Source organism: Methylosinus sp. Ce-a6 (genome assembly GCF_009811655.1).
Classification (GTDB): Bacteria; Pseudomonadota; Alphaproteobacteria; order Rhizobiales; family Beijerinckiaceae; genus Methylosinus.
Map to the genome: position 1 here is coordinate 1 of NZ_BGJX01000030.1, position 40,744 is coordinate 40,744.

The following is a 40,744-nucleotide window of genomic DNA, read 5'->3' on the forward strand; positions in this document are numbered from 1 at the left end:
AAACCTTCGTCGTTCTGGCGTCGATCCAGATCGCAATCAGGCGGCTCGCGCGATAGTTGTCTTTTGAGTCAGGTTCTCAGCCACAAAGGCTACGATACTCTGTTCGTGCTCGTCGGCGGATTGGCGGTCATCGGCCTGTTCGACGTCGTCCTGCAATATCTACGCAGCTATGCGCTGTCGCACACGACCAACAGGATCGATGTGGAGCTCGGGCGTCGGCTATTCTTCCATTTGTTCCGCCTGCCGATGAGCTATTTCGAGATTAGGCCCGCCGGCCAAACCGTAGCCCGCGTGCGCGAGCTAGAGACGATTCGTTCCTTTCTGACCGGCCAGGGGCTGTTTTCCGCACTCGATATTCTCTTTACCGTCGTCTTCCTCGTCGTGCTCCTCGCTTATTCCTGGAAGCTCACTCTAATCGTCGTCGGGTCGATCCCGCTATATGTTCTCATCGCCGCACTGGTGCGGCCCGTCCTGCGTGAGACGATCAAGGAGAAATTCAATCGCGGAGCCGAAAGCCAGCAAATGCTGGTCGAGGCGATCGTCGGCGTGCAGACCATCAAGGCTTCGGCCGTGGAGCCGTCCATGCAAGCGCAGTGGGAGGAAAAGCTCGCGGCCTATGTCTCATCCTCCTTCGATGCGGGCCTCATCGGCGCAGGCGGCCAGAACGCGATCCAATACGTGAGCAAGCTCACGAGCGCGGCGCTCCTGCTATTCGGCGCGAAGGCGGTCATCGACGGAGAGCTGTCCGTCGGAGAGCTCGTCGCCTTCAACATGATCGCCGGACAAGTGGCGCAGCCGATCTTGCGGCTCTCGCAAATCTGGCAGGACTTCCAGCAGGTGCAGATATCCATCGACCGGCTCGGCGACATTCTGAATATGCCGACCGAGCCTTTGAATGTCGCACATGGTCATTTGCCGCCGGCCAAGGGCGCGATTCAATTGCGCAATGTCACCTTCCGCTACAGACCCGGCGCGCCCGAAGCGCTGAAGAACGTATCTCTATCGATCCGGCCGGGCGAGGTCGTCGGCGTCGTCGGTCGGTCGGGGTCGGGAAAAACGACGCTCACCAAGCTGGTGCAACGCTTCTATTTGGCCGAGGAAGGGCAAATTCTCGTCGACGGCGTCGACGTCTCGCAGGTCAGTCCCGCTTGGTTGCGCACGCAGATCGGCGTCGTGCTGCAGGAAAATCTTCTGTTCAACCGCTCCATCCACGAAAACATCGCGCTCGCCGACGTGACCATGACGCGCGCCCAGGTGATGGCGGTCGCCAGACTCGCCGGGGCCGACGAGTTCGTGAGCAAGCTGCCGCGCGGCTATGATACCGTGATCGAAGAACGCGGAGCAAATCTCTCGGGAGGCCAACGCCAGCGCATTGCGATCGCGCGGGCGCTCGCCATGAACCCTCCGATCCTCATTTTCGACGAGGCGACCAGCGCTCTCGACTATGAGAGCGAGCGGGTGATCCAGAAAAATATGTTCGAGATCGTCAGAGGCCGCACCGTGATAATCATCGCGCATCGTCTCCAGGCCGTGCGACCGTGCGACAAGATCATCGGAATGCATGAAGGGCGCATCGTCGAAGTCGGAACGCACGACGAGCTGCTGATGAAGAAAGGTCTCTACGCTCATCTCTGGGCGCTGCAGAACGATTTGGCGAGGACGTGATGGCGTCGTGGAAATTCGGCTGGCCGGACATGAGCATCGCCAAATCTCGGCGCGTTCGCTCCGATCTGGAATTCCTGCCGGCCGCGCTCGCCATATTGGAGACGCCGCCGTCGCCGATTCAAATCGGCCTGCTGTGGACGATTTGCCTTTTAGCGACCCTCGCTTTGACCTGGAGCTATTTCGGCCAGATCGACATATTGGCGACGGCGCAGGGCAAAATCCAACCATCCGGCCGGGTCAAGACGATGCAGCCTCTGGAGATCGGCAAGGTCGTCGCGGTTCACGTAGAGAACGGCCGGCGCGTCGCGGCGGGCGACGTTTTGGTCGAGCTCGATCAGACGGAAGCCTTTGCCGACGAGACGTCGTCGCGCGCCGCCCATGCGGCGTCCCGGGCGGAATGGCGGCGTCGGACCGCCGCGATCGCCGCAGCCGAAAGGCGCGATATCACGAGCGCGCCGCAACTCGACTGGCCGGACGACATTCCGGAGAACATAAAGGCGCGAGAGCAGCGCGTTCTCGAGAGCGATCTCTCGCAGCTGAAGGCGGCCGTGCTGAGCTTCGACGCGCAGATCATCGAGAAGCGCGCCGAAGAACAGCGACTCTCGGATACGATTGCCGCGCAGGAGACATTGGTCGAGACCTTGAAGAAGCGGGTCGACATGCGAACCGCGCTGGTTGCGCGTAAGGCGATCGCGCCAGCGAGCCTGCTCGATGCGCAAGAGACGCTGCAGAGCCAACAGACTGCGTTGGCGACGCAGAAAGGCCAGCTGCTCGAGGCGCGCGCAAATATGGACGTGCTGGCGAAGGAGCGCGAGAAGGCTTTCAAGAATTTTATCGCCGACAATGCGCAGAAATTCGCGGAGGCCGGCCGTCAGATCGACGATCTCGAACAGAAGGCGTCCAAGGCCCATGCGAGGACCGGCCATATGACGCTCGTCAGCCCGATCGCCGGCACGGTTCTCGGACTTTCGATCACATCGAAGCATCAGGTCGTCTCGCCGGGCGAGGAGCTCATGCGCATCGTCCCGGACGACGCCGGCCTTGAGATCGAATGCTATGCGGAGAATAAGGACGTCGGCTTCATCGAGGCGGGTCAAAAATCGGTGATCAAGATCGAGTCCTTTCCTTTCACTCGCTACGGATCTCTGGACGGCGTCGTCACGCGCGTAGCGCGTGACGCGATTCCGGAGCCGGACGCGCAGGCGGCCGAAGCCAATCCGGCCAAGTCGCCGAAGGCGAGCTATTTCGGCGGCGCGCAGCGCGTGCAGAATCTGGTATTCCCGGTGAACGTGGCGCCCGAGAGGCAGTTCATGAGCGTGGACGGCATAGATGTTCCCCTCTCGCCGGGAATGTCCGTGTCGGTCGAGATCAGGACCGGCAAGCGGCGCATTCTCGAATATTTGTTCTCGCCGCTGGTCGAGACCGCGTCGCGGGCGTTGCGTGAGAGATGAGAAGGCGGCGTGGCCCGAGGGGTCCTCGTCGAGAGCGGCTAGAGTCGAGAGCGTTGCGTGATGGCGTTTCGAAAATCGATCCGATGTGCGGCGTCGGCCGTCTGTGCTCGTCGAGTTGCATCTGGGCGAGCCCTCTTGCTCGGCGCGGCCCTGGTTGCCTCGCCCGCCGGACACGAGGCGCTGGCGGAAACAATGGAGTCGGCGCTGGCCAAGGCCTATGTCGGCAATCCCGATCTCAACCAGCAGCGCGCCAATGTATGGGCGCGCGACGAGGATGTCGCCAAAGCGGCGGGAGGGATGCGGCCGAAGCTCAACGCCTCCGTCAACGGCGGGCCGCAATTCAATCGGCTGCGGCAGCCGGCCGGCCGCAACAGCTCCAACGAGCGGCTCTACAGCATAGAACAGACGATAGGCGAGCCGCGCGCCGCCGCCTTCGCGCTGTCGCAGCCGCTGTTCGATGGATGGCGCACGGATAATTCCGTCCGTCAGGCCGAGTCGGGCGTCTTCGCCGCGCGGGCGACGATGCGCGTCGCAGAACAGACGACGCTTCAGAACGCCGCGACCGCCTATATGAATGTGTTGCGCGACACGGCGGTTCTCGGCCTGCGCAAGAACAATATCGCGGTCCTGAAAGAGCAATTGCGGGTGACGCGGAATCGGCAGGAACTCGGCGAGCTGAGCCTCACCGACGTGGCGCAGGCGCAGGCTGCGCTTGCCCATGCGGAGATGGAGTTGAGTGCCGCCCAGGGGGCGCTCGAGGCGAGCGCCGCCAATTTCCGTCATGTGATCGGCGTCGAGCCGCATCATTTGGAGCCGGCGGCGACAATCGAGCAGCTGCTGCCGAAATCCTCGAGCGAGGCGATCGGCATCGCACTCGCCGAGCATCCGAGCGTTGTCGCGGCGCAGCATCAGGTCGACGCCGCCGAGTCGGCGGTGAAAGTCGGCGAAGGCGCGCTCCTCCCGACCGTCTCGGCGAACCTGCAGGTCAATCAGCAATATGAATCCTTCTTCAGCATTCCGGGCACGCGGCAGTTCACGGCGCAGGTGAGCGGCGCGCTGAACGTGCCTATTTATCAAGGCGGGGTCGAATATGCGTCGATCCGCCAGGCGAAGGCGCAATTGCGTCAGGCGCGCTTCAACGTCGACCTGCAGCGCGATGCGGCGCGCGCCGCCGTCGTATCGAGCATCAGCCAGTTGAAGACGGCGATCGGCTCGATCGCCGCGGGGCGGGTCGCGGCGAAGGCGGCGGAGGTGGCGCTGAAGGGCGTGCGCGACGAGGCGCAATTGGGCCGGCGCACGACGCTCGACGTGCTCAACGCCCAGCAAGCGCTGCTCAATGCGCGCGTCGATCTGGTGACGGCGCAACGCGACCGCATCGTCGCCGCCTACGCCGCCCTGGCCGCGCTCGGCCGCCTTTCGGCCGAGCGGCTGCGGCTGGAGACGACGATCTATGACCCGGCCCCGCATCTCGAAGAGAGCCGCGGCAAATGGTTCGGGCTGGACGGTCCGGGAGAAAAATAGCGCAGAGCGTTTTCGCAGCTTTCGTGTAGAAAGTCCCGATTACCTCGAAATTCGATGTCGACGGCATTTCTCGTGGGCGTGTCGCCGACACGCCCACGAGGTCGAGAACCATCAGGCAAATTGGAATTGGCTCTGATTGAGGCTCGAAACCGCAACGTTTTTCAACGTGATCGCATCCGCCGCGCTCGCCGTGATCACCGTATCCGCTCCGACCTGCTGCGCCGCACCGATGAGATGCGCCCAGTCGGCGAAGATCGAGCTGTCGATCTGCATCCGATCGCTGCCGTCGAAACCGGAAATCTGATCCTGGCCGAAATTCGCTTCGAAAACGAATATTTCCGAAGAGCCCGTATCGTCGACGGAGTCGTTGCCGGCTCCGAACACGACTTTGTTATTGCTTCCGGAGAGCGTGAGAGCGTCGCCAAATTCGAAAGCGACCGAGTTGCCCGAGCCGTTGAGCGCAGCCTTCGCGCCGCCGCTCATGACGAGCGAGCCGTTGGACATGTTCACGACGTCGCCGGAACCGTTCTGCCCATTCGTTGAGAGCGTGATTTTCGCTCCCGTCTCGCCATAGACCGTATTGGCGTCGCCGACAATGTTCGCATCCACTCCAGCAAAGACAGTGACGGTATTGTTCGAGCCGTTGACGATCGTTCCAGACCCTCCCACCCAGACTCCATCGGAGCTCGCGGAGACTACGTTGTCGTCGCCATATATTCCGAAATTGCTGCCGACGTCTGCGGTAACGACATTGCGCGAACCCATTACCTCCATGCGGGAGTTCGCGAGAAGGTTCACTGACCCGCTCGAAAGATTGACGACATTGCTGGCGCCCCATGCGCCATTGCCGCCGATCGTCAGGACATCGCCGCTCCCGGCGTTGATCGCGTTTCCGCCTCCCGTAACACGAACGATCGCATTCTCCGCGAAATTCAGGGTCTGATAGGACGCAGCGATCGCTTGGCCTGCCTGGGATCCTATATAGGCCAGATGCTCGGCGCTTTCGGCGAGCGCGTAGATCATGTCGCCGCGGCTCACGCTATTATTGTCGAGCATCGACACCCAATCGGAGCTTTCCGTCGCGGTCGGGTTTCGTCCCAAGGAATTCAGATAGATGCGGGCAACGAAATCGGCGTTCGACAAGGCCCCATAGGTCTGGTCGAAAATGCTCGGATTCGAGGTGTAAGGCCATTGAACCGAGACGATATTGTTCGCCAGTCCCGCCTCATTGGCGCCACCGCCGACGATCGCCTGATAGCCGTCCGAAAGCTCGGTGGCGGACGGGTCGCGTCCGAGAGCGGTCTCATACACACGCGTGACCATGTCCTTGGCGAGCTGCTGATCGACGGTATGGTCCGACGCCAAGGACGCCATCGACTGAACGGAATTGTTCGTCGTCGCATGGACGTTTCCGACAAGCACGTGCTCCGCGCTCTCGGAAATCTGAGCCATCACGTCGGCGCGGCTGAGCGCTCCGGCGTTCAATTGACCGAGATAGCCGGTGAGCTCGGCGATAGAAGGAGCGCGGCCGAGCGCATTTTCGAACACGCGTTCGACGAACTGCAGATTCGACAGCCCGCCATAGCGCGTGGAAAACTCGGTCGCGTTCATGAGATCATTCGACAGCTGCGTCGAATTCAACGCATTCGTCGACGAATTGATATATTTGCCGATCAACTCTTTTTCGTCGATCAGCATGTCGCGATCGAAGGCCGAGTCGTACAAGCGCTCCGCCAAATCGAGATACTGTCCCAAAGCGTCGGACTCGATGCGGATCGTTCCAGAAGCGTTCGAGCTTGAGTAGACATATGTGTCGATCTTGTTCTCATCGATCGTGTGCGACGAGGAGCCGATGGTGTTGCCATAGGAGTCTTTCGAGTTCCAATTGTAGCTCCCGGTTCCGTCGCCCAGTTCCGACCTGGTCTGAGTAATTCCGGCCGACGTGTTCATCGTCGTGCTCAGGCCGTCGAAGCTCGTCGTGGTCGTCGCCGTCGACCCGTCCTTGAACGTGATCGTCGAGACCTTGACGCCATCGGCGCCCTCTGTCACCGAGACGGTCTCGACTGTGACATTGTCTCCATCGATATCGATCGTCGTGGTCGCGGACTTGCCGTTGGCGCTCGTGGTGAGGATTGATTTTCCTTTCAGGGCTCCGCCTGCGTAGAAATCGGCGACCTCGCGTGTCACGCTGCCGTCCGCATTCAGCGTCGTCAGGTCGGTCTCTGTCTCGATAGCGGAGCCGAGACCATTCAAGTCGATCTGCGATGTCTCCGACAAGCCATTCGCGCTGATCGTCGTGATGATGCGAGCTCGTAGTGTCCCATTCGAATTGAAATCCGAAGTTGTGACAGTATTACTCCCGTCCGCATTGAGACGCTCCATGCTCGATCGGGACCAATCGACGGTACGATCGCCGTTCGTGTCGATCGCCTCCAGCGCCGTCAGGCCGTTAGCGCTCTCGAGCTTGACGCTTCTGCCCTTCAGGGCGCCGTTGGAATTGGTTTCCCACACGACGCGCCCCGATGCGCCGCTCGCCTCCTGGCGACTATTCTCGAAATGTTCATAAGCGCCGTCGCCATTGGCGTCGCGCGCGAGATTTTGTCTCAGCCCGTCCCAGCTGATGGTCGTCGCCTCCTTTCGACGCAGCGAGCCGTCGAGATTCTTGGCCGTCCGCGTGTCCGCGGTGGCGCCGTCTACCGTGACTGTCGAAACGTCAATCGTATCATAGGTTCCGTCACCATTGACGTCGAACTGATAGCTCGTCGCTAATTTCGATGCATTGATGGTAGTTACGGCCTTGTCGATCAAGATCGGCCCGCTCGACCCGTATAGAAGCATCATCCCAGGATCGGCCGATTGATCAATCACGACCCGCGTTGTCGAACCATCCGAATTATATGTCGTGACGTCGCTCGACGCCAGATTGATGCTTGCGCCGCCGTTGGAGCCCATCCATTGTTTGGAGATGGAGAGGCCATTGGCGCTGACGGTTGTGACGATCTGCTCGCGGATACGTCCAGACGTCGATCCATTATACTGTGTATAGGTTCCGACCCTGCTCCCGTCGCCGTTCAGGACTGTGCCATCGGTCACGGCCTTCACGACGTCGAGCGATTGATAGGGGATCGGAATCCAATATCCTGCCCAAATCCAATTGTAGTGAGTCACCAATTCGCTGAAGGCGGTTTCCCTGGAGAGGCCGTCTGCGCTCTCCGTGGTCGTTCGCTGATTCTTGACGCCGCCGTCGGAGTTGAAATTCGAGATCGTGTCGATCATGGCGCCGTTCGGCTGAATCTGAATGGTCTTGGTCTGATCGTTTGCGCCATTGCCGTCGATATCGTGGTTGATCGTCGTGCTGCGTCGATCCGCGCTCACCGAAGTAATCGTCTGGTCGCGCAAGGAACCATTGCCGTTGTTTCGGCTGACGGTCTCGACATGGCTATTGTCGGCCGCGACGCTGCGTGCATCCGTCGTCGTCAGATCATAGGCGCCGTTTCCATCGAGATCTGCTTGCGTCGTGATCGTCAGTCCGTCGGCGCTACTTCGGCGCTTCTGGGGAAATTAAAAGCGGCATTTACAGCAGCACCGGATCGGCGAGACCGATCATGGCGAGCGGCGGCGGCGCGTCCCAGTTCAGCCGCTGGGCGAGGACGACGGCGGCCGCCCAGAGCGCGAGGGATGTCGCGACGCGCGGGCGACGCTTTCGCGAGAATTTCCTCGGTCTGCGCCGCCGCGGCGAGCGGAGGCCCGAGGCCGACGGGAAGCGTCGCGGCGACGGCGGCCTAATCGCGGGCAGTCAGTTCCAGCCAAGCCGGCGGCGGCGGTCGCTTCGCCGTCGAGCACGGGATGCAGGGCGCGGTCGCGCCAGAGGGCGACGAGACGACCGCCCGGCGTCACCGCACCGGCCAAGGGAGCGGCATGGCAGACGGCATCGCGCAGCGCCGCCTCTCCTCGCGCAAGCGCACCGCCGACGCGGACGGCCGCCGCGCGCAGCGCCAGCCGCTGGCGCAATGCGCCGGTGAAGAGCGGCTCGGCGCGCGCGTGCCGTCACACGACGGTCTTTTCTCAAGGCTCGGCGCCATCAACGCGTGAAGGCACTGGTTGCAAACTCGCGTGCGCGAGCCAGTTTAAAATCACTTCGCTTTTTCCTTCCGCGGTTTCGGCTGATGAAGCCGGCGTTTTACGCCGGGCCGCAGTGCGTTCCGCATGTTCTTATCAACGACCGCGAGATCGAACCACTCCGGGTCGAAATGCCCGCCACACCAAGTCAGCACCTCGCGATATTCCGGGTGCTTCGGGTCAGAAACTATTCCGAGGAAATTCTCATAGCCATATTTTCCGCCGACGTCCTCCGGTGGACGGGCCGGAGCGCCAGCGACGCATGTCGCGTGCTTCGCAGAGACCGGTAGCGTGAGCTTGTTCTCGATCTCGACGGTGTGATCCCAACAGTCTCCAAGTCGTAGCGGTAGCCGAAGGCAAGTCCGTCTTTGCCGGAAAAGTCCGCCAGCCGCACTTCGCGCTCGTCGAACAATCGGGGATCCAAATCCGACCAGCCGTCGTCTTCGACTTCCAAGTCGCCGTAGCGCAGTCCGCCGATCCGAAATTCATGGAGATGGTAGTTCCACCAATTGAAGGCAGCCTGAATCGCGAGATGCAATTGGGGAAGGTTCCAGGAAACGGGAACAATGGGGCGTCGCCAAATCGGCGGCGCGACGCCGGCGATTTCGATTCGAAGCTGAGCCGCGTTCAATTCTTCGAAGGGCTTGACAGACCCGATCTCGCTGTCGATCGACTCTTACATCGCTCGATGCGTGCGCTCCAATGTTCTGCTTCGATATCGCCTTTTGGTCGCGCGGCCAACCGGTCGAGAGGCGCTCAGGCCGTGTTGGACCAGGATGAACTCTTCTTGCCGTGTTTGCCGCGCATCCGCCGTCTCGTGCTTTCCGAAGTCGTCGATATTTGCCGCCAACCCGACGCATTCCAGCAAATGGCGCGCCGGGTGCTTATAGCGGCTGGTTCGACTCTGATCGAGCGCGAATTCGATCATGGCGCGCAACGCCAGCGTCGCCTCCAATGGATGTTTTCCGGCCAAGGAAACTGCGCGTTTCGTTCCCGCGGCATCAACCGATGCGTTGACGGCCGTAAATAGTCGAACAAAGCGCCGCTAATTCAGTTGGGTATGCAGGCCGTCGAAGTTCTTGCGAGCATGGCACGAAAGCCCGAGCGCTTGGAGGTGCATTAGGATTCTGTTAACCCTATTGTTCTTGCCAGCCCAAGAGAATCGCACATAATGGCGCTAAATTCGCGGGAAGGACCTTCCTGGCGCTATTTGACGACACTGGGCAAGAACGCATGCTTCCGACATTCGAGTTCGACGATAAGATACTCGCGCAGGGCGCCGAGATATCGCGGAAGCTCAACCAGCTCCGGCTGGAGAAGTTTCCTCCCAACGCGAAGAAGACCCTTCGTCAATTCTCGATGGCCGAGGTGGCGCACTACCTGGGGGTAAGTCCAAACAATCTGAAGCGGCTTCACCTCGAGAAAAAGGGGCCGGAGCCTACGATCGCTGCCGGGGGCCGTAGGTTCTATCTTGCGGAGCAAATGATCGAGCTGAGGCAATATTTGGACAAGAATGGTCGCTCGGACGCCAAGAAATACGTGCCGCACCGAAAGGTCGGTGAGAAGCTCCAGGTTATCGCGGTGGTGAATTTCAAAGGTGGATCCGGCAAGACAACGACGGCCGCCCATCTCGGGCAACATCTCGCTTTGACCGGGCATCGGACGCTGGTCATCGACTTGGATCCACAGGCGTCTCTTTCCGCACTGCATGGATTCCAGCCAGAAATCGACCGCAACCCATCGCTCTACGACGCCATTCGTTACGACGGGGACAAGAGGCCTATCCATGATGTGATTCTGGCGACGAACTTTCCCTCTCTAGACATCATTCCTGCCAACCTGGAACTGCAGGAATATGAATATACTACGCCGCTCGCAATGCAGGGCTCGAAGGAAGGCAAGCGGTTTTTCGCCCGGCTCGGGAACGCTCTAGAGGAGGTGGACGACCGGTATGACGCGGTCATTATCGACTGCCCTCCCCAGCTCGGATATCTGACCCTGACCGCGCTCGCCGCCGCAACATCCGTGCTGATTACCGTACATCCGCAAATGCTGGACCTGATGTCGATGAGTCAGTTCCTGCTCATGCTCGGCAATATCACCAAGACCATCAAGCAGGTCGGGGCTCGCGTGCAGATGGACTGGTTGCGATACCTCATCACCCGTTACGAACCGACGGATGTTCCTCAAGCTCAAATGCTCGGGTTCATGCAATCCATGTTGGCCGAGGAAATTCTCAAGAGCCCGATGCTCAAGTCGACAGCAATCTCCGACGCTGGGCTTACGAAGCAGACGTTGTATGAAGTCGACAGAGCGAATTTCAATCGCGACACCTACGATCGAGCGATTGAATGCATGGATGCCGTCAATTTTGAAATCCAAGGCCTCATTCACCAGGCGTGGGGGAGGTTCTGATGTTGACGGCCGTAAAATCAGCGCAAACTCGATTTGCTTTCAATCAACTAGATCAGTGAGGAGGATGAATCGTGGCTCGAAAAAACCCATTCGCCAACCTCATGGATCAGGGTGGCATGGAAGAAAAGGCCCCTGCCCTCGACTATGCGTTGAAAGGCGCATCTCGTTCGATTTTGAGCTCTATCGACGAGTTGGCTGCCCGAGCGGACAAGCTCATGGAAGGCGAGACGGTGGTCGAGCTCGATCCCGACGTCGTCGACGTTTCGTTTGTGCGTGATCGGCTCGATGTGGATGATCGAGAGTTCGATGAGCTTCTGGCCGCTATTCGTGAGCGCGGGCAGGATTCTCCGATCCTAGTTCGACCAAATCCTTCTAAGCCTGGTCGCTATATGATCGTATTCGGCCATAGGCGCGCGCGGGTAGCAAAGATACTCGAGCGAAAAGTTCGCGCCGTAATCAAGGACCTTGGGGATCGGGAACACGTCGTCGCTCAAGGGCAGGAAAACTCAGCCAGAGCAAACCTGTCTTTCATCGAGAAAGCGCTCTTCGCCGCAAAGCTCTCGCAGCTGCGTTATGACGACGACAACTCGACGATCCTCACCGCTCTTGCAATCGACCGAAGCACGCTTTCCAAAATGCTCTCGGTTGCGAGCTTGCCCCAGAGAGTCCTAGAAGCGATTGGGCCGGCAAAGGGAATTGGACGGGATCGTTGGTATGAACTTAAGGCGCTTCTCGAAAGGCCCGGTTCGATCGATGGCGCGCTAGCGGCCATCGAGGACACTAGCTTTTCTGGCCTTCCCAGCGACAAGAGATTCAACGTTATTGTGGCTCGGCTCAAATCAAAAAAGTCGATGAACCGCGTAAGAAACGGACACCAGCTGCAGTGGGCTTCCGAAGATGGATTGTTGGCCGCTGAAATGAAGGCCGAGGGTAAGCGGTATACGGTATCGCTAAAAGCGAAAGGCCCTGACGCAAAAGCGTTCGGAGAATATCTGTCAGAACGACTGGCCGAAATGTATCAGGCGTTTAGGCAGGAAAAGACAATCGTCAATAACGGAGATTGACCCGCAAAAGAAAAAGGCCCCCGAAACGTAACGTCCCGGAAGCACTTCTCAAAGTTCGCACCTAAGAGAATCACACTTCCGCGAATCGCTGTCAAGAGTCGGCGCCGTTTCGGTGAGCAGATTTTTTTTGCCTGAACGAGGCAAAGGATCATGCAGACACATCCAACGACGCCCTTCGGGCGGCGGCCGCTGTCGCTCGCCATGGTGGCGAGCCAGACCGCGACCGAGAATTTTGCGGCAAAGCCGGACTCTTTCGAGACTATCGTCCACAAATGGCGGCTGTTTCGGGCGCTTACCGAGGCCAAAGAGCTGCTCGGCGTCACCGAGCGCGCGCTGTCCGTGTTGCACGCGCTGCTGAGCTTCCACCAGGAGACCGCTCTAAGTCTGCCGGTGAGCGATTCGAAGCCGGCCGAAGCGGGCTCCGCCAGCGCCGGCATCGTCGTGTTTCCGTCGAATAAAGAACTGTCGATCCGTGCCCATGGCATGGCGCCGGCGACGCTGCGGAGGCATCTCGCCTGCCTCGTCAACGCCGGACTGATCATTCGCCGCGATTCCCCGAACGGCAAACGTTTCGCCCGAAAAGGGCAGGGGGGAGCCATTGAGAACGCTTTCGGCTTCGACCTCGCGCCGCTCGTCGCGCGTTCGAGCGAAATCGAAAACCTTGCCGAAGAGGTGCGGGCCGAGAATCGCGCGATCGCGCTGCTGCGGGAAAAGATCACGCTCACCCGACGCGACATCGTCAAAATGATCGAGACTGGATTGGGGGAGGGCGTTTCGGGCGACTGGGAGGGCGCGCACCAGCGCTATGCCGCGCTCTCGGGGCGTTATGTGCGGGGGCTTTCCCGCGCCGACTTGGAGGCTCTTGCGGGCGAACTGACCGTGTTGGCGGCTGAAATCCACAAGCTGCTGGAAACGCACATAAAAGCTCAGAATTTGAGCGGCAATGAGTCTCAAACTGAGCGCCACATACAGAATCAAACCACAAACTCATCTGATCTTGAACCTAGCCTTCAAGAAGGCAGGGTCGATCCGCCCGAGCCAAATCTCGAAGAGGGTAGGGAGCCGATCGAGCGAGTCCCTGGAATATCTTCGGATCGTTCTCGGACTGTTGATCCGAGGCCACAGCTTCGAACCTATCCTCTCGGTATGGTGCTGGACGCCTGTCCAGACATCGTCGATTACGGCAAGGGCGGCGAGATTTCCTCGTGGCGTGATCTGGCGACGGCCGCTGAGACGGTGCGGTCGGCGCTCGGCGTTTCGCCAGACGCTTGGGCGCAGGCCTTGGAGGTCTTGGGCGAGCATGACGCCTCGATCATCATCGCCGCGATCCTGCAACGCGGCGATGAGATCAAGAGCGCCGGCGGTTATCTCCGCGTCCTGACCGAAAAGGCGAGGGCAGGGGAGTTCTCGCTCGGGCCCGTGCTGATGGCGCTGTTGCGCGGCAAGGCCGCAAAGGCGGCGCGAGAGCGTAGGAAAATGGGTTGACGTGGGGATGGATCTTTCGGACGAGCCTCGGCAGTCCGCTCGATCACGCCGTTTCGGCGTCGAGCAATCGGAGCTTTTCCGCGCGGTCGAGCAGGCTTTTGACGGAGGAGGGGGACCAGCGCGTTCCGCCGCGCGGCGTGCGCTCATACATGGCTTCGAGCTGCGCGCCGATTTGCGCGAGCGTCAGATCGGAATTGGCGCGTTTGATTCCGGCGACCAGTGTCACCAGTCGTTCGCTGCTGACTTTTCGGCTGGCGGCTTGATGAAGGAGGCTGGGCTCGATCAAGCCCTCGGCGACAAAGCACTTGACCGCGCGCTTCAGGCGCTCGACGGTCCATTGGGGCAGGGGAGTGCCGCTGGCGCTATCGCGCTTGGCGTTGAGCACGCGCACGACATCCTGCCAGCGGTGATCCGGGCGCATTTGCCGGACGACTGGCAGCCAATGTTCGGCTGTTCGATTGACGCGCTCGAAATAGCGAGCCGCCTTGGCGTCGACGATGTGCTGGATGGCGTCGCGGTCGCCGGCGCGAAGCTTGGGATTACCGCCGATGCGGCCTCGCTTCCTGGCGGCGCGCAAGCCGTCTTTGGTGCGCTCCTGGATCAGGGCGCGCTCCAATTCCGCCACGGCGCCGAGGACCTGCAGGGCGAAACGGCCCTGCGGCGTCGTGGTGTCGATCGGATCGGCGAGCGATTTGAAATGCGCGCCCTTGGCGTCGAGCTCGGCGATCACGGTCAGGAGATGCGACAGTGACCGGGCCAAACGGTCGAGCCGTGCGACGACCAACACGTCGCCGCGGCGCACCCGCGCCAGCGCCTTGGCCAGTTCCGGCCGCGAGGCTTTCGCCCCCGACATATGCTCGCGAAAAATCTCGACGCAGCCGGCCGCCTTCAGCACATCGGTCTGGGCATCCGTGACCTGGTCCTCGGTCGAGACGCGGGCGTAGCCGATCAGCCGTCCCTTAACGTTCGAATCCGTCATCGGGAGAGGACTTCCGATCCACCGCGGTCGGAGAGAAGCGTCAGCAGGGCAGGGTTCGTGTAAACTTTCTCCCTGCCAGCTTCAATTTCCCGGAGAATCCCGAGAGCCACGAGCGCTTTCAGATAAACGGAGGCGGATTGGCGCTTGGCGACGCCAGCGGCGACCAGATCAGCGATTCGGCAATAGGGATTGACGAATATGATCTCCGCCAATTCGCGAGAATAGATCTTCGGCAAGTCGCGCCGAACACGTTCGGCAGTCCCGTCGAGCAGGCTACGGATCGCCCAGATTTTGGCTGTCGACCATGTCGCGGTTTCGCGTATGGCGGCGAGCATGAACAAAATCCACGGCTCCCACGCGTCATTCGTCGTGACGGCGAGCAGGCCATCGTAGTAGGAGTTCTTATTATCAATGATGTAGCGGCTCAAATACAGGACTGGGATGTCGAGCAGTTCCTGTTCGACGAGGAAAAGCAGATTGAGAACTCGGCCAGTGCGACCGTTGCCGTCGGTGAACGGATGGATCGCTTCGAACTGGTAATGCACGATGGCGAGCCGGATCAGCGGATCGACGCCGTCATCCGCGTGGATGTAGCGCTCCCAATTGGCGAGTTTGTCGCGCAGAAGTTCGGCTCCTTCGGGGGGAGTGTAGACCACTCGGCCGGTCGCCTCATTCAGCAGCGCCGTGCCCGGGGTGGCGCGGATATCGAGGTCCACTCCTTTGATGGTTCGACATATCTCGATGGCGCTCCGCGTCGAAAGCGGGCGATCCTTCAGACTCTCGAAGCCCTGATAAAGCGCCGTGCGATAGCGGAGCGCCTCCTTGGTCGCGGCGTCGACGCCGGTTTCCGGCCGGTTGGCGAAACGGAAGAGCCGGTCCGCGGTCGTGACGATGTTTTCGATCTCGGAGCTTGCTTGCGCTTCGAGGAGCGGAATCGAATTTATCAGAACCGACGGGTTGGGGATTAGCCGCCCAGAGATCTTGAGCTCCGCCAGCGCCGCCCGGGCCCCGACGCAGGCCTTGAGAACGGCCTTGGTCTCGACGTCCTGGCGCGGCGGCAGAGCCGGAAGGTCATTGTAAGGGCGCGCAGGGTCGAACATGTCGATGAAGCCTCGGTCGATCGACAGATTGTCCCCGACATGTCGATGAGATCGACAAATGCCGAAAACGTGTCGATGATTCTGAATTCTATCGACATATAAGCTCCGGCGCAACACATCTATACACAGTCATAAGCTACTAAAAATCGGTCGTTTTAAAGCGCCTCCGAAGGCCGAAGTTCACCGCGGCCTCATAGGAGCGAGTAGGAGAAAGGCCCGAAAAGCAGCGCTTTTCGTCGATTTGCGGGCCGAAAGCTCGCCTCCAAATCCGTTCCGAGGCTTGCTTTTGGCGGCCGCGGCCAGGCATTTCCATCCGGTCGGCGAAAGAGAAAAAAGCATCTCCTATCGCTCAAGCTAATTCCGAGATAGCTTGATAATTGTGTTGAGTCGCGCGGAATTAAAATGGGTTTAGGTCTTCCCTCCTCTGTTTCATTCGAGCGCCTGCAAGCGCCCTTCGAGAGCGCGTCGGACGCCCTCGCGCGTTTCGACGAGCGGCTTCGCTCCAGTCCCCTCGCCGAAGCGTTCGTTCTTCGCGCGCACTTCCACGATGCCTGCGCCGCCTTGTGGCGCGCGGGCGAATTCGTGCAGCTCGAAGACCTCGTGCTTCATGACGCTGGAACGGACGTGCGCACGCCGACGCACGAACTCGTGCGAGCCCATGCCATTCTGCTGACGCGCCGTCGCATAGCCGATTGCGAACCGGCGTGGGCGTTGACGACCGATGGCCTCGCCAGTCTACGTGGCGCTTGGAGACCACAAAGCGTGGCGTGCAAGCCGACCAATGCTTCGTGCGCCATGGACGAAGCGGCGGACGGGGAGCTGGATGATGAGGACGGCGAGACGATCAGTACAGGAGAATTCGCTGAAATCGATGAATTGCTGGCGCGAACGTCACGTGTGATAGAGCGATCCCAGCCGGCTCCGCTGAAGCGGGACGACTCTGGTTTGGTCTACGACGAAGATTGGGACGAGGAGGCCCGCCTCGCGGAGTGGCGCGAGCGTCTGGGCCGCACCCAGAACCTTCCGCCTTTGATGGCGGCGAGCGTCGCGCTCGATGCTTGGGAGGAGATCGAGCCGTTACAACGCAGCGCTTGGCTCGGCCCCTTGCTCGCCGCGGCCTTGCTACGCGCCCGCGGAAAGACGCGGCACTGTCTCACAGCGCTGCATTCGGGATTTCGACAGGCCAAATATCGCCGAGTTGGACGAGATGATTTTGAGTCTCGATTGGTCACGTTCGCCTGTGCGATCGAAACCATGGCGAAGGCGGATTCGAAGGAACTCGACAGATTAACGCTCGCGCGCGAGCTCCTGCTGCGAAAATGCAAAGGCCGAAGAGCGAATTCGAGAATGACGCAGCTCGTCGATTTGTGTCTTGCTTCGCCGGTCGTCACCGTCCCTTTTGCCGCCAAGGAACTTCGGGTCTCTCAACAAGCCGCCACCACGATGATCGGCGAACTCTCGTCGAACCTTCGCGAGTTGACCGGGCGTGGGCGATACAGGGCTTGGGCTGTTGTCTGAGGGAAGGGAACGCAATAGTCGCGCGCGTCGCCGGCGAGATCATGCTGGCCGACGCCGATTGGAGTAGACGGTGCGTTCCGCTCAGGCGTCCCTACGACATCGTCTGAATGGCGGTAGAAGACGAGGGGGTGCTGCTGCGCCCGAGTGTCATTCGGCGCGCCACGTTGACCCCCAATCGGCGTGGAGGCCACAAGAATATACAGGAGCAATCAACGGCTTAGTTTTGTGCCCCCTTGCCGATTAGGGGTCAAGGGGTCGAGCCGATTCACACCCGTTCGCACGATCCATAAGACGCCTTCGACGAACATACGATTGTCGCGGCCCGTCGAACCCCGTTGATCCGGCCTGCCGATAATTAAGCCCGATATCCGCTCCCATTGCTGATCGTTCAGCACCAGCCGATCCATGACTCCCAAGGCTCTCCTCCCAAAGAAAGCCTTGAATCAAATTTTCGCAAAAAAGGGAATCCCAAGAGTCCACAGCTCCTAGGACTTGTGGATCGTCGTCGCATAGGCCGGAATCAGGGCGTCGAGCTCGCCGAACGGATATTCCACCTCTAGACCATCGAAGTTCGCGACGAGCGCGCCCTCGACCTCGTCGATGCGCGTAACTGTGGGCGACGCCGCGCCCAGGACCAAGCCCGCGCCCGAAATCGGCGCGGAAACAGCGTCGAACGGCGACGACGCGCCGGCGAGTTCGAGCATTCCCGGCGCTATGCTAAGTCTGGCTTCGACGCAGATGCGGAGCGCGCGAGGGAGCCGGGCATGGCCGACGTCAATTCGATTCGACCGGACGCCGTCGTCGAGGCGGCGCCTGAGCCGGACGAGACAATTGCGCCCGCGCCCGCGCCCGCGACGGAAGAGCAGCAGAATCCGCCGCGCCGCGCGCTCGCGCGCATCCGTGCGCTGATCGCCACGCCGCCGACAATCGACATAAGCCGCGTCGCCGCCATCGTCGTCGTTCCAGTGTTCTGCTGGGTGTTCTTCACCACATCGAGCGGCATGATCGACATCATGCGCCGCGAGTCGAGCGACCTCGTCGGCGTCGTCGGCGCGATCATCGGCACATCGGCCATACTCGTCATGCTGGCCGCGACGAGCTGGTCGCTCGGCGCCGATCTCGGCGCGCTGATCGCGCGGCGGCAGATCTTCGGCGAGCGCATGCTCGTCAAGACGAGCGTCACGGCGAGCGTCTATCTCTTCGTCTTCTCCATCTCGGCCTTCTTCTCCTTCACCTACTACTACACGAACATATTCCGGCTCTCGTCGAAGAAGATGGTGGCCGAGCTGCAGCCCATGGAGCTCGCCGCCGACGTGCTGCTGCCGGCCGCCACGGCGGCGGCGGCCGATTACGACGCCGAGACGGCGCGCCTCAATGCGACGGCGGGCATGCGCGCCTATCAGGCTTCGCTCGAGGCCGTGCTGCAGGCGGCCAATGGCGCCACGGCGAGCCTGCGCGACGGGCTGGAGAAAAGTCGCGAGGAGCGCCGGCGCGCGGCCTCCGAGGTCGCCCGCAAGCGCGCCTCCGAGATCGAGGAGGCGCAGGCGGCGGCGCGGCAATTGGCGGAGACGCGCGCCAGGCTCGCCACGCTCGAGCATGCCGCCGCCGATCTCGAGCCGATCATCCGCGCCAAGCAGGACGAGATCGTCGCGCTCACCTCGACGGCGCGCCAGGAGGACCAGCTCGCCGTCGACGCGTCGAAGGGCCTCGACGGGCTCGGCGCCGCCTGCGGCGCTAATTGCGAGTCGCATCGCGGCAAGGCCAATGCGGCGCGCAAGCGCATTCAGACGATACAGGACACGCTCGCGGCGCCGACCGGTCGCCGCGACGAGGCGATCCGGCAGCGCGATATGCTCGCGGCGCAGATCGTCACGCTGCGGCAGAAGGCGGAGAGCGCGCCCTCCGCGCACGCCGCCGCCGCTGTCGCGGAGGAAGAGCCCGCCGATATCGCGAGCGCCGCGCGCCGCCTCGCCCTCGCGCGCGATCTCATTCGCGCCGATCCGAGCTGGGCGAGGATTCGCGAGGCCAAGCCCGTCTGCGAGGCGATCGTCGCGGCCATGCGGGCCGCGGGCGTCACGCATGGCGGCGTCGCCGCCGAATTCGACTGCGAGCCCGCGGGCGCCGAGACGCGCGACCGGCTCACGACGCGCGACGAGACGATCGCCGGCCGCGCCGCCTTCGAGCGCAAATGCTCGCTCGACGGCGAGATTCGCGGCGAGATGAGCGCCATCGCCGCGCGCATCCGCAACGCGGCCGACGCCGACAAGGCCGCCGCCGCCGGCGGCTTCGAGGACGCCAAGAAGATCGTCGATGATTGCATCGTGATGGCCAAGGCGGCCGGCCTGACGGAAGCGGAGGTGCGGAGCCATCTCGAGCGCAGCGACATCTTCCTGCGCACGCACAGCATGGAGCGCAATCGCTTCGAGCTGGCGCGCGAGGCCTTCGTCGGCCTGACGCCGGACGCAACCATGGCGATCGGCGTGGCCGTGGCGCAGGACGCCTTCATGTTCGTAATGAAGCTGCTGTCGGAAATCTTCAAGGCGCGCGAATCGCAGTCGCGCGCGCCGCCGCCGGCTCTGCCCGCGCTCGATGTCGCGGACAGCGACGGTGAGGCCGCGGATCTGCGCCTGATGAAGGCGCTGCTGCGGCTCTCGCGGCCGCGCCCGGGCGGCCGCAGCGCCTTCGACGCGGCCGAGATCGCCGATCTGCCGATCGATGTGCGCAGCAATATCATCGGCTTGCTGAACCGGCTGGTGCGGGAGGGAATAGCGAGCCTCGACCGCAAGGGCGTCTACCTGCTCGATAATCGCACGCTGGTCGAGGTGGAGGCGAAGCTCTCGCACGCGCTGAAGCGCGCGTCGCGCGGCTCCGTCGCGGCGGAGGTCGCCGCGCTCACCGCCGAGCTCGGCGCCAGGGACGGATCGGCGCGCGGCTTTTGGCGCCGCCGGCGCAGCGCGCTCGACCGCTATCTGACGCCGCGCGCCGCCCCGCCCGTCGAGGCCGAAAGCGAGGAAGCGGCCGCCAAATAAACGCTTCAGCCCCAAGCGAGACTCTCGCCGCACGTCCTTCTCTTGCTTGCGGGAGAAAGAGCACGCCCTTGTGTCGAGGCTTCTCTGATTCCCTTATTTCGCAGCCACGCCGAAGCCCCTGTCTCGAAGAGTCGCCCTTTAGAACGTCCTTCGAGGCTTTTTGCATTCCGCAAAAAGCGCCTCAGGACGAGGGGTTGAATTTCGCATCGAAGGCGATCATCCGGCGAGCGTCGATGCGTCGATCTGCGCGAAGGAGAACATGAAGGCGTTCTCGAGATCGAAGGCGGCGTAGAGAAACGGATCGGCGGTCAGAAAGGGCCGCCAGAATTCGTTGAAGCCGCGTCTTCCGTCCACGCCGGCGCGGCGGAAGCGCTTGTCGCCGCGAATGTGCGGATCGATGTTCGGGTTCTGAAAGCCCTTCACGAATCCATGGGCCGAGAACACGGTGAAGCGCACCGCCGCGCGCCCGGAGGTCTCCAGCGCGCGCAGGCCGTCGCTCCATGACGAGGCGCGCAGTGCGCCGCGCAGCACATGGAGCGCCACGGCGGGATCGCAGGCGTAGGTGAAGGCGCTGGGGCCGAGCCGGACGAACAGCCGCTCATAGTGCGAGAAGGCGACGACGACGCGCTTGGCGCGGCAATCGGCGGCGAAGGCCAGCCGCTCGACGAGGCGGGCGAGATTGCCGATCCAGCCGCTGTCCTCGAAGCGCGTCATCGGCAGCACGAGGAGGATGGCGTCCGCCTCCGCGAGCTTCTTGACGAAATCGTCGCGCAGCTCGCGCGAGGCCTCTTGCGACGCCGACTCGTCGGCGATAGAGGCGGCGCCCGCCGCGTCGATGATCCTGGCCAGGGCCGGCCTTCGCTCGGCGAGCGGCGGCGACGCCTCGCCGTTCAGCGTCATGCGGAAGAAATATTCGTGCAGGCGCGTCGCCTCGGTCGGCGCGCCGCCTTCGGCGAAATCGCGACGCAGCCGCTGATACTCGTCGGCGCCGGTGTCGAGAATATCGAGCCGCGACGCTTCGGAATCGAGCCCGTGGAAAGCGGCGCGCGTGATGGACTGCGCCGCCGGCCGCAGCTCGGCCGGATAGCCATGGGCGTTCTGCACGATGCAGTCGGTGAAGGTCGCGAGCGCGGCGGATTTGCCGCCGCCGCGCGGTCCGACCAAGCATAATGTGAGCTTCTGCGTCATAGGGTCGCTTCTGACTGTTTCAGCCTCCCGGCCCCCTGGCGCCGCCGAAGCGCAGGAAATTGCGCATTGTGGCGAGGATGCCGTCGGATTTCGGCGCCGCCGCGACGGTGCGCGGCTCCGTCTCGATCGGAGCCGCGCGCTCCATGTGGAGCCGGCGCCAATAGGCGTTGGCCTCGTCGACGACCACCGCGAGGCGTTGCGCCTCGGCCAATGGCGTCCATTCGCCGGCGCGGCGGCGAATGATATAGTCGCGCAGCCGGCGCGCCTCCTCGTCGAGCTGCAGATCGTCGCAATAGATCGCCGCCCGCTCCACCATCGCCTCGTCGTGCAGCAGAAAGGCGATCCCGTCGAGGCGCTCCGGATCGCGCGCATCGTCGAGCTCCATGCGCGTCTCCATGGCGTGAGAGGCGATCGCGGGATGCGCGAGCAGCAGCTCGAGAAGGCGGCTCTGCGCCGCCGCGCCGGCCGTCGCCGCCATCAGGCCGCTCGCGCGGCACAAAGCGAGGAAACGGCGCGGCAACGCCTGCGCGCCGCCGCAATAGGCGCGGAACTGGGCTTCGTCGGCCGCGCGCGCGAGCCGCGGAGCGCGCACGCAGGCCTCCATCAGCGGCGGATCGGCCCGATAGGCGTCATAGCCGCCGAGGCGCAAGACGGTCGCCCGCCCCTCCGCGCCCGCCTCGGCGCAGAGACGGGCGAAGGCCGCCATCGAAATCGGCTCGAGCATGTCCCACTGCCGCGCGGCATGGAGCCGGCCCGGATAGGCGGCCGCGGCGAGCGCGGCGTTCATGCCGGAGACGAAGCCCTCGCGACGACCCTGGGCGCTGGTCCCCCGCTCGGCCGGCGCGCGGGCGAGGCCGGCGTCTCGCTCTTGATCCGCGGCGAGGCGTAGGATCTCGTCCAGGAGGCGGTCCTCCTCCGCCACCCGTCGCGGCCGCGGCCCGTCGCTCTCGACGCGGAACAGGCGCGCGAAGGCGGCCCCGCCGGGATCGTCCGGAACGACGCCGAGATCGCAGGCGTCGGCGGCGGCGCCGACGACTCCGATGTCGTCGCCGAGCGAGGCGCCGAAGAAATGCAGATCGAGCACGAGGCCCCTTTCGCCCTCCTCCGGCCATCGCGTCGCCGACACGCCGTCGAAGGCGGCGCCGTCGCCGGCGGCGAGAATGCTCGCAAGATTGTGGACGACGATGCTCTGGTCGGATTCCACCGCCTCTGGACGCTCGTCCGCGGCGCCCACCGCGCGGCGAATGTCGGCGAAGTCGAGCGGCTCTATTATGGGCTCGCCCGCGGCGCGCTGCTCGCGCGCCCATTCCCGCAAACGTCGGCGCTGATGCATCGCCAGCACGACGCTGGTGCGCGCGAGCAGCGAGACGTCGCGGTCGAAGGCGTCCGGACAGCGCAGGCGCAAGGCGGGACAGGGCGCGCCATTCTCGCGCAGCCAATTCTCCATTATGGCGAAAGGCGCCTTCAGCGCCGACGGGCCGCGGACGGTCTGCTGCTCCAGCGCCTCGAGCGCGATGCGGCTCTGCTGCGCCGGAAAGACGCGCTGCGCGGCCCAGAGCTGCAGCAGAGCGGCGACGCCGTCGCGCCGCTCGACGTGACGGCGCTCGCGGAGCGCCCAGACGAGCCTCGCGCCGGAGCGGGCGATCGGCTCGCGCGTCGCGCGCTCGACGTCGCCACGCGCCGGAGCTGAGACGGCTCGGAAGGGCGCCGGCTCGCCGCCCGCCGTCTCCGGCGCGTCGACGAGCAGCAGACGCATCTCGCCGCCGGCGGAGGGGGCGTCGGCGCCCAGCAGCGCGACGCGCAGCTCCGCACCGTCCGGCGCGTGCAGGCTGACATGCGAATGACCGGGCGGCAGCTCGAGCACGCTATGACCGCCGCGAAGCCGCCGCGCGTCGAGCCGGTCGAGCAGCGTCGCGCCGGCGAATTCGGGATCGGGCGCCGAGAGAACAATTATGTCCGGCCGCAGGGGCGGCGCGCCATTCTCCTCGTCGTCGCAAAAGAGAATGGCGAAGCCGCGTCGTCCGTCCCAGAATGCGTCAAGTCGATCTCGCCACATACGACCGCGCCCGTTTCTCGTGAGACGTGAGACCGGCCGCAAGATAGCGTCTAAAGCGCGAGGCGCAAATCACCGGTCAGCCTGCCGCGGTGACGGCGCCGAGAGCCTTCAGCGCCCGGGTGAGCGAGGATGTCTGCTCCTGTTCGTAGAGCGCTAATTCATCGGCGACTTTCGCGCCCAGCGCGGCCTCGCGGCGCGGTCGGCTCCGGCCGCGAGCTCCCGCCGGCCGCCGGGTGTCACGTTGCACTTAAATGCAAGAATGCGCTGGTTCGCGCACGTTGCTGCAGCTTATCGGGTTCTTCCTCACTTTCTGTTGTAGCGGGAGCCGCTTTTTTCCCATAACACGCTGGAAACACACTTTGATTTTGCACAAGGCTTCATAAAAAATGCGATCGCACCGGCATGGCGCGCCCGTGGGCCGACGCCAGCTTCGAGTGCTTCTGCGTCGACCTCCAGCATCCCGAGGGCGAACACGCGCGCGACCGCATGACGTGGATCGGCGCCGATCTTCGGCACTGGCTGCCGCCGCTGCGCCGATATGCGATCGTGTTCGCCGCGCCGCCCTGCACCAACATCTCGCCGTTTCCGGCGCCAGATGGTTCAAGAAAAAGGGCATGGGCGGCCTCACCGAAGCGATCGAGATCGTGGAGGCCTGCCGGCGCATCTGCGAGTGGAGCGTCGCGCCCTGCGCCGGCGTCTCGGGCGCCCCTTCGCCATCGTGCTCCCGCGCATGGCTGTCGCCGCGCCGCTCGTCCCGGGCCGCGCTCTCGCGCCGCCGCCGCGCGATCGCCGGCGCCCTACCCAATCGCCGCGAGAATGGCGGACCATCCCATAATCACAACCGATTCATCCGACAACGACGTCGTTCATCGACACCGCGGGCTCTCGCGCCGAGCAGCGAACGCAAAAATCACCATGGTCGCTCATACTCGGCCTCGACCGAGAAAGCGCGCCGTTTCATCCTGTACGAGCGGAGACGGATCGAACCGAACATGTTCCGGCTCCAGCCTGGGGAGTTGCTCTTCCGGGGGTTCTGTCGGCGCCGGGCGTGACATTCCGCCAGGGACAAATCCCCAGAGGCTCTGCCTCCATTCCGCCAATCGAAGAGTGGCCCGGTCCAGATAGAGATAAATTATCGGCGTCGTATAGAGCGTCAGGAACTGCGACACGAGGAGACCGCCGATGATGGCGATCCCCAGAGGACGACGCAACTCGGAGCCCGCGCCGTAACCAATGGCGAGCGGCAGCCCGCCGAAAATCGCCGCCATGGTCGTCATCATGATCGGCCGAAAGCGAAGCAGACAAGCCTGATGGATCGCCTCGAGAGGCGTCTTTCCGTGATGGCGCTCTGCTTCGAGCGCGAAATCGATCATCATGATCGCGTTCTTCTTCACGATGCCGATCAAGAGTATGATGCCGATGAGCGCGATGATGCTGAGATCGTAATGGAAAAGCATCAGCATGATCAGCGCTCCGACGCCGGCTGATGGAAGCGCCGACAGAATCGTGATCGGATGAATGTAGCTTTCATAGAGCATGCCGAGGACGATATACACGACGAGAACTGCAGCGAGGACTAGACGCGGAGTCGAGGCGAGAGACGCCTGGAATGCTCCCGCCGTCCCCTGGAACGAGCCCTCGATCGTCGGAGGCCAGCGAAGGCGCTCCTGCATCTCCCGAATCTTCTCCACGGCAGTGCCGAGCGCCGCGCCGGGACGGAGGTTGAAGGAAATGGTGACCGCGGGGAACTGCCCTTGATGATTGACCGTGAGCGGCTCGACTTTGCTCACGTAGCGGGCGACCGCGCTGAGCGGGACCTGCGCGCCGTTCGTTCCGGAAATATAGATGTGCTGGAGCGCAGTCGCGTCCTCGCGGAACTGAGACTGCACCTCGAGAATAAGGCGGTACTGATTGGTCGAACTGTAGATCGTCGCGATCTGGCGCTGTCCGAAGGCGTCGTAGAGGGTCTGGTCGACGAGCCCGAGCGAGACTCCGAGCCTCGAAGCTGCATCGCGGTCGACCTCGATCGCGACCTGAGCGCCGGCGATCTGTTGATCAGACGTGACGCCTTGCAACTCGGGAAGCTTCTGCATCTCGGCGAGAATCTGCGGCGCCCAGGCGTTGAGCTCCCCCGCATCTGTGCCGGTCAGCGTGTACTGGTAGAGCGTCTTGCTGAGTCGGCCGCCGATGGTGATGTCCTGAGCCGCCTGCATATAGAAAATCGCCCCGAGGATCCGGGCGACCTTGGGTCGAAGGCGCTGGACGACCTCCTGCGCCGAAACGTCCCGCACACCGAATGGCTCGAGCTGGAAAACGAGACGGGCGGTATTTTGACTCGCGTTGTTGGCTGTGGCCCCCACGAAGCCCGCGACGCCCGAAACCGCGGGGTCGGCGAGAATGATCTTCGCCACCTCCTGCTCGAGTTCCGCCATCGCCGTGAAAGAGATGTCCTGCCGCGCCTCGAGCTGGCCGAAGACGAATCCGGTGTCCTGCTCGGGGAAGAGGCCCTTCGGGATCGTCATGTAGAGGTAGCCGGTGACGGCGATCAGCGCGATCGTCGAGAGCAGCATCGACAGCTGATGGCGAAAGGCCCATTGAAGGCCGCGTTCGTAGCCTCGCAACATCCAGTCGAAGAATGCCTCCATCACCCCGTAAGCCGCGCCGCGCTGGTGGGCGCGCTCCTTCTCGAGGAAGAGTGAGCACATCACCGGCGTCAAGGTGAGGGAGATGAAAGCGGAGACGAGCACGGCGACGGTCACGGTGACGGCGAACTCGCGAAAGAGCCGGCCGACGACGCCGCCCATGAACAGCAGCGGAATGAAGACAGCGATCAGCGAAACGGTAATCGAGACGATCGTAAAGCCGATCTGGCCCGAGCCCTCGAGCGCGGCCTCGATGGGGCTCTTACCCGCCTCGATGTGGCGCACGACGTTCTCGATCATGACGATGGCGTCGTCGACCACGAAGCCGACCGCGATGGTGAGCGCCATGAGCGACAGATTGTCCAGGCTGTAGCCGAGGACATACATGACGCCGAATGTCCCGAAGAGCGAGAGCGGCGCCACGACGCTCGGGATGACTGTCGCCCGGGCGTTGCGCAGAAAGGCGAAAATCACCAGCACCACGAGGACGATGGTAAGCGCGAGAGTCAGCTGGATGTCGTCCACCGAGGCGCGGATCGTCTCGGACCGGTCGGTGAGCAGATCTATCTCGACGGTGGGCGGAAGCGATGCGCGCAGCTTCGGCATCATCGCCTTGATCGTATCGACAATCTCGATCGCGTTGGATCCGGGCTGGCGCTGAACGAGCAACACCTCGGCGCGCTTGTCGTTGAACCAGGCGCCGATTCTTTCCGTTTCGGTCGAATCGACTGCGTCGCCGATGTCTTTGAGCATCACCGGCGCGCCGTTTCGATAGGCGACGATCACGTCGCGGAACCCTGCGGCGCTGAAGAGCTGGTCGTTCGTGTCGAGCGTCGCCGAAAGCCGCGGCCCTTCGAGCGCGCCCTTCGCTTGATTGAGCGTCGCGGCGGCCAGTGCGCCGCGCACCTCCTCGAGGCCGACGCCGCGCGAGGCAAGGGCGAGCGGATTCACCTGAGCGCGCACGGCGAATTTCTGTTGTCCGGCGATCGTGACCTGCGAGACGCCGGGCACGGTCGAGATTTTCTGAGCGACGAGCAGATTGGCGTAGTCGTCGACGCGATGAATGGGCATGGCGTCGGAATGGACGGCGTACACGAGGACCGGACGATCGGTGGGATTGGTCTTCTTGTAGGTCGGCGGATTGGGCAGGTCCTTCGGCAGAAGCCCGCTCGCCGCATTGATCGCCGTCTGCACGTCGCTTGCCGCGGCGTCGATGCTCCGATCGAGATCGAATTGCAACGTGATGGTCGAAATTCCCAGTCCGCTCGTCGAGGTCATTTGCGAGAGGCCGGGAATCGAGGCGAACTGCTGCTCGAGCGGCGCCGCCACGGACGAGGCCATGGTGTCGGGACTGGCGCCGGGAAGCTGCGCCGCGACGGTGATCGTCGGGATGTCGATGTTGGGCAGCGCCGCCACGGGAAGCAGGCGGTAGCTCGCGGCGCCGAAGATGAGCATGCCGAGCATCAGGAGGGACGTGGCGATCGGCCGACGGATGAAAATTTCCGAGATGTTCACGACGGCGTTTCCCTTCGTCTGCCGCAGCAGCCCTCAGCCGAGCGGAGCCCGAGACGATTCGACCCTGATCCTCGAGCCGTTCGTGAGGCGGTACTGCCCCTGCGTCACGACCTGCTGGCCCGCCGAAAGACCCTTCTCGATGAGAGCGATCCCTTCCTGTGTTTCCGTCAATTGCACCGGCCGCCGCTCTACCGTCCCATCGGGCTGGATAACGTAGACATAGGGTCCGTTCGGCCCCTGCATGACGGCCTCGGCCGGGACGGTGACAATGTTCTTCCGCGTCTCGAGAACGACCCGGACGCTGACGAACTCGCCCGGCCACAGCCGCTCGTCGGCGTTCTCGAAAACCGCCTTGAGATGGACGGTTCCCGACGCCGTGTCGATCCGATTGTCGATGAGGCTGAGCTTTCCTTCGGACAGGAATTGCCGGTTGTCGCTCGTATAAGTGAGAACGGCGAGCGGCGACGCCTCCTGATTGCGCCGCAGTGCGCCGAGCCAGTCCTGTGGCGCGGTAAAGCTGACATAAATCGGCTTGACCTGGGTTATCGTGACGAGCGGCGTTCCCTGGCTCGCCTGCACGAGATTGCCCCGGTCCATGAGCCTTGCGCCGGCGCGGCCGGCGATCGGCGAGCAGATGTCGGCATAGATGAGATTGAGCGTCGCCTGCTCGATCTGCGCTTCGTCGGACCTGATCGCGCTTTCGAGCTGCTCGACCGTCGCCTTCTGGTTGTCGTAGCTCTGGCGACTCTGGAACGCCTTGTCGACCAGCTTGGCGTAGCGCTCGAGATCGCGTCGCGCCGCGCGCAAGAGGATGAAATCCCTCTGTTTCGCCGCCTCGAGTTGAGCGAGAGCGGCGTGAGAGGGGCGCGGATCGATTTCAAAGAGCAGTTGGCCGGCTTCGACCTCTTGGCCTTCTTCGAACGAGACCCGAGTGATATGGCCGTCGACCCGGCTTTTCACGACCACCGTGTTGTAAGCCTGGACCGTGCCGATCCCACGCACATAGGCCGGGACCTCGCGGACGGCGGCGATCCCCGCCATCACCGGAATGGCCGGCGTGGGCGCGGCGCCGGCGCGCGCCGCCCCGTTTTCCTTCGTTGCGAGCCAACCGGCGGCGGCCAGGGCGGCGACGCCCGCCGTCACGCCGAGATACGCCTTCCTTCTCATTCGCGAAATCTCCTGATATACGGCGCCCGCCGCGGCCCGAGAGATCATCGGGAGATCGTCGCAGCGGCCGCGCCATCGCCAGAAAGGCGGGCGCCGCGTTCGAGAATGGCGATGTCGCCCGCGAGCTTCTTCTTATCGACCTTGCCGGCCGGGCTGAGCGGCAACTGCCGGTAGAAGCGGACGTAATCCGGCAGTTTATTGGCTTCGAGGCCTCGAATGCGCAGATAGTCGGCGAGTTCGGCGAGCGAGAGCTTTTCGGCCGCTTCGGCCATTGTCAGGCAAAGGCACACCGACTGGCCCAAATCGGGGTCCGGGACCGCGACGCAGGCGGCGCTGACCACGTCGGGGTGGGAGCTGGCGATGCTTTCGATCTGGACCGGACTGATGTTCACTCCACCGCGAATGATGATCTCTTTCTTGCGCCCCGACAGCACCAAATAGCCGTCCGCGTCGATGAAGCCGAGGTCTCCGGTGTGGACCCATCCGGCGCAGTCGCGGTACTTGGCGTCGAGCTCCGGGGCGTTGACATATTGCATCGGGCTCATCGGCCCTCTCGCGATAATTTCGCCGGCGAGGCCACGAGGCAGTTCCTCGCCGAGTTCGTCGGTGATCTTGAGGGCGCAGACGCTTGGATTCGGTCTGCCGACGCAGCGGAACACGGCGTCCGGATCGTCGGCGAGCGCGCTATGACAGTTCACGCCGTCAGCTGAGCCGTAGAGATTGATGAATTTGCAGCCGAATGCGTCGATGCAGCGGCGGATCGTCGCTTCGTCGATAACGGAACCTCCGCACACGATGCCCATCAGGCTCGATTTGTCGATCCGCTTCAGCAGCGGATCGGCGGCCATGCGCTGGAGCATGGTCGGCACGCCGAAGATGAAGGTCGGCTTGAGCGTCTCGATGGCTTCGATCGCCGCCGCCGTCTCGAACTTCGGCAGGACGACGACTGTTCCGCCGATCCAGGACAAGACTCCGAACGTCGCGGTCGAGCCGAAGGCCGATCCGAGCGGCACGAGGTAGAGGCCGCTGAACGCGGCCGCATCGGGGTGCAACTCTTGAAGGAAGCGGCCGCGCCCGCCGACGAGCGCGTTGTGAGAATAGGCGATCAGCTTGGGTTCGGATTCGGTGCCCGATGACACGAGCAGGCGAACCGGATCGTCGGGATTGGGCGCCGGGAGTTCGTCGAGCGGAATCGGATCGGACTGCATCATCCCGTCGAAATCGATCCAGCCCGGCTTTCCTGGCCCGTCCACGATCAGAAGGCGCAGCGAGAGCGCCGTGGGCCGCAACGACTCGATCATCTCGCAGATGTCGATCCCGGCGAACTCGCGGGTCACGACGACGGCGCGGGCGTCGCATCGCTTCAGCAGAGATTCCATATCGAGGCGGCCGCGGCCAGGCGGGAAAGGCGCCACAATGGCGCCGAGTGCCGCGGCGGCGAGGTCGATCGTGCAACAGCGCCAGCTGTTCGGGATCTGGTAGGCGACGACGTCTCCCGCGACGATGCCGCGCGCGCGCAAACCCGCCGCGAGGCGCAGGGCGCGATCGAGCAGAGCGCCATAGGACGTCGATTCGCCAGGAGAGGAGACAGCGACTTTCTCTGGGTTTTGCCGGGCGTGCTTGCAAAAGAGTTCAAAAACCGACTGGTTGGGATAGAGCCCGGCTTCTTTCCATTCCCGGCGAACGGCCGCGGGGACGAGATCGACGATGCCAGAAGCATTCATTGAAACCTCCACGGAGAATTGACTTGGGTATAGGAGCGGCGGCCGAGACAGCGGCTGAAGCGCTCGTCCTCGTGCAGCGCGCAGAGATCTTCGACCACGACGGCCGCTGGCGCGCCGTGTTTCGTGAGAAACCTCATCCAGTCGTCGGCGCTTTTCGATGACAGCGCGGCTGGCAAACAGTCTTCGACTTCGGATGCATCTGCTGCGGCGTCGAGCCCGAGCGCCTCGGCGAGCCGCGCGACCTTTTCGGCGCCGACGCAGTCGATGGCGATCCGGCCCTCGCGCGTGGCATAGACGCCGCTGATCGCGGCGTCCGCGCCCTGCGACAAAAGTTGCTCGGCGTCGCCTCGGCGCAGCGCCGAGCCGAGATCGTCTGCGCACAGAAGCGTCGCCGCGCCGAGCAGCGAAGTATCCACTCGCACGCCGCCGCCTCGCAGACGGCGCGCGAGGAGCGCAGCAGTGATCCCTTGGGCCGTCACGGCGCCCCCGAGGACGTCGAGGGCTGTGAAGAGCGAGCCTCCGTAAACGCCCGACGATTTGGCGATCCTGTCCGCGACGCCCGAATAGGCCTGAACCATGAAATCGGTGCCGGGCGCGTCGATCTGAGCCGAAGGCCCCCAGCCGCCCGCATAGGCGTAAATCAGCGACCGATTGGCGCGCGCGAGATCGATGTCGTCGAGATCGAGCTCCGCCGCTTTGCCGGGCGCCCAATTATGCAGAAAGACGTCCGCGTGGCGAACGAGTTCCTTGATCTCCGCTTGCCCTTGCGCGGATTTGATATCGATCTCCCGAACGGCCTTGAGTCGATTGAGCGCGTCATAACGAGCCGAGACCCCGTCGACGATCGGCGGCATGCCCCGCAGAGGGTCGCCGCCCGGCGGCTCGATGCGCAGGACATTCGCGCCGAGCAGTGCAAGAAGATGCCCTGCGAGAGGCCCTTGAATGCGTCGGCAGGACTCGATGACATTGACGCCGCTGAGCGGCAGATCCCCGTTGCCGGTTAGGGGCGGGGCGCCGGAGCGATCGAGACCGGAACGAAAGGTCCATGGGCCTTCCCGCCACATCGGCTCGGCGTCTTCGTCGAGCGAACGTTCGTCGAGCGAACGAACCGGGCAAATGGATATGCCGGCGCGGGCGCAGCGAACGACGATTTCCGTGTAAGGCATGGCGGACAGCGTTCCCCGGAGGGCCGCGGGCAAGGGCGAGATCGCTTTCGCATAACGCAGGAGAAACCCGTTCCAGCCCTTTCCAGCGCTGTCCGCGTCGACGCCCGCTTCCGCCCAGAACGTGCGCCATGGGCCAGCGTCCAGCGTCTCGAGCTCGAAGATTACGCCATCGGCGGAAACGAAAGGGGGCCGTTCCGTCGCCGAACTGCCGCCCGGCAATAGCTTTTCCGGCTTTTCGGGCGTGCTCGCCGCGGCGATATATTGCCCGATGCCGAGCAGGCCCGCCTCGGCGAGCGAGAGGCGGGAGCGCGTAAACGGCGCCCCCCGCATTCGCCCGATCGCGGCGGCGAACGCGCCCTGCAGAGCGAGGACGGCGGCGAGCGTCGAAACGTAGTTCACTCCGAGCGGCTGCGCGCGCCCGCTCGCGCGGCCATGAACCGACATCAAGCCGCACGCCGCCTGGACGAGGTTTTCTGACGCCGCGCCTTCGCAAGGATCCGGCCATCCGCCGACCTCGCAGGCAACCGGCCCACTCATAGGCGTCTCGATCGTGAAAGTAATCTGTGTCTTTGACGACGCCGGCTCCGCCGGAGCGTAACGCATCCCTAACGCCTCCGCCTGATAGAGGAGCGACGAAGCGACGGCGGCGAAAGCGGGCGCGGCGTCGTTCAGCGATCCGACGACGACGCAATCCTCGAGCGGGCGCAACATGCGCGTCATCACGATTCGGACGGCGAGCGGCCGCGACCGCCTGCGACGGCCGGAAGAATTGTGATGTGATCTCCATCCTGCACGGCCGTCTTTAGGTCGCCCGCAAAGCGGATGTCGTTCTCGTTGACGAAGATGTTGACGAAACGATGCATCTTTCCGCCCGATATGAGGCGGTCTTTCACGCCGGGATAGCGCGCATCGATTTCGTCGATGACTTCGAGGACGTTCGCTCCTGTCGCTTCGATCCGCTTCTGATTGGCAGTGAGGGAACGCAGGATGGTTGGAATGCTCACGACAATTGGCATGCGGGGCTCCCTGTCTCCGGCGAATAGATGTGGGCGTCGCAATGCGCGGCGTAACGCTCGACCGATCGGAGCTTCTCTTCGGTGATCTCGCCGTCGATGATGCGAAAGCTACGGGTTTCCAGCTTTCGGGCCGGATCTGTTCCGATGATGACGTAATGCGTCCGCGGCTCGGCCGCGAACAGCACATCATCGGAGCTCGGATAAGCGCGCGAGCCGGTGTGTGAATGGTAGATGACGATGGGCTCCTCGCCGTTTTCTTCCATTTCACTCCACACCCGAAATTGCTCCTCGGCGTCCAGTTGGAAGAAGTCGGCGGAGTTCGCCGAGTTGCGCATCGGAATGAGACGCAGGGGCAAATCCGATCCTTCAGGTCCGGCGATCACGCCGCAAGTTTCGATTGGGTGATCCTCTCGAGCCTGCGCGATTATCGCCTCGAGGAGTTGTGAGAGAATGATGAGCATCTTGCGCCTCGGGTGCAGTTGCAAACATCAATAGCGGGGCAGCGAAGGATCGACATCCGTGATCCATGCGATGATGCCGCCCTCGAGATTCTTCACATTGCTAAACCCTTGCTTTTGCAACTCCAGCAGAGCGTTCCTGGAGCGCGCGCCGGACTTGCAATGCAGGACGATGGGCGCGTTCTTGTCGAAGCGCGCCATGACCGCATCGGACAGCGCATTGCTGATCGGCATGAGATTGGCGCCGGCTATGTGCACGATCTCCCATTCCGCGATTTCGCGCACGTCGATCAAATGCAGATCGACGCCATCATCACGCAACTGCTTGAGCTCTCGGGCGCTGATCGAGGGAACGTCCGGCTCCCGCGCCGCTCCCGTCGGCGCCACACTGCAGAAGGCGCGATAATCGACGAGTTCGGTAATGGCCTTCCTATGAGGGTCCCGCCGCAGCGGGATCGACCGATACGTCATTTCCAGCGCGTCATAGACGATCAAGCGCCCGAGCAGGGTCTCACCGAGACCGGTAATCAGTTTGACCGCTTCCGTCGCCATGATCGCGCCGATCGATGCACAGAGAACGCCGAGGACGCCGCCCTCCGCGCATGACGGCGCCATTTCGGGCGGCGGCGGCTCGGGGTACAAATCACGGTAGTTGAGACCCGCTCCGCCCGGCGCTTCCTCCCAGAAGACCGAGGCCTGTCCTTCGAAGCGAAAGATGGATCCCCATACATACGGCTTGCCCGCGAGAACGCAGGCGTCGTTGACGAGATAGCGGGTGGCGAAATTATCCGCGCCGTCCACGATCAGATCGTAATCGGCGAAAATCGCCGCCGCATTCGTGGATTCCAGACGTTCCGCGTGAAGCCGCACGCTTATCTGAGGATTGAGGTCCTTGATCCGCGCCGCGGCGCTCTCGGTCTTCGAGCGTCCGACGTCCGAGACACCATAAATCACCTGACGCTGCAGATTCGATTCGTCGACGACGTCGAACTCGACGATTCCCAGCGTCCCAACTCCCGCCGCTGCGAGATAGAGCAGCGCGGGCGAACCGAGACCTCCGGCTCCGACCACGAGCACTCTGCTGTTCTTGAGCCGCTTCTGCCCGTCGAGGCCGACATCTGGAAGCAACAGATGGCGGCTGTATCTCATCATTTCGCCGGCAGTCAGTTCTGCCGTAGGATGAACCAATGGCGGCAGCATCATCGATCGACCTCTCGTCCTCGATAAGCATGAACACGAAGTCGCTCGTTGCGAGGCCGATGGGCGCGACACATCGCGCTCACCGACGCCCAATGCTCGGAGGCTCCGCATATTCCAGGGGATTTCACAATCTCCGTCGACATCACGTTTCGCGATGCTCGACTCCATTAACGTTCGATACGGTTGCAACCCGACAATAAATTTCTCTCGTTCTCTGTTTTTAGAAAAAAATATGATCAGCATCCTGCTGGCGCGCATCAAGTCGTGTCTGAGAATCGAGCAGCTGAAAGCTCGTCAGACGATCGCCAAGAAAGCTTCGCAGCATGGCTGGTGGCGCTGCGATATTCGTTCACACGAACATGTTGGGGTGAAAACGCTCGGACAAGCGTTGCAGCGAGGCCGATCCGGATCGATCGAGCAATCAGCGCGCCGGGAACGGGGGCGAGCCGCTTTCGGGAGCGGCTCGCAAAGAAAGCACGTCGTGCATCTGATCCGAGGACCGCTCAAGCCGACGGCCGTATTCGCAGCGCATCGGCGCAAAGCCGACTCGCACTCCTATTTATCGAATTCGTTCACCACGATCTGTCCGCCGGAGATGACGAGAGCAGGATATTCCAGAATCTTCAGGTCCTCGAACGGATTGCCGCGCACGGCGATGATGTCGGCGGGGGCTCCGGGACTTAGAGTGCCGAGCGGCGTCATCCCGAGCTCATCGCCGGCCTTCGAGGTTGCGGATCGAAGCACTTCGAGCGTGGACATTCCGGTGAAATGGCGCATCAGCTGCAGCTCTTGCGCATCTATCCCCCACGGGATGTCTGGATGAGCGATTTCGGCTCCGTAGAGAAATACGGCGCCGAGCTTTGCAAGACGCGCGGCATTGGTATGGATGCCCGAGCAGTGCGACATGGTGTCGAACGTCGTCACGATTTTGACCTTCTGCCGTACGGCCTGCTCGATCAATTCGTCGCTGATCTCGGAGCAGGGAACATGCGCCCATTCGTCGATGCCGGCTGCGAGCGCGAGCGCCGCGCCTTGGCTCTCGCCGAGATGCGCGGTGACGCGCCTGCCGAGCCGATGGGCCTCGGCGACAATGGCCGAGACGACGTCGAGCGAGGACAGCGGCCACGGCGGGTGGGCGCCTCCGTGATGGCCCATGCTCCAAGGCGCGCCGGGCTCTCCGCCGGGCTCGAGCGCGATCTTGATCACCACCGCGCCTCCTTCGACGAGCTTACCGACGAGCTGTCGCGCCTCCTCGGGGGACTGTGCCGTCTCGGCGATGTATCCTTTTCCGAACACCGAGATAGGATAGCCGTTCTGGACGGTGATGATCGGTCCGGCCGTGAGCAGACGCAGCGCGCCGCGTCCGCCCGAAGGCGGCAGCAATGGCCCGCCGACATCCCGGACGGTGGTGACGCCATGGCGCAGCACGATTTCGCGCGGAACCTTGCGGAAGGCGAGATGCGCATGGAGCTCGATGAATCCCGGCATGAGCGTCGCGTCGCCGAGGTCCATTTCGCGTACGGCTCGGCCGCGCAATTCCGCCGGCGATCCGATAGCGACAATCTCACTCCCCGCGACTAGCACGGCGCGATCGATTCGAAGCTCCTTGCCGTCGAAGAGCCTCGCGGCGCGGATGAGCAAGCGCTCGGAGTCCGCTTGCGTCGCCATCGCCTGGCCGCCGAATCCGCAGCCGGCGGCGACGCCGAAAGCCCCGAGAACCCGTAGAAAGTGAAATGCGTAATTGGCCAGAGCCAGCATGAAGTCGAGCATATTCATTTCTGCTGGGCGCTCCCGAGGCGGACAAGGGCGAGGGCGAACGCGAGCGCGCAGCCCGCCAGAACGATGGCGATAACGCCGCTCCATGCGCCAGCGGCGCCGAGAGACGTATTGAGGATCGCGCCATAGGCGGGAGCTCCGAGCGCAAAGCCGCCGAAAAACGCGGCGGATAGCAATCCGGACGCATTGGTCGCGGTTCCGAAGACCGGATCGCGCAAGAGCATGCCCATTGCGATCGCATTCGTGGCGACGGCGGTCATTCCCATTCCTGCGGCTCCCAACCATAATTTCCAATGGCTCGCGCCGTCCGCCTGCATCGTAAAATGTAGCGCGACGGCCGACAGGGCGAGGAGGGCGCACAGAAGCCAGGACTCGTCGCGAAGCTTTGCGCCGAGAGGCGTCAGCGCGACGCGTGAAATCATGCCCATGAATCCGAACAAGGCCACCAAGCCGCCAGCGGTGGACGGCGATACGCCGTGTGTCGTGGCGAAGACGGGAAGGAACGTGACGAATGCGGAGAGCGATGCGCCTGCGCAAAATTGCACGCTCATGAGGAGCCGTAGCAAGCCATTGGGGCGTGGCGGCCGGAAGCTTTTCCTCCCGGCCGGACGATGAGGCGGAGCGACCGAAGGCGCCGCGGCCGCCAGAAGAACCGCGACCGGAATGAGCGTTCCCAATGCGGCGCGCCATCCGAACGCCGTGGCGATTCCGGGCAAGACGAGACCGGCGAGAAGGGCGCCCATCTGGACGCCGCTCTGTTTCAGCCCGACGACGAAGGCCTTCTTCGCCGGCGGAACGCGCTGCGCGATGAGAAGATTGGTGACCGGATTTGCGAGCGCCTGCGCGACGCCGCATACCGCGACAGCCGCGACCACTCCGCCGAAACCAGGTGTCATGACGATCAGCGCATAGGCGAGGGCGACGGCGTAGAACAGCGCGCCGAGCGCTCGTCGGGAACCGAAACGGTCGACGATCGGACCGGCCCAGGGCGACAGAACGGCAGCCAGCCCGAATGCGCTCATCGTCGCGTAGCCGAGCAGGCCGGGGCGGATATGCAAGTCGCGAACGAGAAAAGGCCCCAAAGAGCCGATCGCGTATAAAATTAGCATCGGCAGTGTCATTGCCGAGGTGAGCGCGATTTGGAGCCAGAGTTCGGCGAAGATCGCGGACCTCGCGCGCGGGATTGCCGTGACCGCTCTGGCCTGATCGTCGAGGCTCGACGTCATCAGCGCGGCACCTTTGCCCAGGATGCGATGATGTTGCGCCCTGTCGCGTTCACCAGCGCCTCGTCCGTCCCGTCCATGAAACGGGTCGCGCGCGCGGTCCTGTATATGCCGGAAAGCGGCGTCAGGCTGCTCACGCCTTCGGCCCCGAAGATCTGAACCGCCGAGTCGGCTGCCTTGCCGAGCGCCTCAGAAGCGGCGACCTTCGCCGTCATGACCTCGATGTCGCTGAGAGAATGGGAATCGAAGCCGCGCGCGGCCAAGCGTACCAAGGCTCGCGCGCTGACGATCGCCTTGTGCGCCTCGAACACATGCAGACGGATGAGTTGCTTTTCCGAGAGGCGTGCGAGTTCGCCGCGCTCGGAACAAATCCGTCCGCACATGAGATCGAGACAACGCTGTGCGAGCCCGACCCACTGGGCTGAACGCAACATCCTTCCGAGGCCGAGCCGCTGACGCACCAGATCGAGGCCGCGATTGCGTTCGCCGAGGAGGTTCGACACCGGCACTTCGACCTCCGAAAAGGAAATTTCGCGCTGGCCCTGGAAACGGCCGAATATGTCGAGCGGACGTTCGGCCGTCACCCCTCGCGAATTCGCGGGCACGATGATCATCGAAAGCGCGCGATCGAGCGGGGCGCCGGCGTCGGTCTTCGTCACCACTGTGATGAACGCCCCGCGGTCCGACCGGCAGACGAACCACTTGCGGCCGTTCACTATCCAAACGCTATCGGCGAGGCGCGCCGACGTCTTGATCGTGGCCGGGCTGGAGCCGATGCTGTCCGGTTCCGACATGCCGTAACTGGGAACGGCGTCGCCCGAGACCGTAGGCGCGAGAAAGCGGGAGCGGATTTCGGCATTGCCGTGCTCGTTCATGACATATACGTCGGCGATGGCCTCGCTGCCGAAGATCGCGGGGCCGAATTCAGAACGGCCTTCCTCCTCGGCCACGGCGACATAGTCCTCGAGAGAGGCGATTTTTCCCCCGAGGGAAGCCGGGTAGAACAGGCCCCAAAATCCAGCGGCGCGCGCGCTCGCCGCGAGATCGGAGAGCATTTGCGCTGACGCTGCGTCATCCTTCCCGAGGGTCGACTCGTTGGGAATCACGAATTCGTCGATGAATCGCCGAACCTCGAAGGCCCAAGCCGCGGCCGGCCGTGTGGGCGCTGGTTCGTCCTTGACGCCCCCGGACTGCGGAGAGCTTTGACTGAGAAATTCGCCTCCCTCCGGGAGGACAGAAAGCATGGACATATTCATCCCCTCGATGAGGCGGCGCGGCGCCCGGGAAGGCGCTAGGCCGCCTCCCAACGGGCGTTCGAACGCGACGACACCGAGTCCCATAACGTTTGGCGGGCCCCGAACCCGACAAGCTTTTCAGCCTATCCGAGCAGGTTCGCGGGCTCGGACGCCGTGCGGCTTACCCGTCACCGTCCGAGCAGCGAACGTAACCGCTTTCGCGCTTTGGCTATGCGGCGTTCGACGGTGCGGATCGACACGCCCATGCGTTCGGCGATTTCCGCATGAGTCAGATCGCCGATGCGGTTGAGGAGAAACATCTCGCGGCACGGCGGCGAAAGCTCGTCGAGAAACACGCGAAACCGGCGCAACTCCATGGAGCTTTCGAAGATCGTTTCCGGGCTCGCCGCGCACGCGCAATATTCTGGGTCCTCTACGGCGTAACGGGAGCGGACCCGGATTTTCCGCGCCGCGTCGACGGCGAGATTCGAGGCGATACGGTAGAGATATTCACGCTGGAGCTTCGCCGTCTCTCCGTGCTGAAGCAGCCGCACATAGGCGTCATGCACCAGATCTTCGGCTTCCTCGCGCCCGACGCGACGGCTTGCAAATCCTCGCAGCGCGCGAGCATGAGTCCGGTAGAGGCCGTCGAGCGCCCGTTCGGGCGTGTCCGCTCGCCGCGCTTTTGCGGGGGCGCCAGCGTCAAAATCGATTATTGGCGAGGCGAGCGTCACGGCGCCGCCTCCGGTTTTGGAGCGCAACATCGGAAAAAACCTTCTTGCAAGTGGCCGGGGCCCGACGGGCTCGCCGACACGCAAATTGAAAGAGTGTTTCCGCCGGGCAAGCGTCGCGGCGGGCGTCTTGAAAAATCGATCTTCGAGCGAGCGAGCAAAAGCGTGCGCATGACCCTTTCGCCTCAGCCCTTTCGAGAAGAGCGCGACGGTTCGGTCAGCCGAACAGCTTCACGAGCGCGATTGAAGAATCGAAGAAAGCTGCGGGTCAGCCGTTAGATGGCGGACCGCGCGCGGCGAATTTGAATCGGAGAGCCGCCGGGATCGTAGGCGCTCTGCTCGGAGCCCCGGAAACGAAACGAATGTTTCGTGCAGGAGAGAATGCAGGGCGAGCGTCCGATTCGATATAGGCGCAACCGCAATCAGCGCACGGCAAGACGCAGCACGAACCGACGTGATTATGGCCGTCGAGCGGAGTCTTGGATCGCGAGGCATCCGTCGAGCAGGTGACGCCGGCCGTGAAATCGACCGCCGCAAAGGACGCGGCGAAAGGCAATAGCGCCTGAAGCACGAATACGCAGACCGCGATCGCATTGAGCGTCACGCGTCGCGCTGCCGAGCCCTGGCGAAAGCGTTTCATGGGGCCGACAATAACATTCAGTAAGCCCTTTGCAAGAGGAGAGCGCTCGATTGCTAATCATCACGCCGTTCGACTGCTATCGCGAGGCGCGCTTCGGATGGAAGATCCGGGTAGCGCTCGCAGAAGCCTCCCAGGCGACCTGCCAACGCCAGCGGCCGGAAGAGTCGGGCTGCCGCGGATGTCGGCCGCCGACGAGCTCGCCGCTCTTCTGATAGAGGCGCAATCGAGTGATAGAGGCGCAATCGAGCACAGCGGAAGCGGGCGGGCGCGAACGCGGGCGGGTTCGCGGGGTGGGCCTGCTAACCTCTGAGGCTCGAATATTTCCGAGAGGACGAAGTCGCCCGAAAAGCCATGACGCGACGGTCTACAGCCACAGCGATTCTGAAGCGTGCTCCGAAATAGTTTTAGCAATTTTTCTCGTCAGCTCGATGAAATCAAAGAAGATCGGCTGCTTCTGCCATTCCTTCCATGCCGATTGACAGCCTATCCCTCGCGCGAGCGCTTCCTCACCGAGCTGACGCTCCACCCTCCGGACGCGACCAGCGACGAGGATTATCTCATCCTCTCGACGATCCATTCGGCTCAGAACCTGACCCAAAAGTTTCTTGTTCGCGCCGCAGTTGCGTGATTCTGGGGTTCCGAAGCATCGGAGAATGATTCG

26 protein-coding genes and 5 pseudogenes are annotated in these 40,744 nt (G+C 63.1%); 9 read left to right on the forward strand and 22 right to left on the reverse strand.

Annotation, left to right across the window (positions count from 1 at the left end; all coding sequences use genetic code 11):
- The 3 genes and pseudogenes from Mspo_RS15560 to Mspo_RS15570 all read left to right on the forward strand — a co-directional run.
- A pseudogene (locus Mspo_RS15560) lies at positions 1–1,665 on the forward strand (type I secretion system permease/ATPase); the annotation flags it as partial.
- Positions 1,665–3,116, forward strand: a complete 1,452-nt coding sequence (locus Mspo_RS15565) for an HlyD family type I secretion periplasmic adaptor subunit (RefSeq protein ID WP_244613479.1) — start codon at positions 1,665–1,667, stop codon at positions 3,114–3,116. The pseudogene Mspo_RS15560 and the gene Mspo_RS15565, both read left to right, overlap by 1 nt.
- A 192-nt stretch (positions 3,117–3,308) precedes the next feature.
- On the forward strand, positions 3,309–4,637 hold the full coding sequence (locus Mspo_RS15570; RefSeq protein ID WP_244613480.1) for a TolC family outer membrane protein: 1,329 nt from the start codon (positions 3,309–3,311) through the stop codon (positions 4,635–4,637).
- 111 nt (positions 4,638–4,748) lie between these two features.
- Here the strand turns inward: Mspo_RS15570 and Mspo_RS15575 are convergent, their stop codons facing one another.
- Entirely contained in the window at positions 4,749–8,012 is a 3,264-nt protein-coding gene (locus tag Mspo_RS15575; protein ID WP_159731316.1) for a DUF4214 domain-containing protein, read from the reverse strand.
- A 471-nt stretch (positions 8,013–8,483) separates the two neighbouring features.
- On the opposite strand from Mspo_RS15575, the gene Mspo_RS19955 reads away from it, so the two are divergent.
- On the forward strand, positions 8,484–8,729 hold the full coding sequence (locus Mspo_RS19955; RefSeq protein ID WP_244613481.1) for a hypothetical protein: 246 nt from the start codon (positions 8,484–8,486) through the stop codon (positions 8,727–8,729).
- Between the two features lie 41 nt (positions 8,730–8,770).
- On the opposite strand, the pseudogene Mspo_RS15585 reads toward Mspo_RS19955, so the two are convergent.
- Together Mspo_RS15585 and Mspo_RS20305 are read right to left on the reverse strand one after the other, a co-directional pair.
- Positions 8,771–9,387 (reverse strand): annotated as a pseudogene (locus Mspo_RS15585) (plasmid pRiA4b ORF-3 family protein).
- 171 nt (positions 9,388–9,558) lie between these two features.
- Positions 9,559–9,738, reverse strand: a pseudogene (locus Mspo_RS20305) (DUF6880 family protein); the annotation flags it as partial.
- Between the two features lie 251 nt (positions 9,739–9,989).
- On the opposite strand from Mspo_RS20305, the gene repA reads away from it, so the two are divergent.
- From repA to repC, 3 genes are all read left to right on the forward strand, one after another.
- A complete protein-coding gene (gene repA, locus Mspo_RS15595; protein ID WP_159731322.1) occupies positions 9,990–11,171 on the forward strand; it encodes a plasmid partitioning protein RepA in 1,182 nt (393 codons plus the stop codon).
- Between the two features lie 71 nt (positions 11,172–11,242).
- Positions 11,243–12,235, forward strand: coding sequence for a plasmid partitioning protein RepB (repB, locus tag Mspo_RS15600; RefSeq protein WP_159731324.1), 993 nt, complete (start codon positions 11,243–11,245; stop codon positions 12,233–12,235).
- A 150-nt stretch (positions 12,236–12,385) separates the two neighbouring features.
- Positions 12,386–13,720 (forward strand): plasmid replication protein RepC, encoded by a 1,335-nt coding sequence (gene repC / locus Mspo_RS15605; protein ID WP_159731326.1) that lies wholly within the window; start codon positions 12,386–12,388, stop codon positions 13,718–13,720.
- Between the two features lie 43 nt (positions 13,721–13,763).
- Here repC and Mspo_RS15610 read toward each other — a convergent pair whose 3' ends face one another.
- Positions 13,764–14,699 (reverse strand): recombinase family protein, encoded by a 936-nt coding sequence (locus Mspo_RS15610; protein WP_159731328.1) that lies wholly within the window; start codon positions 14,697–14,699, stop codon positions 13,764–13,766.
- Positions 14,696–15,799, reverse strand: a complete 1,104-nt coding sequence (fic, locus tag Mspo_RS15615; RefSeq protein ID WP_159731330.1) for a protein adenylyltransferase Fic — start codon at positions 15,797–15,799, stop codon at positions 14,696–14,698. The genes Mspo_RS15610 and fic overlap by 4 nt, the downstream gene beginning before the upstream one ends.
- A gap of 402 nt (positions 15,800–16,201) precedes the next feature.
- Here fic and Mspo_RS15620 point away from each other — a divergent pair, with 402 nt between their 5' ends.
- Positions 16,202–17,317, forward strand: a complete 1,116-nt coding sequence (locus Mspo_RS15620; RefSeq protein ID WP_159731332.1) for an RHE_PE00001 family protein — start codon at positions 16,202–16,204, stop codon at positions 17,315–17,317.
- A gap of 269 nt (positions 17,318–17,586) precedes the next feature.
- Here Mspo_RS15620 and Mspo_RS15625 read toward each other — a convergent pair.
- Positions 17,587–17,733 (reverse strand): annotated as a pseudogene (locus Mspo_RS15625) (transposase); the annotation flags it as partial.
- Positions 17,734–17,805: 72 nt separating this feature from the next.
- Positions 17,806–17,931, reverse strand: a pseudogene (locus Mspo_RS15630) (recombinase RecD); the annotation flags it as partial.
- Between the two features lie 150 nt (positions 17,932–18,081).
- Here Mspo_RS15630 and Mspo_RS15635 point away from each other — a divergent pair.
- Complete coding sequence (locus Mspo_RS15635; protein WP_159731334.1) at positions 18,082–20,346, forward strand: hypothetical protein; 2,265 nt, start codon at positions 18,082–18,084, stop codon at positions 20,344–20,346.
- Positions 20,347–20,562: 216 nt separating this feature from the next.
- Here Mspo_RS15635 and Mspo_RS15640 read toward each other — a convergent pair whose 3' ends face one another.
- From Mspo_RS15640 to Mspo_RS19720, 15 genes are all read right to left on the reverse strand, one after another.
- Positions 20,563–21,534, reverse strand: a complete 972-nt coding sequence (locus Mspo_RS15640) for a hypothetical protein (protein ID WP_159731336.1) — start codon at positions 21,532–21,534, stop codon at positions 20,563–20,565.
- Positions 21,535–21,553: 19 nt separating this feature from the next.
- Positions 21,554–23,590 carry a hypothetical protein gene (locus Mspo_RS15645; protein WP_159731338.1) on the reverse strand — a complete coding sequence of 679 codons (2,037 nt, stop codon included), beginning with the start codon at positions 23,588–23,590 and terminating at the stop codon, positions 21,554–21,556.
- A gap of 303 nt (positions 23,591–23,893) precedes the next feature.
- Complete coding sequence (locus tag Mspo_RS15650) at positions 23,894–24,106, reverse strand: hypothetical protein (protein WP_159731340.1); 213 nt, start codon at positions 24,104–24,106, stop codon at positions 23,894–23,896.
- A gap of 407 nt (positions 24,107–24,513) precedes the next feature.
- Complete coding sequence (locus Mspo_RS15655) at positions 24,514–27,747, reverse strand: multidrug efflux RND transporter permease subunit (RefSeq protein WP_159731342.1); 3,234 nt, start codon at positions 27,745–27,747, stop codon at positions 24,514–24,516.
- Between the two features lie 33 nt (positions 27,748–27,780).
- Positions 27,781–28,914, reverse strand: a complete 1,134-nt coding sequence (locus tag Mspo_RS15660) for an efflux RND transporter periplasmic adaptor subunit (RefSeq protein ID WP_159731343.1) — start codon at positions 28,912–28,914, stop codon at positions 27,781–27,783.
- Positions 28,915–28,958: 44 nt separating this feature from the next.
- Positions 28,959–30,638 carry a class I adenylate-forming enzyme family protein gene (locus tag Mspo_RS15665; protein WP_159731344.1) on the reverse strand — a complete coding sequence of 560 codons (1,680 nt, stop codon included), beginning with the start codon at positions 30,636–30,638 and terminating at the stop codon, positions 28,959–28,961.
- Positions 30,635–32,524: a CoA transferase gene (locus tag Mspo_RS15670; RefSeq protein ID WP_201281722.1), complete on the reverse strand. Its 1,890-nt coding sequence runs from the start codon at positions 32,522–32,524 to the stop codon at positions 30,635–30,637. Before Mspo_RS15670 ends, Mspo_RS15665 begins: the two co-directional genes overlap by 4 nt.
- The gene (locus Mspo_RS15675; protein WP_159731346.1) at positions 32,524–32,820 is read right to left on the reverse strand and encodes a MoaD family protein; all 297 of its coding nucleotides are present in this window, start codon (positions 32,818–32,820) and stop codon (positions 32,524–32,526) included. The genes Mspo_RS15670 and Mspo_RS15675 overlap by 1 nt, the downstream gene beginning before the upstream one ends.
- Positions 32,805–33,281: a Mov34/MPN/PAD-1 family protein gene (locus tag Mspo_RS15680; protein WP_159731348.1), complete on the reverse strand. Its 477-nt coding sequence runs from the start codon at positions 33,279–33,281 to the stop codon at positions 32,805–32,807. Before Mspo_RS15680 ends, Mspo_RS15675 begins: the two co-directional genes overlap by 16 nt.
- A 27-nt stretch (positions 33,282–33,308) precedes the next feature.
- On the reverse strand, positions 33,309–34,478 hold the full coding sequence (gene moeB / locus Mspo_RS19965) for a molybdopterin-synthase adenylyltransferase MoeB (RefSeq protein WP_368854814.1): 1,170 nt from the start codon (positions 34,476–34,478) through the stop codon (positions 33,309–33,311).
- A 555-nt stretch (positions 34,479–35,033) separates the two neighbouring features.
- The gene (locus Mspo_RS15690) at positions 35,034–36,254 is read right to left on the reverse strand and encodes an amidohydrolase family protein (RefSeq protein ID WP_159731352.1); all 1,221 of its coding nucleotides are present in this window, start codon (positions 36,252–36,254) and stop codon (positions 35,034–35,036) included.
- Positions 36,251–37,480 carry an MFS transporter gene (locus Mspo_RS15695; protein WP_159731354.1) on the reverse strand — a complete coding sequence of 410 codons (1,230 nt, stop codon included), beginning with the start codon at positions 37,478–37,480 and terminating at the stop codon, positions 36,251–36,253. Before Mspo_RS15695 ends, Mspo_RS15690 begins: the two co-directional genes overlap by 4 nt.
- The gene (locus Mspo_RS15700) at positions 37,480–38,817 is read right to left on the reverse strand and encodes an acyl-CoA dehydrogenase family protein (protein WP_306344969.1); all 1,338 of its coding nucleotides are present in this window, start codon (positions 38,815–38,817) and stop codon (positions 37,480–37,482) included. The genes Mspo_RS15695 and Mspo_RS15700 overlap by 1 nt, the downstream gene beginning before the upstream one ends.
- Positions 38,818–38,900: 83 nt before the next feature.
- Positions 38,901–39,476 (reverse strand): sigma-70 family RNA polymerase sigma factor, encoded by a 576-nt coding sequence (locus tag Mspo_RS20310; RefSeq protein WP_159731358.1) that lies wholly within the window; start codon positions 39,474–39,476, stop codon positions 38,901–38,903.
- Positions 39,477–40,447: 971 nt separating this feature from the next.
- A partial coding sequence (locus Mspo_RS19720) for a hypothetical protein (RefSeq protein WP_210252814.1) occupies positions 40,448–40,744 on the reverse strand: 297 nt, incomplete at its 5' end.

What these genes read in the sequence shown, in the direction of transcription:
- Mspo_RS15565 (WP_244613479.1), top strand. Translation starts at nt 1,665, where the DNA reads ATGGCGTCGTGGAAATTCGGCTGGCCGGACATGAGCATCGCCAAATCT.
- Mspo_RS15570 (WP_244613480.1), top strand. Translation starts at nt 3,309, where the DNA reads ATGGAGTCGGCGCTGGCCAAGGCCTATGTCGGCAATCCCGATCTCAAC.
- Mspo_RS19955 (WP_244613481.1), top strand. Translation starts at nt 8,484, where the DNA reads ATGCAGGGCGCGGTCGCGCCAGAGGGCGACGAGACGACCGCCCGGCGT.
- repA (WP_159731322.1), top strand. Translation starts at nt 9,990, where the DNA reads ATGCTTCCGACATTCGAGTTCGACGATAAGATACTCGCGCAGGGCGCC.
- repC (WP_159731326.1), top strand. Translation starts at nt 12,386, where the DNA reads ATGCAGACACATCCAACGACGCCCTTCGGGCGGCGGCCGCTGTCGCTC.
- Mspo_RS15610 (WP_159731328.1), bottom strand. Translation starts at nt 14,699, where the DNA reads ATGACGGATTCGAACGTTAAGGGACGGCTGATCGGCTACGCCCGCGTC.
- fic (WP_159731330.1), bottom strand. Translation starts at nt 15,799, where the DNA reads ATGTTCGACCCTGCGCGCCCTTACAATGACCTTCCGGCTCTGCCGCCG.
- Mspo_RS15620 (WP_159731332.1), top strand. Translation starts at nt 16,202, where the DNA reads ATGGGTTTAGGTCTTCCCTCCTCTGTTTCATTCGAGCGCCTGCAAGCG.
- Mspo_RS15635 (WP_159731334.1), top strand. Translation starts at nt 18,082, where the DNA reads ATGGCCGACGTCAATTCGATTCGACCGGACGCCGTCGTCGAGGCGGCG.
- Mspo_RS15640 (WP_159731336.1), bottom strand. Translation starts at nt 21,534, where the DNA reads ATGACGCAGAAGCTCACATTATGCTTGGTCGGACCGCGCGGCGGCGGC.
- Mspo_RS15645 (WP_159731338.1), bottom strand. Translation starts at nt 23,590, where the DNA reads ATGTGGCGAGATCGACTTGACGCATTCTGGGACGGACGACGCGGCTTC.
- Mspo_RS15660 (WP_159731343.1), bottom strand. Translation starts at nt 28,914, where the DNA reads ATGAGAAGGAAGGCGTATCTCGGCGTGACGGCGGGCGTCGCCGCCCTG.
- Mspo_RS15665 (WP_159731344.1), bottom strand. Translation starts at nt 30,638, where the DNA reads ATGAATGCTTCTGGCATCGTCGATCTCGTCCCCGCGGCCGTTCGCCGG.
- Mspo_RS15670 (WP_201281722.1), bottom strand. Translation starts at nt 32,524, where the DNA reads ATGACGCGCATGTTGCGCCCGCTCGAGGATTGCGTCGTCGTCGGATCG.
- Mspo_RS15675 (WP_159731346.1), bottom strand. Translation starts at nt 32,820, where the DNA reads ATGCCAATTGTCGTGAGCATTCCAACCATCCTGCGTTCCCTCACTGCC.
- Mspo_RS15680 (WP_159731348.1), bottom strand. Translation starts at nt 33,281, where the DNA reads ATGCTCATCATTCTCTCACAACTCCTCGAGGCGATAATCGCGCAGGCT.
- moeB (WP_368854814.1), bottom strand. Translation starts at nt 34,478, where the DNA reads ATGCTGCCGCCATTGGTTCATCCTACGGCAGAACTGACTGCCGGCGAA.
- Mspo_RS15690 (WP_159731352.1), bottom strand. Translation starts at nt 36,254, where the DNA reads ATGAATATGCTCGACTTCATGCTGGCTCTGGCCAATTACGCATTTCAC.
- Mspo_RS15695 (WP_159731354.1), bottom strand. Translation starts at nt 37,480, where the DNA reads ATGACGTCGAGCCTCGACGATCAGGCCAGAGCGGTCACGGCAATCCCG.
- Mspo_RS15700 (WP_306344969.1), bottom strand. Translation starts at nt 38,817, where the DNA reads ATGGGACTCGGTGTCGTCGCGTTCGAACGCCCGTTGGGAGGCGGCCTA.
- Mspo_RS20310 (WP_159731358.1), bottom strand. Translation starts at nt 39,476, where the DNA reads ATGTTGCGCTCCAAAACCGGAGGCGGCGCCGTGACGCTCGCCTCGCCA.